Below are 56390 nucleotides of genomic sequence, written 5' to 3'. Positions count from 1 at the left end.
CTTGCCCGTCGATGGCACCGTGTACCACGTCGACTTCGAGGACTGGATGTTCCTGATGGATGACAAGGTCATGCTGAACCGCGCCGCCATGAGCAAGTTCGGCTTCAGCCTGGGCGCCGTCACCCTGTCGTTCAACAAACGTCCACAGGCCGCCCCATGAACGGCAAGATCAGCAACTGGGCCGGCAAGCACGTTTGGATCATCGGCGCTTCCAGCGGCATCGGCGCCGCCTGTGCCACCTTGCTGCTGGAGCAGGGGGCCTGCGTGGCCCTGTCGGCCCGCCACCGCGCCAGCCTGGAGCAATTGTGCGAAGGGCAGCCGCTGGCGCTGGCCTTGCCGCTCGATATCACCCAGCCTGCCCAGCTGCGGGCGGCGGGCGCGCAATTGGCGCAGCAATGGCGGCATATCGACCTGATACTGGTGGTGGCTGGCGGTTATCAAGCCATGCGCGCCGACGATTTCGACCTGGAGGCGGCGCAAAGCCTGCTGGCCCTGAATGTGGGCGGCATCTTCAATTGCCTGGACGTGGCGCTGCCGTGGCTGCTGCGCCAGGGACGGGGCGGCATCGGCATCGTCGCCTCGGTGGCCGGCTACGGCGGCTTGCCGAAGGCGCTCGCGTATGGCGCCAGCAAGGCGGCCCTGATCAACCTGACGGAGTCGCTGTATCTCGACCTGCATCGGCGCGGCATTGATGTGTATCAAATCAACCCTGGTTTTGTCGCCACGCCACTGACGGCCGGCAATGACTTCACCATGCCTGCCCTGATGACGGCGCCGGATGCGGCCGCCGCCATGCTCGATGGCATTGCGCGGGGGCAGTTCCACATCCATTTCCCCAAACGTTTTACCAATACCTTGCGGCTGGCGCGGCTGCTGCCCTACCGCGCCTATTTTTGGCTGATCCGCAAGGTCACGGGCCTATGAATCAGGAGTCGAGCATGCAGCAGACGGAGGAGATGGCGGGTGCGCTGGCGCGCCTGGCGGCGTTTTATGAACACCTGAGCCTGGAAAGCCTGGCCCAGCTGGGCGCCGTGTATGCGCCGGATGCTCACTTCAAGGACCCGTTCAACGAGGTGCGGGGCCATGCCGCCATCCTGGCCATCTTTGAACACATGTTCGTGCAGGTGGATGCGCCACGTTTTATCGTGCTCGACAGCATGGGGCAGGGCAGTCAAGCGTTCCTCACCTGGGAGTTTCGCTTCCGCATGAAACGCCGCGTTTCCGGCGAACAGTGCATACGGGGTGCCACGCACGTGCGTTTCGATGCACAGGGCAGGGTGGTCTTGCACCGCGACTATTGGGATGTGGCCGAGGAATTGTATGAAAAGTTGCCCCTGCTGGGCGCTTTCATGCGCATGCTCAAGCGCGCCAGCCGGCGCTAGCGCCGATCTTTTATGCTTTTAAGCAAAAAATGGACAAAAGAAAAAGTAAATACTGCGGTTTGGCGCCGTAAAAAACTTGATCTCTGTCAATGTGTCGTTTTTATGACACAAATATGTCGAAATATTGAGAAGGCAACATTGTAAGAAATTGTTTCAAGTGATGCGGAATTTGCAAGCAATAGTCGTCCTCGGCGTTTTCATAACGGCATCTATTGCGCCACCTGACCAGCCTGGAAAACATTTCTGTGATGGCAATTTAAATTACCGAAGAGTCAGTAATTGCGTTATCACTCTGCCTATTTTTCCAGCACCTGCGCCGACGCCGGAAATACGCGCTACGCCCCTGAATCATGCGGCAGCGCACCAAAACGGGGCGTCGGATTCCCCGTTTTCGGGCCTGCCACAGCAAACATCGGCGATGCGGTGTATGCTTCGTTCCGTTTATCCATTATCACCTTACAAATTGTGCGCTTTGTCGCGTAAGTCGTGGACGGAAAATGATGGGTAAAGCATGTTGATGTTTTAATCACACGCCTGATACTGTTGCGCTAATACAACGGGTGTCAACAAGCCATGCGCTATGATGGAATGGTCAATCAGGCCAATGCATTGGTTGGCAAGGGGCACTGGCTCTGTCGCGCAGTACGGTTGGCGATGGTCGGGATGCCTGCAAAAGCCCTCGGCCTGGTACCGGAAGTAACATGTTGGAACTTGATGGAATGTGAAACGGTCGTTATAGTGCCGCTTCCGGTGCCCTTTGAGCACCCGAAACGGCGCACGAAAATACGGTCGTTATGCAGCCTTCAAGCTTATCGGTGCAATAGCGTGCCGATACCGATATGAATTGTTCCCCTGACCGGAACAGCAATGTGGCAGGTGGAGACCTTGCCCTCACTCATAAAAAGCGCTCTGTTAGAGCGCAGCTCGAGATGCATAGGCTGTATTACTTTTTGCTTCAAAATTAAAGGAAATCGCAATGAAAAAAACTCTGATCACCCTGGCAGTCCTGGCAGCAGCCACTGGCGTAGCCCAAGCTCAATCGAGCGTTGTTATCTACGGTACCGTTGACGCTGGTTTCGTCAGCGAGCGCGGCGGTGTTAACGGCAACGTTAACAAGCTGGACAGCGGCGTTGCTTCGGCTTCCCGTATCGGCTTCAAAGGCACCGAAGATCTGGGCAGCGGCCTGTCGGCACTGTTCGTTCTGGAAACGGGTTTTAACGTTGACAACGGTACGCAAGACAAAGCCGGTTCGATCTTCAACCGTCAAGCTTACGTTGGCCTGAGCAGCAAAACGACCGGTAGCCTGACCCTGGGTCGTCAATACACGCCTTGGTACAACACCCTGTCGAAAGTTGCTGATCCATTCGCAGCTGGCTACGCTGGTTCCGCCAAGAACTTGTTCACGTCGAACACCCGCACCAGCAACACCGTGCTGTACACCTCGCCAAACTTCAACGGCTTTGACGCTGACGTGGCTTACACCTTCGGCGAAAACGCTGAGTCGAACAAAATCGGCCGTCAAATCGGCGCGTCGGCTGGCTACTCGAACGGTCCTTTGAACGCTCGCTTTGCTTACAACAACACCGACAACACCCAGTTCCAAATCGGTAGCGCACGTAACTACCTGCTGGCAGCTAACTACGATTTCGCAGTTGCTAAAGCTTACGTCGCTTACGGCGTGAACAAAGGCTACAACAGCATGATCGCTAACAACGCCGTACAAAATGCTAACGGTTCGTTCTCGACCCGTAACGCATTCGGCGGTACCGATGCTGCATTCAGCCGCGATAGCAACAACATCCTGGTTGGCGCAACCGTACCTGTTGGCCCAGCTGGCACCGTGATGGCTTCGTTCATCCGCACGAACGACAAAGACGCAACCAATGCTGACGCTGATCAATGGGCACTGGGTTACTCCTACGCTCTGTCGAAGCGCACGAGCACCTACGCTTCGTACGCCAAGATCAAGAACAAGAACGGCGCTGGCTACACCGTTGGTAACAACAGCAATGTTGGTACGGGCGACAAAGCCTTCAACGTTGGCGTTCGTCACTCGTTCTAATATTCGCGCAAGCGAAGCTTAGTACCGCTGCAGGCATCCCTTCGGGGATGTCTTGAAGCAAAAAACGCGTCTCCAGGCTAGTCCTGGCGGCGCGTTTTTGCATGGGCACGCCAGTTATAATGTTGCCGTTACTAAAGTAAAGGAATGCCATGAATTCATTCAAATCGCCGCGCCTGGCCGCCCTGCTGGCCGCGCTGCTGCTGGCCGGCGCCACGGGTGCCGCCATTGCCGCGGCCAAGGGCAAGAAGCCTGCCGGCCTGGAGCGCTATGGCGTGGCCGTCTACTCCGACCTGTGCCTGCAGAAGGATAGCGGCGAGATCGGCGGCCAGCGCGTGACCCTGCACCGCTTTGCCGAAGCCGATTCCGTCATCTATGAATTCACGGCTGGCGCCCTGAGCTGGCCCATCGTGGCCAGCGACGTCAACCTCGATGCCGCCACGGGCGCCTTCGACTTCACCATCGCCGGCGCCGACAGCGAAGAGCGCACCATCGTCGGCAAGTTTTCCAAGGATGGCCAGACCCTGACCCTGGAAGGCGATTACTGCGGCGGCAATGTGCGCATGCCGATGAAACTGAGCCGCGTGCGCGATTTCGGCCGCCCCTTGAAGACGTGCACGCCATGTCCGCCCATGCCCGAGGCGCCCGCGCCGGTGCCCGCGCAGGATGGCGCCGAGGCGCCCGCCGCGTAGTCAATGTCGTTGTCGTGATATGAAAAAAGGCCCGGTATCGACCGGGCCTTGCTGTTTGTGGCGTTGAAGCGAGCTTACTTTGCCGCCTGCGCCTTTTCCGCCGTGGCGCGGATGGTGGCCAGGGTCGCGTTCGGCGTGATCAGGTTGCCGTCATAGCGCAGCTCGATCAAGGCAGGCAAGTTGTGCGCCTGGGCATGCGCCAGGGCGCGCCGCAGGGCGGGAGCGAACTCTTCGGTGGTATTCACCACGTCGCCGTGCGCGCCATACGCCTGCGCCAGCGCCGCGAAATCCGGGTTGTGCAGGGTCGTGCCCGACACGCGGCCCGGGTAGTCGCGCTCCTGGTGCATGCGGATGGTGCCGAACATCTGGTTATTGAAGACGATGATGACCACGCCCGCCTGGTATTGCACGGCCGTCGCCAGTTCCTGGCCGTTCATCATGTATTCGCCGTCGCCGGCAAAGGTGATCACCGTGCGCTCCGGGTGCACGATCTTCGCCGCCACGCCCGACGGCACGCCATAGCCCATGGCGCCATTCGTCGGCGCCAGCTGGGTGCGCATGCCGCCGTAGCGGTAGAAGCGGTGCGCCCACGAGGCGTAGTTGCCGGCGCCATTCGTCAGGATGGTGTCGGCCGGCACTTGCGCCATGATCTCCTGCGTCACCTGCCACAGATCCAGCGGCGCCTGGCCATCCTGGAAGATGGGCGGCTGCTGTTGGTAGGCGGCCAGCTCGGCCCTGGCGTCGGCCGGCGTATGTTTCCATGCGGAAGCGTCGACGGGGTCCAGGGCGGCCAGCATGGCGCACACTTGCGGCATGCCGCTGTTGATCATCAGTTCGGCCTGGTAAACGCTGCCCAGTTCCTCGGCGTCCGTATGGATGTGCACCAGGCGCTGGCGCGGCACGGGCGAGTCGAACAGGGTATAGCCGCCCGTCGTCATTTCGCCCAGGCGCGGGCCGATGGCGATGACCAGGTCGGCATTTTTCACGCGCGCGGCCAGTTTCGGATTGATGCCGATGCCGACGTCGCCGATGTAGTTCGGGTGGGCATTGTCGAGCAAGTCCTGGAAGCGGAAGGCGCAGGCGACGGGCAGGTGATTGCTTTCCGCGAACTGCTGCAGGTCGGCGCACGCTTGCGGTGTCCAGGTGGCGCCGCCCAGCAATACCAGCGGGCGCTGCGCCCCGGCCAGCATGGCGCGCAGCTGCTGCAGTTGTGCTGCGGACGGGGCTGCCTGTACGGGCTGGTAGGCGCGCGTATCGGCCACCGTCGCCAGGGAGATGAGCATGTCTTCCGGCAAGGCCAGCACGACGGGGCCGGGACGGCCGCTGGTGGCCACCTGGAAGGCGCGCGCCAGGTACTCGGGGATGCGTTCGGCGCGGTCGATCTGCGCCACCCACTTGGCCATCTGGCCGTACATGCGGCGGTAGTCGATTTCCTGGAATGCTTCGCGGTCGACGAAATCGTTGCCCACCTGGCCGATGAACAGAATCATGGGCGTGGAATCCTGGTACGCCGTGTGCACGCCGATCGAGGCATTCGTGGCGCCCGGGCCGCGCGTGACGAAACAGATGCCCGGCTTGCCCGTCAGCTTGCCATAGGCCTCGGCCATGAAGGCGGCGCCGCCTTCCTGGCGGTTGATGATGAAGCGGATGCCCGAATCGTGCAGGGCGTCGAGCACGTCGAGGTAGCTTTCGCCGGGCACGCCAAAGGCGGTGTCGACACCGTGGATCTGCAGGGCATCGACCAGGATCTGGCCACCGGTACGGGATTGTTGCGTCATGTTCGGCTCTTTATGTTCTAGTTGAATGGCAAAGAAAAATCGGGCAAACGGGGCGCATGCGCCGCATCGGGATGCGCGCAGCTTGCGTCATTCTATGTGAGCCGATTTGGCCCGGCTTTTCAAATGGCGACACCGAATTACACAATCCCCCGGGCCGCGACCCGGCCAGGGGCCCGGCGGGCGGTGCCGCGCCTGCACAGGCCTTTTGCCGAAACCTGCCGCGGCGCGGTACAATGGCGGGTGAAGCAGGCCAGACAGTCGCTGGCCGGCGCAGCAATGCGCTGGCGGGAGGAAGGTCCGGACTCCATAGAGCGGGGTGACGGTTAACGGCCGTCCGCTGAAAGCCGACCCGGCGTACTTGTATGCCGGGGGAGTATAAGGCGAGGAATAGGGCCACAGAGACGAGCGTATTAAGTTACGGTGAAACGCGGTAACCTCCACCTGGTGCAATTTCAAATAGGCACGCGATGATGCTGCTCGCGGAGCGTGCGGGTAGAAAGCTTGAGCGCCAGAGTAATCTGGCGCCTAGAGGAATGACTGTCATAGCGCCGACCGCAAGGAAGGCGCCGTAACAAAATCCGGCCTACCGGCCTGCTTCACTTGAATTCCAGCGTCCTGGCTTGCCAGGCAGCGCCCGGCGCGCCGTCTTTTTGACTTGGCGCGCCACCCTAAAGCCCCCGCAACGGGGCTTTTTTTGTTTCCAAAAATAGAGTGCTTGCGATAAAGTTGTATAGACAACTGAAAATGAACAATTGGTTAAAGTTTCTCGATTCTAATTAATTGCTGCATTGCAAAATAAGTTTTCCTGCGTGAAGCCAGCCCCGGAAAATGGCGGAAGTGAGTGTGCTGCAAGGTAATTTTGTGCCGAAAACCAAGTCTTTCTTGCGGGTAAATTACTGTTGTGTCCGGTCGACGAAAGTATTGTCATGTGTCAACTAACTGTAAAAATTTCAATTTTTCGATTTCGTCTTTTTCGATGTTTACGGTAGGAAAACACATGTGTGCAGATGAGGTACCACATTCACTATCTTTCATAAGTATCTAATTTATCGATATATTTTTATTTGAGACTCCTTCAACGATATGCGCTAAGTCCTTAATTTCATTAATAAAATTCCTGTTTTGCCAATCGGAAACCGCTTGACCACTATCTTTGCTTACTCTAAAGTGGGCAACTGTGTGAAAAAGTGTATTTTTGTGGGAAATTTTCCCTGGCAGCGCGGCGCTACAGTGCCGCAACCCAAGCTCAAAAAGGTCTTCCGTGTTTCAAGGCGCGTCCGCAATCAATCTCGATGCCAAAGGCAGGATGTCTATCCCTGCCAAGCACCGTGACGCGCTGGCGATTCAATGCGAAGGCCGCTTGACCCTGACCAAACACCCCGATGGCTGCCTGCTGTTTTTCCCCCGTCCCGTGTGGGAAAGCCACCGCCAGCAGATCGCCACCTGGCCCATGTCGGCGCGCGCCTGGCAGCGCATCTTCCTCGGCAACGCCTGCGACGTCGAGCTCGACTCGGCCGGCCGCGTGCTGATCTCGCCTGAATTGCGCAACGCCGTGGGGCTGTCGCGCGAAGTCATGATGATCGGCATGGGCAGCCACTTTGAAATATGGGATGCCGCGAAACTGGCCGAACAAGAACAGCAGGCGATCGATGCCGGCACTCCCGATGTACTTTCCAATTTTTCTTTCTAAGGCTCCGTAATGACACTACTCACGGTGCCGGAATTTCAGCATCGCACGGTGCTGCTTGATGAAGCGGTCGATGCGCTCGACCTGTCGGGCGACCGCGCGCATGGCATTTACGTCGACGGCACGTTTGGCCGCGGCGGGCATAGCCGTTTGATTTTGTCGCGCCTGGCGCCCGACGCGCGCCTGATCGGCTTCGACAAGGACTTGCAAGCCATCGCCACGGCCGAACAGATCGCCGACCCCCGTTTCAACATCGTCCACGACAGCTTCGCCACCATGACGGCCAGCCTGGCCGAACGCGGCGTGCGGCAGGTCGATGGCATCTTGCTCGATCTGGGCATCTCGTCGCCGCAAGTCGACGACGCGGCGCGCGGTTTCAGCTTCCGCAACGACGGACCGCTGGACATGCGCATGGATACCACGCGCGGCATCTCCGCGGCCGAATGGCTGGCGGTGGAAACCGAGCAGAATTTAGAGAAAGTGATACGCGATTATGGGGAAGAACGGTTTGCTTTTCAGATTGCAAAGGCGATTGTTGCTGGCCGGGCAGTCCAGCCAATTTCAAGCACACGACAGCTTGCCGGCATCGTGGCAGGCGCCGTCAAGACCCGCGAGAAGGGTAAGGACCCCGCTACCCGCACCTTTCAGGCCATACGCATTTTCATTAACAAAGAGCTCGAGGATCTCGAGATCGGCCTGAATCAGGCGTATGCCTGCCTGGCGCCCGGCGCGCGCATGGCCGTGATCAGCTTTCACTCGCTGGAAGACCGCATGGTCAAGCGCTTCTTCGCCTCGAAGGCGAACGTGGAGCAGCCTGACCGCCGCCTGCCGATCCGCGCCGTCGACTTGCCGCAGCCGGAAATGAAGCTGATTTCAAAGATGAAGCCATCCGATGCCGAGATCGAGGCGAACCCGCGTTCACGTTCGGCCGTGATGCGCGTGGCGCAGCGTTTGCCGATTCCTGTGCATGGCGGCCCCCGATGACTGGCAAGCTGTGTGTCGTGCTGTCGGCCCTGCTGGTGTGCTGCGGCCTGTCGCTGGTGAACGCGCAGTACCAGTCGCGCCACCTGCTGATCGACCTGGAGCGCGCGCAAGCGCTGTCGCGCCAGCTCGACATCGACTGGGCGCAGCTGCAGCTGGACCAGTCCACCTTGGGCAAGCATGAACGCATCGAAGCCATCGCGCGGCGCGACCTGAGCATGACGCCGCTGACGGCGGCGCGTACGCAATACCTGACGGAGGGTGAATAATGAAGTTGGGCGGTAACAGCAACGGCCGGGTGGCGGCATCGAAAGGCGTGCCATTCTCGAAGAACCCTGTCCTGGCGGTGCGCCTGCCCGTCTGGCGTTCGCGCGTCGTGCTGTTCCTGCTGTTCTTCGCTTTCGCCGGCCTGGGCGTGCGCGCCCTGTGGCTGCAGGGCGTGTCGACGCAGTTCCTGCAAAAGCAGGGCAAGGCGCGCTATGAGCGCACCCTCGAACTGCCCGCCACGCGCGGCAAGATCACCGACCGCAATGGCCAGGTGCTCGCCTCGTCCGTCCCCGTGAAGGCCATCTGGGCGATTCCCGACGACGTGCTGCAGGCGCCGCCGGAAAAAATCAACGCGCTGGCGGGCCTGCTGGAAATGAACGTCAACGAATTGCGCAAGAAGCTCGATTCGGACCGCAGCTTTGTTTACCTGAAACGCCAGGTCGAGATGGACGTGGCCGACAAGATTTCCAAGCTGGGCATCGACGGCATCGACGAGCGCAAGGAATACAAACGCTTTTATCCACAGGGCGAAGTGATGACCCACGTGGTCGGCTTCACCAACGTGGAAGACGTGGGCCAGGAAAGCATGGAACTGGCGCAGCAGAAAACCCTCGTCGGCACCACCGGCAGCCGCCGCGTGATCAAGGACCGCCTGGGCCACATCGTCGAAGACATCGGCTTCATCCACGAACCGCACGACGGCAAGGACCTGACCCTGTCCGTCGACAGCAAGATCCAGTACATCGCCTTCACGCAGCTGAAGGAAGCGGTGGAGAAATTCAATGCCAAGGCCGGCGGCGCCGTGGTGCTCGACGTGCACACGGGCGAAGTGCTGGCCCTGGCCAACTACCCCAGCTACGATCCGAACGACCGCCGCAAGCTCACGGGCCAGCAGCTGCGCAACCGCGTGATGACCGATACCTTCGAACCCGGTTCGACCCTGAAGCCGATCACGGTCTCGCTGGCGCTCGACACGGGCCGGGTCAAGCCGACCACCCTGATCGACACGGGACCGGGCCGCTACACCATCGCCGACCGCACCATTACCGACACCAAGCCGCACGGCGTGATCAATGTCTCCGAGATCATCGAGATGTCGTCGAACATCGGCACCTCGAAGATCGCGCTGGGCATGCCGTCGCAGGAAATGTGGGAAATGTTTACCAAGGTGGGCTTCGGCCAGCAGCCGAAATGGGGCTTCCCCGGCGCCGTCGCCGGCCGCGTGCGTCCGTATAAATCGTGGCGTCCGGTGGAACAGGCGACCATGAGCTACGGTAACGGCATTTCCGTCTCGCTGATCCAGCTGGCGCGCTCGTACATGATGTTCGCGCGCGACGGCGACACGATTCCATTGTCGTTCCAGAAGGTCAATGAGCTGCCCGTGGGCCAGCAGGTGATCAAGCCGAAGACGGCCGCCGAAATGCGCGCCATGCTGGAACTGGTGGTCTCCGGCCCGAAAGGCTCGGCCAAGCGCGCCCAGGTCGCCGGCTACCGCGTGGGCGGCAAGACGGGCACCGCCTATAAGGTGGAAAATGGCCGCTACGCGATGCCGCGCAAATATATCGGCTCTTTCGTGGGCATGGTGCCGATGTCGGCGCCGCGCTTCATCATTGCCGTGATGATCGATGAACCGACCGGCCCGGCCCACTATGGTGGCCAGGTTGCCGCTCCCGCCTTCGCGGCGATTGCGACCAACGCGCTGCGCGCGATGAACGTACCGCCCGATTCCTCCGTTACCGAAATCGTGGTCCCGGCCAATGCCGGCCCGGAGGCCATGTGAAGTCACTCATGACCATACAAGAAATCAGTTTGTGGATCAAAGCGGCTGCCCCGTCCGGGCAGCTGACGTCCGATTCGCGCCGCGTGCAGCGCGGCGACGTGTTTTTCGCCTACGCGGGCGCCACGCAGTTCATCGCCGCCGCCATCGCGCAGGGCGCAGCGGCCATCGTGCATGACAACGCCGACTGGGACGCCGCCTGGAGCGTGCCGCAGCTGCCCGTCAGCGACCTGAAACGCCTGGCCGGTCCCATCGCCCATGCGTTCTACGGCATGCCCGACAGCGCCATGTTCAGCGCCGGCGTGACGGGCACGAATGGCAAGACCTCGTGCGCGCTGTGGCTGGCGCAGGCGCTGGCGCGCCTCGGTGAAACGGCGTCCGTCATCGGGACCTTGGGCGTGGGCCTGTGCAAGCCGCGCGGCGAGATCGCATTCGACGTCACCGGCTATACCACGCCGGACGCCGTGCTGCTGGCGCGCAAACTGGCCGCCATGCGCGACGCCGGCGCGCAAGCCGTCGCCATCGAAGTGTCGTCGATCGGCCTGGACCAGGAACGCGCGGCCGGCATGCATTTCGACGTCGCCATGTTTACCAATCTGACGCGCGACCATCTCGATTACCACGGCGACATGGCCGCCTATGAAGCCGCCAAGGTCAAGCTGTTCGACTGGCCCGGCCTGAAAACGGCCGTCATCAACCTGGATGACGCCATGGGCCTGCGCCTGGCGCGCCACGTGGAAGGCAAGCTGGCAGGCGACTATCCCGTCATCGGCTACACCTTGCAGGATGCGGCCAGCCTGCCCGACCTGCCCGGCGTGCTGATGCTGCGCGCCAGCCAGTTCCGCAGCCGTAACGCCGGCACCGACTTCCACCTGGAATGCCCGCTGGGCGTGGCGCTGGTCAAGACGCAGCTGGTGGGCCACTTCAATATCAGCAACGCGCTGGCCGTGCTGGGCGCCTTGCTGGCGCACGGCACCGGCCTGCGCGCCGCCATCGACGGCATCGAATCGCTGCAGCCGGCCCCGGGCCGCATGCAGCAGGTGGGTGGACAGGAAGCGCCGATGGTCGTCATCGATTATGCGCATACGCCGGACGCGCTGGAAAAGACCCTGGCCGCCTTGCGCCAGGTGGCGCAGGAGCGCGGCGGCCAGCTGTGGTGCGTGTTCGGCTGCGGCGGCGACCGCGATCCGGGCAAGCGTCCGCAGATGGGCGCCATCGCGCAGCTGGCCGACCACGTGCTCGTCACCAGCGACAATCCGCGCAGCGAAGATCCGCACGCCATCATCGCGCAGATCGTCGCGGGTATGCGTGCCGACGGTGCGCAGCCGCAAGCCATCGAAGACCGCGCCGCGGCGATCCTGTCGGCCATCAAGCACGCGGCCAAGCCGGACGTGATCCTGTTGGCGGGCAAGGGCCATGAACCGTACCAGGAAATCAAGGGCAAGAAACTGCCGTTCTCCGATGCCGAACATGCGCAGCTGGCCCTGTCCGCGCGCCTGACGATGATGAGGACGAACTGATGCGTGGCACGCTGACAGAACTGATGCCATCGCTGCACGGCGCGCAGTTGATTGGCGACGCCGCTTTTGACGGTGTCTCCACCGACAGCCGCAGCGCCCCGGCCGGCTCGCTCTTCGTCGCCCTGCGCGGCGAGAGTTTCGACGCGCATGACTTCCTCGACCAGGTGGCCGCCGGCGGCGTCGCCGCCGTGGTGGTCGAGCGCCTGCCCGCAGGCTGGGACAGCGCCAAGATACCCGCCATCGTGGTGGCCGATACCCTGGTGGCGCTGGGCCGCATCGCCAATCACTGGCGCTGCCGCTTTAATGTGCCCGTCATCGGCGTCACCGGCAGCAACGGCAAGACCACCGTCAAGGAGATGATTTCGTCCATCCTGGCGGCGGCCTTTGGCGAAGAGGGCCGGCTGGCCACGCGCGGCAACCTGAATAACGAGATCGGCGTGCCGCTGACCCTGTTCCGCCTGAACGGCGAACACCAGGCGGCCGTCATCGAGATGGGCATGAACCATCCGGGAGAAATCGCGCGCCTGGCGGCGATAGCCGCGCCGACCCTGGCGATGGTCAACAACGCGCAGCGCGAGCACCAGGAATTCATGCATACGGTGGAAGCGGTGGCGCGCGAGAACGGCGCCGCGCTGGCCGCACTGGCCGACGACGGCGTGGCCGTGTTCCCGCACGGCGATGAATTTACGCCCCTGTGGCGCGAACTGGCCGGCGCGCGCACCGTCATCACCTTCGGCTTGTCGAAGGAGGCGGACGTGAGCTGCACGCACCGCGCGGCCGAGGATTTTGGCAGCGACATGTTTGTCAGCGTGCGCGCGCAGGACGGCGGCTTGCGCCAGTTTTTTGTCGGCCTGCAGGCGGCCGGCGAACACAATGTGCGCAACGCGCTGGCGGCGGTGGCATGCGCGATTGGCGCCGGCATCGCCATCGAGCATGTGAAGCAGGGCCTGGAGGCGTTTTCTCCCGTGAATGGCCGTCTGCAGAAAAAGCGCGCCGTCAATGGCGCCACCATCATCGATGACAGCTATAACGCCAATCCGGATTCGGCGCGCGCGGCCATCGATGTGCTGGCGCAGGCGGCCGCTCCGCGCATCCTGGTGCTGGGCGAGATGGGCGAAGTCGGTACGCAGGGACAGCAGTTCCACGAAGAGATCGGCGCCTACGCCGCCGCCAAAGGCATCGAATACGTGCTGGCGACGGGCGGCCTGGCGCGCCATCTGGTCAATCCGGTGCAGGCTGCCGCGAGCCAGGAATCAGGCACGGTCGTGGAGTATTTCGAACAGTTCGACGGTTTGCTGGCGGCGCTCGATGCGCATTTGTCCGGCCGTTCGGATGCAACAGTATTAATCAAGGGCTCCCGCTTCATGAAAATGGAACGGGCCGTGCAGCATTTGATTGGTTCAAACAACAAAAACAAGGAAGCTCACTAATCATGCTGCTCTGGCTCGCTCATTATTTCCAGGACGACATTGGCCCACTGCGGGTCTTTAACTTCATCACTTTCCGCGCCGTCTTCGCCACCCTGACGGCGATCCTGATCGGCCTGTGCGCCGGTCCCGCCGTGATCCGCATGCTCACGCGCATGAAGGTCGGCCAGGCCGTGCGCACGGACGGTCCGCAAACGCATCTGAAAAAACACGGCACCCCCACCATGGGCGGTGTATTGATCCTCATCGCCATCGGCATTTCCACCTTGCTGTGGGCCGACCTGTCGAACCGCTTCATCTGGCCCGTGCTGATCGTCACCCTGGGCTTTGGCGCCGTCGGCTGGGCCGACGACTACCGCAAGGTGGTGCACCAGGACCCGGAAGGCATGCGCTCGCGCGAAAAATACTTCTGGCAGTCGCTGATCGGCATCGTCGCCGCCTTTTACCTGGCGTTTTCCGTCTCCGTCTCGGAGCCTGACGCGGGCCACGTGTGGAATCTGATCTACGCCTGGGTGCAGTCGGGCTTCGCCATGGACCTGCCGCCGAAGGCCGACCTGATCGTGCCCTTCTTTAAAACCATCAGCTATCCGCTGGGCGTGTGGGGCTTCATCGCGCTGACCTATTGCGTCATCGTCGGCACCAGCAACGCCGTCAACTTCACCGATGGCCTCGACGGCCTGGCCATCATGCCGACCGTGATGGTGGGCACGGCCCTGGGCCTGTTCGCCTACCTGACGGGCAATGCCACGTATGCGCGCTACCTGTTCATCCCGCACATTCCGGGCGCCGGCGAGCTGGTGATCTTCTGCGGCGCGCTGGCCGGTTCCGGCCTGGCCTTCCTCTGGTATAACACGCATCCCGCCAAGGTCTTCATGGGCGACGTGGGCGCGCTGGCACTGGGCGGCGCACTGGGCACCATCGCCGTCATCGTGCGCCAGGAAATCGTCCTGTTCATCATGGGCGGCATCTTCGTCGTCGAAACGCTGTCCGTCATCATCCAGGTCGTCTGGTTCAAATACACCAAGAAACGCTTTGGCGCGGGCCGCCGCGTGTTCCTGATGGCGCCACTGCATCACCATTTTGAACAAAAAGGCTGGAAAGAGACGCAGGTCGTCGTGCGTTTCTGGATCATCACCATGATGCTGGTGCTGCTCGGCCTGACCACCTTGAAGCTGCGCTGATGATGTACCTCGATAAAACCGCACTGGTGCTGGGCCTCGGGGAGTCGGGCCTGGCCATGGCCCTGTGGCTGGCGCGCAGTGGCGCGCGAGTGCGCGTGGCCGATACGCGGGAAGCGCCCGAGCGCCTGGCCGCCCTGCAGGCCGCCGTGCCGCAGGCGCAGTTCATTGCCGGCGCCTTCACGGCAGACCTGCTCGATGGCGTGGACTTCGTCGCCGTCAGCCCCGGCCTGGCCCCGGGCCGCGAACTGGCGCACATCGCGCCAGCGGCAGCTGAGAAAAATATCCCCGTGTGGGGCGAGATCGAACTGTTCGCGCAAGCATTGGCCGCATTGAAGGCGGAGCGCGGCTATGCGCCGAAAGTCGTCGCCATCACGGGCACGAACGGCAAGACCACCGTCACCAGCCTGGTCGGGCTGCTGTGCGAACGCGCGGGCCTGGCCACGCGCGTGGCCGGCAATATCAGCCCGGCGGCGCTCGACGTGCTGCGCGAAGTGCTCGACGCCGAGCCCGCGCCGCAGCCCGTGGTGGAAGGCGAAGAGGCCACCGAACCCGCCGCCAGCACCTTGCCGCAGGCGTGGATACTGGAGCTGTCCAGCTTCCAGCTGCACACGACGTTCAGCCTGCAGGCCGATGCGGCCACGGTATTGAATCTGTCGCAGGACCACCTGGACTGGCACGGCGACATGGCCGCGTATGCCGCCGACAAGGCGCGCATCTTCGGCGACGATACCGTGCGCATCCTGAACCGCGACGATGCGGCCGTCATGCGCATGGCCGATCCGCTGCGCGAGACCGTCACCTTCGGCACGGGCGAACCGGCGGAAGTCGACAGCTTTGGCCTGGTCAACGAACGGGGCATCTTCTGGCTGGCGCAAGCCGTGCCCAGCGAAGAGGTGATCGAGAAAAAGCGCAGGAAGAACGATCCGGCGCCGGAACCGGTGCCGACGATGGCGAAAAAACTGATGCCCGCCGATGCGCTGAAAATCCGCGGCCAGCACAATGCGGCCAATGCCCTGGCGGCGCTGGCCCTGTGCCGCGCCATCGGCCTGCCGTTCGCGCCGCTGCTGCATGGCTTGCGCGAATACCAGGGCGAGCCGCATCGGGTGGAACTGATCACGGCCGTGGCTGACGTCGAATACTACGACGACAGCAAGGGCACGAATGTGGGGGCAACGGTGGCGGCCCTGTTCGGCCTGGGCAAGGCTTTCGGCGGCGCCGAGCAGCGCCTGGTGCTGATCGCCGGCGGCGATGGCAAGGGGCAGGATTTCTCGCCGCTGGCCGAACCCGTGTCGCGCTATGTGCGCGCCGTGGTGCTGATCGGCCGCGATGCGCCCGCCTTGCGCGCGGCGCTGGAGCCGGCCGGCGTGGACATCGTCGATTGCGCCACCTTGCCGGAAGCCGTCAAGCGCGCCAGCGGCCTGGCCCTGCCCGGTGACGCGGTGCTGCTGTCGCCCGCGTGCGCCAGCATGGACATGTTCAAGAACTATGCGCACCGTGCGCAGGTGTTTGTCGACGCCGTGCGCGACATCGCCCTGGAAAACGGACAGGATATCTGATGGCCTTCCAACTGCCATTCCGCTTCGGTTCCGGCTCGGCTGCCAAGCCGCTGGATGGCCGCGCGCGGCAGTCGAAGATGATGGAGTACGACCAGCCGCTGGTGTGGGTGGTGCTGCTGCTCATGTTGCTGGGCATGGTGATGGTGTACTCGGCGTCGATCTCGCTGTCGGATGCGCGCAAGTTCGCCGCCTACACGAACAATTATTTTGTCGTGCGCCAGGCGCTGTTCATCGGCGTGTCGATCATCGTTGGCGCCCTGGTATTCCGCATCCGCATCGCCACCTGGCAAAAGATCGCGCCGTGGCTGTTCATCGGCACCCTGGTGCTGCTGGTGATGGTGCTGATACCGGGCCTGGGCGTGTCGGTCAATGGCGGTCGCCGCTGGCTGAACCTGCCGGGCCTGCGGCCGCAGCCGTCCGAACTGATGAAGGTCGTGATGGTGCTGTACGCGGCCGACTATACGGTGCGCAAGCAGGAATACATGCACAAGCTGACCAAGGGCTTCATGCCGATGGCGCTGGCCGTCAGTTTTGTCGGCCTGCTGCTGCTGATGGAGCCCGACCTGGGCGCCTTCGGCGTGATCGTCTGCATCGCCATGGGCATCCTGTTCCTGGGCGGCGTCAATGCCATCTGGTTCGGCGGCATCGGCGCCATGCTGACGGCGATCTTCGTCACCATCATCGCCCTGTCGAAATTCCGCCGCGAGCGGTTTTTCGCGTATCTCGATCCATGGCAGGAAGACAACGCGCTGAACAAGGCGTACCAGCTGACGCACTCCTTGATCGCCTTCGGGCGCGGCGAACTGTTTGGCGTGGGCCTGGGCGGCAGCGTGGAAAAACTGCACTACCTGCCCGAGGCGCATACGGACTTTTTACTCGCCGTGATCGGCGAGGAACTGGGCCTGGTGGGCGTGCTGGTCGTGATCGGCCTGTTCTACTGGATCATCAAGCGCGCCTTCGACATCGGCCGCCAGGCGATCGCCATCGACCAGACGTTCGCGGGACTGACGGCGAAGGGCATCGCCATCTGGATCGGCGTGCAGACCTTCATCAACATGGGCGTGAACCTGGGCCTGCTGCCGACCAAGGGCCTGACCTTGCCCTTGATGAGTTATGGCGGCACGGGCGTACTGATTAACTGTATCGGCCTGGCGATCCTGCTGCGCATCGATTACGAAAACCGGATCCTGATGCGCGGAGGCCGGCTATGAACAACGTGACGAACTTGAAAACGACGAAAAGACTGATGATCATGGCGGCCGGCACGGGCGGCCATATTTTCCCTGGCCTGGCGATCGCGCAAACCATGCGCGCGCGCGGCTGGGAAGTGAGCTGGCTGGGCACGGCCCACGGCATGGAACAGGACCTGGTGCCGAAGAGCGGCATCCCGATGGATGCGATTGAGTTTTCCGGCATGCGCGGCAAGGGCCTGGGCCACACGGTAAAGGGCGGCTTCAAGATGATCGCCAGCCTGTTCGCGATACGCGGCTTCATCGCGCGCCGCAAGCCGGACGTGGTGATGGGCATGGGCGGCTACGTCACCGTGCCGGGCGGCCTGATGGCGCGCCTGAAGGGCGTGCCGCTGGTGCTGGTCAATGCCGACGCCGCGCTGCTATTGTCGAACAAGACGCTGGTACCGCTGGCGCAGCAAGTATGCTTCGGCTTTCCCGCCGATTTCGGCAGCGCCGCCGGCAAGGCCGTCGTCACGGGCAATCCCGTGCGCGCCGAGATCCTGGCCATGGCGCCGCCGGCCGCGCGTTTCGCCGGCCGCGGCGGCCCGCTGCGCATCCTGGTGGTGGGCGGCAGCCTGGGCGCGAAGGCGCTGAACGACAGCCTGCCTGCGGCGCTGGCGCTGATGCCGGAAGGCGAGCGTCCGCTGGTGACGCACCAGTCGGGCAAGAAGAATATCGACGCCCTGCATGCGGCGTATGCGCAGGCAGGCGTGCAGGCCAATGTGGTCGACTTCATCGACGACATGGCCAGGGCATATACGGAAGCCGACCTGGTGATTTGCCGTGCTGGCGCCATCACCCTGTCGGAGCTGACGGCGGCCGGCGTGGCCAGCGTGCTGGTGCCGCTGGTGGCGTCGACCACCAGCCACCAGCGCGACAACGCGCAATGGATGGCGAAACAAGGCGCGGCGATTCACTTGCCGCAAACGGAAATGAGTGCGGCGTCGCTGAGCGCCCTGCTGGCATCGTTGACGCGCGACGCTTGCCAGCAGATGGCGCAAGCGGCGCTGGCAGCAGGCAAGCGCGACGCCAATGAGGCGATCGCACACGTATTGGAAAAACTGGCATGAGGTTCGTTCTGTGAAGCATAAAGTAAACAATATCCACTTTGTCGGCATTGGCGGCAGCGGCATGAGCGGCATCGCCGAAGTGCTGGTCAACCTGGGCTACAAGGTGTCGGGCTCCGACCTGGGCAGCAATGCGGCAACGCAGCGCCTGGCGAGCCTGGGCGCGACCGTTATGCTCGGTCACGCGGCGGAAAACATCGGCGACGCCGATGCCGTGGTGACGTCGGGCGCCGTCCCGCAAGACAATCCGGAAGTGGCGGCCGCGCGCGCGCGCAAGATCCCGCTGGTGCCGCGCGCCGTGATGCTCGGCGAGTTGATGCGCCTGAAGCGCGGCATCGCGATTGCCGGCACGCACGGCAAGACGACGACGACCAGCCTGGTAGCGTCCGTGCTGGCGCAGGGCGGTCTCGACCCGACTTTCGTCATCGGCGGGCGCCTGACCAGCGCCGGCGCGAACGCCAAGCTGGGCTCGGGCGACTACCTGGTGGCCGAAGCCGATGAATCGGACGCCTCGTTCCTGAACCTGACGCCGATGATCGAAGTGATCACGAATATCGACGCCGATCACATGGACACCTACGAGCACGACTTCGAGAAGCTCAAGCAGGCCTTCGTGCAGTTCACGCACCGCCTGCCGTTCTATGGCCGCGCCATGCTGTGCATCGATGATCCGCACGTGCGCGCCATCATCCCGTCCGTGACCAAGCCGGTCACCACCTATGGTTTCTCGGAAGACGCGCAGGTGCGCGCCATCAACGCGCGCGCCGTGGGCCTGGAAATGCATTTCACCGTGCTGCAGGAAGGTTATCCGGACCTGGACGTGGTGCTGAACCAGCCCGGCATGCACAATGTGCAAAATGCCTGCTCGGCGATCGCCATCGCGCGTGAAATCGGCATCGCCGACAGCGCCACGCAGCAGGGCCTGGCGGAGTTCTCCGGCGTGGGCCGGCGCTTCACGCGCTATGGCGACGTGGCGCTGCCCAATGGCGGCAGCTTCGCCCTGGTCGACGATTTCGGCCACCATCCGGTGGAAACGGAAGTGACCCTGGCCGCCGCGCGCGCCGCCTATCCGGGCCGGCGCCTGGTGCTCGCTTTCCAGCCGCACCGCTACAGCCGCACGCGCGACCTGTTCGAGGATTTCGTCAAGGTGCTGGGCGCGCCCGACGTGCTGCTCTTGTCCGAAGTGTATGCCGCGGGCGAAGCGCCTATCGTCGCCGCCGACGGCCGCGCACTGGCGCATGCGCTGCGCGCGCGCGGCAAGATCGAACCGATTTTTGTCGAATCCATGACCGACATGGCCGACACCATCATGAGCGTGGCGCGCGACGGCGACGTCGTGCTGACCATGGGGGCCGGCTCGATCAGCGGCATCCCGCAACAACTGACTACGTATCAATCCAACACTGTAAAGGCCTGATGTGAACCAAGCTTCAGCTATCGACGTAAAACAATTGGGCAAGGTCGGCGTCCTGTTCGGCGGCCGTTCGGCCGAGCGCGAAGTGTCGCTGATGTCCGGCGCGGGCGTGCTGGCCGCCTTGAAAAGCCATGGCGTGGATGCGCATGGCTTCGACACGGGCGAGCGCAGCCTGGCCGAACTGGCCGCCGAGAAGTTTGACCGCGTCTTCATCGCGCTGCACGGCCGTTTCGGCGAAGACGGCAGCCTGCAAGGCGCGCTGGAGCAACTGGGCATTCCCTACACGGGCAGCGGCGTGATGGCCTGCTCGGTGGGCATGGACAAGGTCTATACCAAGATGATCTGGCTGATGCACCAGCTGCCGACGCCACAGTACGCGGTGCTGGACGACAGTTCCGATCTGGCCAAGGTCGCCGCGGAACTGGGCTTGCCGCTGATCGTCAAGCCGCCGCACGAAGGCTCGAGCATCGGCATCACCACGGTCAACGAGGCATCGGCCTTCCAGGCGGCCTACGACATCGCCGCCGGCCTCGATGATTCGGTGCTGGCCGAGGAATTCATCAAGGGCCGCGAATTCACCGTGGCGATCCTGGGCAAGGGCGCCACGGCGCGTGCGCTGCCGCCGATTGAAATCGTCGCTCCGCAAGGCAATTACGATTACCAGAACAAGTACTTCACGGACGATACGCAGTATTTCTGCCCGCCGCAGCTGGACCCGGCGATCATCGCCGAGATGGAACGCATCGCCCTGGCGGCGTACCGCGCCCTCGGCTGCGAAGGTTGGGGACGGGTCGATGTGCTGATGCGCGCGGCCGACAGCAAGCTGTTTTTGCTGGAGGTGAATACCTCGCCGGGCATGACCGGTCATTCGCTCGTGCCGATGGCGGCGCGCGCGGAAGGCACCAGCTATGAAGACCTGTGCCTGGAAATCGTTTCGGGCGCAAGCCTGAAAATGCACAAGGGACAGCGCTGATATGTGGCATGACGCTAAAAGCCTCAATACGACTGCCAACGGCTTGCTGGCCGCGGTTCTGGTCGTGTGCGTGGCAGCCGGCGTCTGGTGGGTCTCGCAGCGTCCCATGTTCGACCTGCGCACCATCAAGGTGGAAAGCGCGGACGACAAGGGCCTGCGCCACGTGAATTACCTGACCCTGCGCAGCGGCACCTTGGGCCGCATCAAGGGCAATTTTTTCACGACCAACCTGGAAAGCGTGCGCGGCGTGTTCGAATCGGTGCCCTGGGTGCGCCGCGCCAGCGTGCGGCGCGAGTGGCCGAACCAGCTGATCGTGGCGCTGGAAGAACACGAGGCGCTGGGTACCTGGGGCGAGGATGGACGCCTGCTGTCGGTCAAGGGCGATGTGTTTACGGCCAATGTGGCCGAGGCGGAAGACGACCATGAACTGCCCGCGTTTTCGGGCCCGGATGGCAGCGAGAAGGAAGTGCTGAGCACCTACGTGCAGCTGGAAAAATGGTTCGCGCCCTTGAAGATGGTGCCGGAAGCGCTGTCGCTGTCAAGCCGCTATGCGTGGACCGTGAAACTGAATAACGGCATGAGCGTGGCGCTGGGACGCGAGCAGAATCACACGACCCTGAAGGCGCGGGTCGACCGGCTGGTGGGTATTTATCCGCAGCTGGCGAGCCGCCTGGAAAATATCGACACGATCGACATGCGCTACCAGAATGGCCTGGCGCTCAGTTCCGCCGGCCTCGTGATACCGGCGGAAGGCAAGGATGGCAGACCAGCACCGGCGATCAAGAAGAAAAATGGCAGTCCGATTAAAAAACCGGCTTAACCGAATACTCAATTAATCAATTAATAGCCCAAAAAACTAGGCGAAAGAAATGACAAAAGACGCGAAAAACCTGATCGTCGGCCTCGACATCGGCACCTCGAAAGTGGTGGCGGTGGTAGCCGAAGTGATGTCCGACGGGCGCCACGAAGTGATCGGGCTGGGCCAGCACGAATCGAAGGGCCTGAAAAAAGGCGTGGTGGTCAATATCGAGGCCACGGTGGAGTCCATCCAGCGCGCGCTGGAAGAGGCCGAGCTGATGGCCGACTGCAAGATCCGCAATGTGTATGCGGGCATCGCGGGCAGCCATATCCGCAGCTTCAATTCCAGCGGCATGGTGGCCATCAAGGACAAGGAAGTGACGGCCACCGACGTGGCGCGCGTCATCGAGACGGCAAAAGCGGTTAACATTCCGACCGATCAGCAATTGCTGCACACGGTGCCGCAAGAGTTCATCGTCGACAGCCAGGAAGATGTGCGCGAGCCGATCGGCATGAGCGGCATCCGCCTGGAGGTGAAGGTGCATATCGTCACCGGCGCCGTGTCGGCGGTGCAGAACATCGTCAAGTGCGTGCGCCGCTGCGGCCTGGAAGTGTCGGACCTGATCCTGCAGCCGATGGCGTCCGCCGATGCGGTGCTCACGCCCGATGAAAAGGAACTGGGCGTGGTGCTGATCGACATCGGCGGCGGCACGACCGACGTGGCGGTGTTCTCCGATGGCGCGATCCGCCATACGGCAGTCATTCCCATCGCCGGCGACCAGATCACCAACGACATCGCCATGGCCTTGCGCACCCCGACCGCGGAAGCGGAAGAAATCAAGATCCGCTATGGCGTGGCCAAGCAGGTCCTGGCCGATCCCGGCGAATCGCTGGAAGTGCCTGGGCTGGGCGACCGCGGTCCGCGCAATCTGTCGCGCCAGGCGCTGGCGGCAGTGATCGAGCCGAGGGTCGAAGAGCTGTTCGCCATGGTGCACCAGGTGGTGCGCGAATCGGGCTATGAAGGCGTGCTGTCGTCGGGCATCGTGCTCACGGGCGGCACCTCCATCATGCCCGGCATGGTCGAGATGGCGGAAGATATTTTCCTGAAACCGGCGCGCCTGGGCACGCCCGAGTATCGGGGACAGCTGGCCGACGTGGTGCGCAGTCCGCGCTACGCCACGGTGCTTGGCCTGCTGCTGGAAGCGAAGAAGCAATACCTGCGCGGTCACATCGTGACGCGTCAGGACGGCTCGGTGAAGGCAGTCTGGCAGCGCATGAAGGAATGGTTTTTAGGGAATTTTTAAGGGCATGATGTTCGCCCGGCAGCACAGGTTTTTCAGCAGCATCGCAGGTACACACATAACTTAATTTTATATTTAACCGCAGTTTTCAATCTCCAGTTCTCCTACCAATATGAGGCCTGGCGCTTGGAAACCGCATTCTGATAGGAGCACATCATGGAGTTCGATATGGTCGATAACACAGCTTTAGGTACCGTCATCAAGGTCGTCGGCGTCGGCGGTGCGGGTGGCAATGCAGTCCAACACATGATCAACAAAGGCATGTCGGGCGTGGAGTTCATTGCCGCCAATACCGACGCACAGGCCCTGTCGACATCGAAGGCCCACAACATCATCCAGATCGGCGATACGGGTCTGGGCGCCGGCATGAAGCCTGCCGTCGGCCGCCAGCTGGCGGAAGAATCGCGCACGCGCATCGCCGATTCGCTGCGCGGCGCGCACATGGTCTTCATCGCCGCCGGCATGGGCGGTGGCACGGGCACGGGCGCCGCTCCCATCGTGGCCGAAGTGGCCAAGGAACTGGGCGCGCTGACGGTGGCCGTGGTTTCCAAGCCATTCTCGTACGAAGGCCAGAAGTGCATGGACATCGCCGACGAAGGCCTGGAGCAGCTGTCCCTGCACGTCGATTCGCTGATCATCATTCTCAACGAAAAGCTGGAAGAGATCTACGAAGACGAAAGCATGCTGGAATGGATGCAGCACGCCGATGATGTGCTCAACAACGCGGTGGCCGGCATTGCCGAAATCATCAACGTGCCGGGCCATATCAACGTCGACTTCAATGACGTGAAAACCATCATGGGCGAGCAGGGCAAGGCCATGATGGGCACGGCGACGGCGTCCGGTGTCGACCGCGCGCGTATCGCCGCTGAACAGGCGGTTGCTTCGCCGCTGCTCGACGGCATTGATCTCTCCGGCGCGCGCGGCGTGCTGGTCAACGTCACGGCCAGCCGTGGCCTGAAGGGCAAGGAGATCAAGGAAGTCATGGCCGCCGTGCGGGCGTTTGCCGCGCCGGACGCGTCGATCGCGCAAGGTATCGCCTACGACGATGAGATGGGCGACGATATCCGCGTCACCGTGGTGGCGACTGGCCTGGGCCGCGCGAAGAAAAACATCCAGCTGGTACCGCAGCAAGTGCTGCGCACCGGTACCCACAACAGCCCGCTGACCCCGTCGGCGGCGATGGGCGGCGCGCAGGCGGCGACCACCAGCGTGGGCGTGGCCACGCCGGCAGCCGGTTTCGACGGCATGAAGGCACCGGCCGTCTGGCGCCGCGAATCGGCTTCCGAGCAGGTGCGCGCGATGGAAAAGAATGGCATGGAGACCTACGACATTCCAGCGTTCCTGCGCAAGCAAGCAGATTAAGGTGATCTGATGTCAGTAGCGATGACGGCGGCCTGAGGGCCGCCGTTTTTTTATCCGCTTTCTTGATGCTGGCCTTTGCCTTTCCCGCCATTTTCTGCACAAATACGGCAAGTCAGGCATACTATCGCGCAGTGTCGGCATCATGCCGGCAGAACCAGATCACGGGCGTTGTCCGTTCCACGGAATGGACGGCGCCCTCAACCGACAGTACACAAGGAGTCAACATGACCATCAAGATCGGCGACACCCTGCCAGAAGGCACCCTGGCTGAATTCATCGAAAGCGAAACCGAAGGCTGCGCACTGGGCCCGAACACCTTCAACGTGCAGGACCTGGTGAAGGGCAAGAAGATCGCCATCTTCGGCCTGCCGGGCGCCTACACCCCGACTTGCTCCGCACAGCACGTGCCAGGCTACGTCAAGCACGCCGCCGACCTGAAGGCCAAGGGCGTCGATGAAATCTGGTGCATCTCCGTCAACGACGCGTTCGTGATGGGCGCCTGGGGCCGCGACCAGAAAGCCACCGGCGTGGTACGCATGATGGCTGACGGCAACGCCGCCTACAGCAAGGCCCTGGGCCTGGACGCCGATTTCTCCAAGCACGGCATGGGCACGCGCTCGCAGCGCTACTCGATGCTGGTCGACAATGGCGTCGTGACGCAACTGAACATCGAGCAAGGCGGCAAGTTCGAAGTGTCGAATGCCGAAACCTTGCTGGGCCAGCTGGCTTGATGGTCGGGGTCAGACCCTTAGGGTCTGACCCCAGCAATTGATGTAGGGTTAATGCCCAGCTAAAGCTTGCTACCAACCCAAATCAAAATCTGGGGTCGGACCCAAAGGGTCCGACCCCATTTTTATTGCACCTGCGGTTTTGTCGCCTCGAACATGGCCGCGTCGATGCTGAACGAATAATCGTCCTGCAGCGCGAAGTAGCGCCGCGCTTCCTCTGGCGCGCCATCGAACAGGTGGCGGATGGCGGCCACTCTTTCGCTCGGGGTGCGCATGCGCGCCACCCACTCGTCGAACCGCATCGTCAGTTTCCACACGCTGCGCAAGCTGTGGGCAAAACCCGCGTTGTCGAACTTGGCGCCCCATTCGCAGGTGCGGTAATCGCGCACGTGCGAAGCGTCGCGCAGCATTTCCACCGCCTGCAGGGTGCTGTCGTACAGGGCCGTCTTCGGCGCCACGATGTCGACCACCAGCAAGGTGCCGTTCGGGCGCAGCACGCGCCAGGCTTCCGCCAGCGCCGCCGCCACGTCGTTCCAGTGGTGTGCGGAAAAGCGCGTGACGACCATGTCGAAGCTGGCATCGGCAAACGGCAGGCGGGCCACGTCGCCCTGCTGCGTGCGGATGTTGTGCAAGCCGCGCTGCGCCTTGGCGTGGTCCACCACGTCGAGCATGGGTTGCGCCAGGTCGTAGGCAATCACCGACGCGGCCACGGGCGCGACGGCGAAGCTGGCGTGGCCGGCGCCGCAACCCAGGTCCAGCACCACCGGTTTGCCATGGCGGCGCGCGCCTTCCTGCATCAGCACCAGGTCGGCGCCTTGCGCGTGGACCGCGCTGCTCAGGTAGGCATTCGCCGTCTTGCCAAACTGTTCGGTAACGACATCGTGCTGTTGCATGGTTTTCTCCTGTTGATGGGTGAGTACATGCAGAATAAGGATAAAATTATCCTGTAACAAGACCATAACTTATACTGGTATCTCCACTACCATGCATCCCTGTCATGTCAAGCAAGCTTGCTGAATTCATCCGCGCCCGGCGCGAAGCCGTGACCCCCGCCATGGCCGGCTTGCCCGGCGGCGGACGACGTCGCACGCCGGGACTGCGGCGCGAAGAGCTGGCGCAGCTGTGCGACGTCAGTCCCACCTGGCTGACGTGGCTGGAGCAGGGCCGGCCCGTGTCGGCATCGGCCAAGATGCTGGCGCGCCTGGCGCAAGTGCTGCAGCTGAGCACGGCCGAACGCGCCTATCTGTTCGAGGTGGCCGACAAGCATGACCCCAGCCATGGAGCAGGCGAGGGCGACGGTCCCGCCGCCGCCGAGCTGGCCGCCATCGTCGCCGCCATCGCGGCGCCCGCGTATATCCTCGATCGCGCATGGAACGCCGTGGCGTGGAATGACGCCGCCGGCAGCCTGTTCACGGGCTGGCTGCATGGCGACGGGGGCGCGCCGAACCAGCTGCGCTTCATGTTCCTGGAAGCGGGCGCGCGGGAACTGGTCGTCGGCTGGCCCGAGCGGGCGCAGCGGCTGGTGGCGGAGTTCCGCGCCGATATCGGCCGCCACGCGGACCAGGCGCCACTGGCCGGCCTGATCGCGGAGCTGGCCGGGGCCAGCGCGCCATTTCGCCAGTGGTGGCAGACGCAGCAGGTGCAGGGGCGCGACGGGTGCTTGCGCCGCTTCCAGCATCCGCGGCAGGGTCTGCTCGCGTTCAACCAGGTGACTCTGCACCTGGCGCGCCAGCACGAGCTGAAGCTGGTGATGCTGTTGCCCGCATAGTTGCCCCTTTGAAAATAAAAATCGGCCACGCTTGCTATAATCGGGCTGACCGTCTGGCTTTGCCATGCTGTCCTGGCTCTGGCCGTCGCCATGATGACGGTCCCGTCCTTTCGCCAGGAGTCTGTCTTGTTACCCCGCAATCCCAATCTGCGCAGCATCTATGTGATGCTGATCGCCGTCGCCATGTTTTCCCTGATGGACACGGCCATGAAGCTGCTGTCCGCCCATTATCCCGCCATGCAGGTGACGGCCCTGCGCGCCTTGTCGTCCTTGCCGCTCGTCTGCCTGTACCTGCTGTACCGTGGTGCCTTCAAGAATGTGCTGAAGGTGCGCTGGCCGCTGCACCTGCTGCGCGGCGCGCTCGGCGTGCTGATGATCACCCTGTTCGCCTACGGCTTGAAGCGCATGTCGCTGGCCGAGACGTATGCGCTGTTCTTCGTCGCCCCCTTGCTGATTACGGTGCTGTCGGTGTTTATCCTGAAGGAAAAAGTCGACTTCGCCCGCTGGTGCGCCATCGCCGTGGGCCTGCTGGGCGTGCTGGTGGCCCTGCGTCCGGACGGTACCGGCTTCTTCTCGCTGGCGGGCCTGGCCGTGCTGGGTTCGGCCGCCTGCTATGCGATTTCCGCCGTCACGGGACGCATCCTCAGCCGCACGGACGCCAGCGAAAGCATGGTCTTCTGGCTGATGGTGATGATGGCCCTCGGCGGCGTGGCCCTGTCGGCGCATGAGTGGGTGAGCATCCGGCGCGACGACTGGTGGCTGCTGGCGGGCTTGTCCGTCAGCGGTTTCCTGGGGCAGCTGGCGATCACGGAGGCATTTCGCCATGGCAAGGCATCGAGCGTGGCGCCATTCGAATACTCGGCCCTGGCCTGGGGCATGGCCCTGGACTGGCTGCTGTGGCGCGCCTTGCCCGACCACTACACCCTGATCGGCGCGGCCATCATCATCGGCAGCGGGATTTACCTGGTGCGCCGCGAAGCCGTGCATGCGGAAAGCGAGCATCCCTGACGGCGCATTGTGGTTTTTCTGGCGCGGCCCATGCCGCGCCGCAACGAAAAGACGCCAAATGGATATAATCGACAGATGTTAAAACAACGCACTATCAAACAATTGGTCCGCACCATCGGTGTCGGCTTGCATTCAGGAACCAAGGTCGAGCTGACCTTGCGTCCCGCCGCGATCGACACGGGCATCGTGTTTCGCCGCATCGACCTCGATCCCGTGGTGGAGTTTCCCGCCAGCGCCATGGCCGTGGGCGATACGCGCATGGCTTCCGTGCTGATCAAGGATGGCGCGCGGGTGTCCACTGTGGAACACTTGATGTCGGCCGCGGCCGGCATGGGCATCGATAATATGTTTATCGATGTGAATGCGGAAGAAATTCCCATCATGGACGGTTCCGCCTCGTCCTTCGTCTATCTGTTGCAGCAAGCAGGGGTGGAAGAGCAGGAAGCGGCGAAAAAATTCATCAAGGTCATCAAGCCTGTCGAAGTGCGCCACGGCAAGGGCGACGCGGAGAAGTGGGCGCGACTGTCGCCGTATGACGGCTTCAAGCTCGATTTTTTCATCGAATTCAATCATCCTGCCGTCGATGGCACGATGCAGCGCGCCTCCGTCGATTTCGGCGACGTGTCCTATGTGCATGACGTGGCGCGCGCGCGCACCTTCGGCTTCATGCAGGACGTGGAAAGCTTGCGCGGCATGGGCCTGGCGCGTGGCGGTTCGCTGGAAAACGCCATCGTCATGGACGAGTACCGCATCCTCAACGCGGATGGCTTGCGCTACGAAGACGAGTTCGTGCGCCACAAGATCCTCGACGCCATCGGCGACCTGTACCTGGTGGGCCATCCGCTGCTGGCGTATTACACGGCGCACAAGTCCGGCCACGCGCTGAACAACCAGCTGCTGCTGGCGCTGCTGGAGCAGCCCGATGCGTATGAAATCGTCTCGTTCGCCACGAACGAGGAAGCGCCGCAGTCGTATTTGCGTCAAATGCAGCGCGAGTGGTCGCTGACCTGATCTGAGCGACACCGCGTTAGACGTGCTGCGCGGCGGGTTAGGCGGCCTGCGCCTCCGAGCCACCTCTTCCTGCCGCTTGCCACGGTTTTCCGAGGTGTCAAAAGCTTGCCGGGCGCTCTTAATCTTTAGGTTCGCGGTGGTGGCGCACCATGTTGCGCAGCGCCGCGATCAATTGTTCGTTCTGTTTGGAGGGCGGCAGGGCCGTGCTCAGTTCTTCCAGGGCGGACATGGCTTTTTCCGGCAAGACCAGCGCCCGCGTATGCACGATGGGCGCGATGCTCTTGATGACTTGCACTTTGAGCTTGATGCCTGAAATCTGCCAGCCCTTTCTTTCCAGTTCCCCTTGCAGTTTCGGCAATTGCTGCTTGAGCTTGGCCGCCAGCGCCGCGTTCGGCGTGGCCAGCACCAGCTGGCCGCTCTCGAATTGCAGGATATCGCAGTGTTCGAACATCACCGGCAAGGCCTTGGCGCAATCTTTTTGCAGCGCGGCCAGGCGCGTGACGGTGGGCATCAGGGATGCCATCGTCGCATTGCCGCGCAGAAAGTCGGTCGCGCCCGTGACGGCCGGGCCTGAGCGGGCAAAGCCGTAGCCGCGGCGCGGTGCCGGAGAATAAGTGGGAGTTCGCATGGGCGAAACATATCACAAGTGGCCCGCGCATGACGAGCGGGGTGGCCGCTGAACGCCTGGCCGGCTGCTGGTATTGCCTTACAGCATGGGAAATGTCCGCAAATTCTGCCATTTGTTTGTCATTAAGCTATTGTTATATGGCGCATTACCCCAACCATGTCGGGAACGCATGATAAAATCATCGTCTTTTGCCATAGTCGAACTCCGTGCGGTGACGCGATGCTTGCCTCGTTGTTCCCTACCGAGCTTTTTTTAACGGCGTTTTTTCAAGAATTCAAGCATGTCATTACTGACCCAGATTTTCGGTAGCCGCAACCAGCGGCTGCTCAAGCAATACCAAAAAACGGTACGCGAGATCAATGCGCTCGAGCCGGTCATCGAAAAGCTGTCGGATGCCGAGCTGCAAGCGAAGACGCCTGCCTTCAAGGAACGCATCGCCGGCGGCGAATCGCTCGATGCCTTGTTGCCGGAAGCGTTCGCCGTCTGCCGCGAGGCCAGCAAGCGCGTCCTGCGCATGCGCCACTTCGACGTGCAGATGATCGGCGGCATGGTCTTGCACTATGGCAAGATCGCGGAGATGGGCACGGGCGAGGGCAAGACCCTGATGGCAACCTTGCCCGCCTACCTGAACGCCTTGTCGGGCAAGGGCGTGCACATCGTCACCGTCAATGATTACCTGGCGCAGCGCGATGCCGAGACCATGGGCCGCCTGTATGCGTGGCTGGGCCTGTCGACGGGCGTGAACATGTCGCAGATGGAGCACAGCGCCAAGCAGCAGGCGTACGCCTCGGACATCACCTATGGCACGAACAATGAATTCGGTTTCGACTTCTTGCGCGATAACATGGTCTACGAAGCGCGCGAGCGCGTGCAGCGCAGCCTGAACTTCGGCATCGTCGATGAAGTCGACTCGATCCTGATCGATGAAGCGCGTACGCCGTTGATCATTTCGGGCCAGGCCGAGAACCATACCGACCTGTATCACAAGATCAATGCAGTGCCTGCGCGCCTGACCTTGCAGATCGGCGAAGAAACGCCGGACGGCAAGGGCAAGGTGGAAGTGCCGGGCGACTACACCAAGGATGAAAAAGCGCACCAGGTGCTGCTGACGGAAGCGGGCCACGAAAAGGCCGAGCGCATCCTGATGGAAATGGGCCTGCTGCCGGAAGGCGCCTCGCTGTACGATTCGGCCAACATCACCCTCGTGCACCACCTGTATGCGGCCCTGCGCGCGCATGCGCTGTACTTCAAGGATCAGCACTATGTGGTGCAGAACAATGAAGTGGTGATCGTCGATGAATTCACGGGCCGCCTGATGACGGGCCGCCGCTGGTCCGACGGCCTGCATCAGGCTGTCGAAGCGAAGGAAGGCGTCAAAATCCAGAACGAGAACCAGACCCTGGCCTCGATCACCTTCCAGAACTACTTCCGCATGTATGCCAAGCTGGCCGGCATGACCGGTACGGCCGATACCGAAGCGTACGAATTCCAGGAAATCTACGGCCTGGAAACGGTCGTGATCCCGCAAAACCGTCCGCTGCAGCGCAAGGACCGCCAGGATCAGGTCTACAAATCGTCGGCGGAAAAGTACAACGCGATGTTGAACGACATCCGCGACTGCTACGAGCGCGGCCAGCCCGTGCTGGTGGGCACGACCTCGATCGAGAACTCGGAATTGCTGTCGGGCATCCTGACCAAGGCCGGTTTGCCGCACAACGTGCTGAACGCGAAGCAGCATGCCCGCGAAGCGGAAATCATCGCCCAGGCAGGCCGTCCGAAAGCCATCACCATCGCCACCAACATGGCCGGTCGCGGTACCGACATCGTGTTGGGCGGTAACGTGGAAAACCAGATCAAGTTCATCGAAGCCAATCCTGAGCTGAGCGACGCTGAAAAAGCGGCGCAGGCGCAGAAGCTGCGCGATGAATGGCAGTCGCTGCACGACCACGTGGTCAATGCGGGCGGCTTGCACATCATCGGCACCGAGCGACACGAATCGCGCCGCGTCGACAACCAGCTGCGTGGCCGTGCCGGCCGCCAGGGCGATCCGGGCTCGTCCCGCTTCTACCTGTCGCTCGACGACGCGCTGCTGCGCATCTTCGCCGGCGACCGCGTGCGCGCCGTGATGGACCGCCTGAAAATGCCGGAAGGCGAACCGATCGAGGCAGGCATCGTCTCGCGTTCGATCGAATCGGCCCAGCGCAAGGTGGAAGCGCGCAACTTCGACATCCGCAAGCAATTGCTGGAATACGATGACGTCGCCAACGACCAGCGCAAGGTGATCTACCAGCAGCGTAACGAGCTGCTGGAAACGACCGATATCTCGGACATGATCGCCTCCCTGCGCCACGGCGTGTTCACCGACCTGGTGCACCAGTACGTGCCGCAGGAATCGGTGGAAGAGCAGTGGGATATCAAGGGCCTGGAAAAAACCTTGTCCGGCGAATGGCTGATCGACTTGCCGCTGCAGCAAATGCTGGAAGCCGATCCGACCCTGACGGACGAAGAGATCCTGGAAAAAGTGCTGGCCGCGGCCGATGCCGTGTACCAGTCGAAGATCGATATCGTCGGCAAGGAATCGTTTGGCGGCTTCGAGCGCAATGTCATGCTGCAAAGCGTCGACAGCCACTGGCGCGAACACCTGGCGGCGCTCGATCACCTGCGCCAGGGTATTCACCTGCGCGGTTATGCGCAGAAGAACCCGAAACAGGAATACAAGCGCGAAGCGTTTGAACTGTTTGGCCAGATGCTCGACATGATCAAGAACGACGTCACGAAACACGTGATGACGGTGCGCATCCAGTCGCGCGAAGAAGTCGATGCGGCCGAGCAGGCGATGCAGCAGTCGCACGTGGAAAACGTGCACTACCAGCACGCCGAATTCGACCCGAACGCGGCGCCGGAAGAACTGCTGGCACCGACGGCCGTTGCCGCGCATGACGACAGCGTCGATGACATGAGCGTGAGCATGGGCGTCAAAGTGGGCCGCAACGACCCATGCCCTTGCGGCAGCGGCAAGAAGTACAAGGCGTGCCACGGCAAGCTGGCTTGAGGCCGGTTTGACGGCATGAGCAAAAACGGAGACCGCGGTCTCCGTTTTTTTATGCCTGCCGCGCGCCGCTTGCCGCTCAGGGAAATGCCCAGTACTGCGGCGCCTGCGATGGAATGCCTTTCAAGCCGCCGCGGTTTTTTGCCCGCTGCCCCGTCTTGATCATGGTGGCGATATCGGTCAGCAGGACGCGGTTGCTGGCGAAGTAATCGTGACCCATGAAGTTCATGATGACGGCCGAGGCATCGACGAGTTCCACGCCGGGGATGCCGATCACGGGCGCGCGGATGTCGCCTATCCTGTCCCAGTCGGCAAAATTGTAGGAAGCGCGGATCGCCTTGTCATTCGCGGAGGCGTACAGGGTGGCGGGAAGCTTCAGGCTGGCAAAGCGGGGGGCGATCTGCTCGCGGAAGACGTCGGCATTGATGTCCGGCGCGGCCAGCACCACCTGCTTGAACAGGGGCAGCAGGTCGGGGCGCTTTTCCAGCAGGCTGGCCAGCGCCAAGGTCATCGGCCGGTTGCCCATGCTGTGGGCGATGATGTAGATATCGGTGGCGGAGGAATGTTCGGCGAAGTCGGCCAGGAATGCCTGCAGGTGCGCCTGCGTCCATTCGGCCGCATTCTGGTCGAATTCATAGCCTGCCAGGCTGCCCTTCGATGGCCAGCTGTAGAACACGGGCAGGGCGCCGATATCGAGGTCGACCGCCATCTGCGCCGTGCGCCGGGCGGCGTCGTCAAACGAGTTGCTGTAGCCGTGGATATAGAGGAAGGCGGCGCGCCGCTCCGGCGCGGCCTGTATCCTGGCCTTGACGGTGGCGAGGAAATCCGCACGCGACAGGCGCGTGCTTGCCTTGATCAACACATATTTTTTCGCATCGTCGCTGGAAAGCACGTCGTACCAGGGCGGCAGCGGCAGCTCGCCCGGCGCTCGCTTGTCGGGGACGCTCACGAGGACGCTGCCATAGCTGAGGTGGGGCGCCACGCGGTTGGGCTGCCAACCATAGCTGTGGCTGCTGGGCTGGTATTGCCGGTCGGTGGCATAGTACACGGTGACGTGCATGGCGCCGGCCGGCGCGGGCTCGTTGTCGGACGCCGGCGTGCCGCCATTGCCGATGCTGCTGACGCTGCTTGTCAGGTTGCCGATGCTGCCGGCCAGGCCGCCCCTGCCCGACCATGTGCCGCTCCATGAACTGCTTGGCGGTGGCCGCCGTACCCAGCCAGGCGGTGGCGCTGCCGGCGCGGGGGGCGCCGTGGAGGCCTGTTCGGCGGAGTCGCCGCCTATCGGCCGTACCGCGTCATCCTGTACCGTGCAGGCCGTCAACCCGGCCAGCAGGCAAAGCAGGCATAAAAAAGGCCACAGGCAGCTGTGCTGTTTTCCGTATGACTGACCATGCGCCATGACATCCTCCCTGGGCGGCGCGCTTGCAAGGCCGAGCATCGCCCGTTCGTATACCTTAGTACCGCCCGGCGGCATCGCCCTGATTAATCGCAAGCCTGGCAGCGGTGCCCGCGCATGCCGGCATCGTCCGGGCCAGCGCGACAATTCAGTTGCCGCATGTTCAGCTGTGCCGCGAAGGCGCTACAATAGCGCTTCCATTTTCCCTCGCAGAAGAACTCCTATGGCCGTCAATTCTCCCAAGCCCGTCGCCGCCGACTTGAAAGCCGTCGCCGGCATTGAAATCGGTGTTGCCGAAGCCGGCATCAAGAAACCCAACCGCAAGGATTTGCTGGTACTGAAACTGGCGCCGACGGCCACCGTGGCCGGCGTGTTCACCTTGAACCGCTTCTGCGCCGCGCCCGTGCAAATCTCGAAAGCCAACCTGGCGGCCGTGACGGCCGGCGCCGCGCCGATCCGCGCGCTGCTGGTCAATACGGGCAACGCGAACGCGGGCACGGGCGAATCGGGCCTGGCCGACGCGCAGGCCAGCTGCGCCGCGCTGGCCGAGCTGCTGGGCTGCACGCCGCAGCAGATCCTGCCGTTCTCCACGGGCGTGATCCTCGAGCCGCTGCCCGTGCAGCGCCTGGTCGCGGGCTTGCCGCAAGCCGTCGCCGCGCTCACCCCGGACAACTGGTTCTCGGCCGCCGAAGCCATCATGACCACCGACACGCAGCCGAAAGCGGGCTCGCGCACCGTCACCATCGGTGGCCACGCGGTGACGCTGACGGGCATCAGCAAGGGCGCCGGCATGATCAAGCCGAACATGGCCACCATGCTGGGTTTCCTGGCGTTCGACGCCACCGTGGCCCAGCCCGTGCTGGACCAGCTGGTGAAACAGGCGGCCGACAAGTCGTTCAACTGCATCACCATCGATGGCGACACGTCCACCAATGACTCGTTCATGCTGGTGGCCACCGGTGCGGGCAGCCTGGTCATCGATTCCATCGATTCGCCGCACTACGCGGAACTGGCGGCCGCCGTCACCGAACTGTCGACTTTCCTGGCGCAAGCCATCGTGCGCGACGGCGAAGGCGCCACCAAGTTCATGACCGTGACCGTGGAAGACGGCCGCAACGTGGAAGAGTGCCGCAAGATCGCCTATTCCATCGCCCATTCGCCGCTGGTGAAAACGGCGTTCTTCGCCTCCGACCCGAACCTGGGCCGCATCCTGGCCGCCATCGGCTATGCGGGCGTGGACGACCTGGACGTGGGCCAGCTGAACCTGTACCTGGACGACGTCTGGGTGGCCAAGAATGGCGGCCGCAATCCCGACTACCAGGAGCAGGATGGCCAGCGCGTGATGCAGCAGAGCGAAATCACCATCCGCGTGAAACTGGCGCGCGGCGAAGCCACGGCGACCCTGTGGACGTGCGACCTGTCGCATGACTACGTGTCGATCAACGCCGACTACCGCTCATGACCGGCCTCGATCAATTCCTGATCCGTGCCGAGGCGTTGCTGGCGAGGGTGGAAGCGATCCTGCCGCAAGCGGCGCCCGCGCCGGACTGGAACAGCTTTGCCTTCCGCTGGCGCCGCCGTCCGGGCGGCGTGCCGTATCTGCAGGCCGTGGCGCACGTGTCGACCATCGCGCTGGATGACTTGCACAATATCGGCACGCAAAAGGCGCAGATCGAACAGAACACGCGCCAGTTCGTGAATGGCCGTCCGGCCAACAACGTGCTGCTGACGGGCGCGCGCGGCACGGGCAAGTCGTCGCTGATCAAGGCCTGTTTGAACCAGTTCGCCGGCCAGGGCTTGCGCCTGATCGAAGTGGACAAGGCCGACCTGGCCGACTTGCCCGACATCGTCGACCTGGTGGCGGCGCGCCCCGAGCGCTTCATCATCTTTTGCGACGATTTGTCGTTCGAAGAGGGCGAAAGCGGCTACAAGGCGCTGAAGGTGGCGCTCGACGGCAGCATCGCCGCGCAATCGGACAATGTGCTGATCTACGCCACCTCGAACCGCCGTCACCTGATGCCGGAACGCATGTCGGACAACAGCAGCTACAAGACGGACGACGATGGCGATTTGCATCCGGGCGAAACGGTGGAAGAGAAAATCTCGCTGTCCGAGCGCTTCGGCCTGTGGCTGTCGTTCTATCCGTTCAAGCAGGATGACTACCTCGACATCACGGCGCACTGGCTGGCCTCGTTCGGCTGCACGCCGGAACAGATCGCGCAAGCGCGCGGCGATGCCCTGCGCTGGGCCTTGCAGCGCGGTTCCCGTTCGGGCCGTGTCGCCTGGCAATTCGCGCGCGATTATGCTGGGAAACTACCTGCGGGAAAGCTGTCGCCATGAGCGAAGTGACCTTGCAGGCTAAAGTGCGACCCGTCGACGTGGCCGTCGGCATCCTGATGAAGCCGAATGGCGACGTGCTGCTGGGCCAGCGTCCGGCTGGCAAGCCGTATGACGGCTACTGGGAGTTTCCAGGCGGTAAAGTCGAGCCGGGCGAAGCCATACTCGACGCCTTGAAACGCGAGTTTGTCGAGGAGTTGGGATTGCATATCGACAGCGCCGAAGCCTGGTGCGGCGTGGAATATGTGTATCCGCACGCCCATGTGCGCCTGCATTTCTATATCAGCCGCGAATGGCGGGGCGAGCCGCAAAGCCTGGAAGGGCAGGCGTTCGCCTGGCAAGGCACGGTGGGCGTGGAGCCCTTGCTGCCGGCCACCATTCCCCTGCTGGAATGGCTCGATGAGGTGCGGCGGGAATCCCTGATGCCTGCCTGACCTGCGCTTGTGCCGGCGGGCAGCGCCCTGCTGCGTGCCGGCGCAAGCTTTTCCCTGACTCTCCTTGTATAGTCGGCGCTTTGCGCTACAGTGCTTTGATGACGCACTGGGGAGCCCGCATGCCGCTGACCCTGACCTTTACCGACACGGATGAATTGCTGATCGCGGCGCTGCACAAGCGTGCCCGCGCGCATGGCCGCAGCATCGAGGAAGAGCATCGCGACATCTTGCGCAGCGCCTTGCGGCCGCTGCCGAAGCGTCCGCTCGAGGATATTCTGCGCGGCATGCCCGACGTGGGACTGGACACGGATTTCGAGCGCCGCTCCTGACGTGCGATGGCCGCCTACCTGGTCGATACGGATGTGATCGTCGCCGCGCGCAAGGGGGCAGGCGCGCCGGCCGGTGTCGCCGCCTTCTTCGAGCGGGTGGCGCCCGAGGCGCGCTACATTCCGGTGCAGGTGATCGCGCAATTGCGCGCGGGCATACAGTGCAGCTGGCGGCGCGAAGCGGCGCTGGAAGCGCTGGCCCTGGAGGGCTGGCTGGAAGCGCTGCTGGCGCAATACGCGGCGCGCTTGCTGGACTTCGATCTCGATTGCGCACTCGTCTGCGCGCGGCTGCATGGCGACGCGCATGGCGTGGATGGACAGATCGCGGCGATGGGCATCGCCTATGGCTTGACGGTGGTCAGCGGCAGGCTCGACAGTTTCGTGGCGCAGGGACTGCGCCTGGAAAATCCATTCAAATGAAGCTTACTGCGGCTTGTTGTCTTCGTCCGCGAGGGGATCTTCAAACGGATCGGCGGCGGGGATCGTGTATTTTTCCTCGGCCCAGGCGCCCAGATCGATCTGTTTGCAGCGTTCCGAGCAGAAGGGGCGGTATTTACTGGCCTCGGTCCATTCGACTTTGGCGGCACAGGTGGGGCAGTTGACTACAGTCATGGTAATTACAGTTAAAAATTACAGAGCGTGAGCTCGAATGGCACATCTTCTTCCAGCGGCTTGGGTTTCAAATCGCCGCCCTGGGTCGTGAAGCGTACCCACAGCATATATTTATTGGCGGAAATTTCCGGGATGGCGCCGCTGCTTTCATCCAGGCTCAGGCGCAGCATCTGGTAGACCTTGCCTTGCAGCATTTGCTGGTAGCTGCCGCCGTTGGCGATCAGTTTAACGGGTCCGCCGGAATCGCGCAGCAGGCGCAAGACGAGGGCCAGCGCATCGAACAGGGGCGCCAGCGGGGCAAACCAGGCGTGGATATCGGCCAGGCGCTGTTCCGAGCTGCGTTTTTGCCAGGCAAAATACGAGGGCAGGTCGAATTCGCAGGCGCCGCCCGGGATGATGGTGCGGCCGCGAATACTCATCAGCCATTCATTGTCGCGGATATTCTGCCCCGTCTTGCCTTGCGCCGCCACCAGGGCGCCGCTAACACTGTCGAGTTCGCCAAGGATGGCGTCCAGGGTTTCCGGTTCCACGTTCGGATTGCTGCGGTAGCCTAGCAGGCTTTGGCGCTGGCGCTCGAGTTCCTGCAGCAGGTCGGACTTCAGGTCGGCGCGGCCGGCCACTTCGAGCATGTCGAAAATGGTTGCCAAGGCAACGTGGTGCTGCATTGCATGCTCTTGCTGGATGAAGAACTTGAATTTGTCGTACAGGTCTTCCAGCCGCAACAAGGTCCGTATGCGTTCGTTGAAAGGGTATTCGTAGACAATCAAAATAATTCCCTTAAGTAAGGACCTGCAAACAATCCCGTGATTTTGAACCAAGCGTCGACAAATTACAAACGTTGCGACCCGATTCCGGCCATTCTTTTTGAAAATGCCAGATATAAATCGTGCAACTGGGCAATCTGCGGTTCCAGGGCGGCCAAATCGCCATTATTGTCGATCACATCGTCCGCCGCCGCCAGGCGCATGGCGCGCGTGGCCTGCGTCGCCATGATGGCCTTGACTTGTTCTTCCGATAAGCCATTGCGCGCCATCACGCGTGCGACCTGCAAGCTTTCCAGGCAATCGATGACCAGCACCCGGTCGACCCGCTCCACCCAGCCGCCCGATTCGACCAGCAGGGGCACGGCAAAGATCACGTAGCTGCCCGTCGCTTCGGCGGCCGCCGTCAGGGTGGCCTGGCGGATGCGCGGGTGCAGGATGGCTTCCAGTTTCGCCTTGGCGGCGGCGTCGGCAAACACGAGGTTGCGCATTTTGGTGCGGTCGAGGGCGCCGCGCGCATCGGCGTAGTCGGCGCCAAATGCCGCCACCAGTGCCGGCATGGCCGCGCCGTTCGGCGCCGTCAGGCTGTGGGCGATCTGGTCGGTATCGACGATGGAGGCGCCGCGCGCGGCGAACAGGTCGGCCACGGTGCTCTTGCCGCAACCGATGCCGCCGGTGAGTCCCACGCTGAAATAGGGGGCGTTTTGTATTTGCATGTGTTGATCCATAAGGGGCAGGTCAGCCGGCCAGGCCCAGCGTCAGCTGCGACAGGGGCGTGCGGTACACTAGGGCGATGAGACCCGCCGCGGCCAGGTAGGGACCGAAGGGGATGGGCTTGTCGCGCCCGCGCCTGGCGAAGACGATCAGGCCGATGCCGACCACGGCGCCCACCAGCGACGACACCAATATGATCGTCGGCAACATGGTCCAGCCCAGCCACGCACCGAGCGCCGCCAGCAATTTGAAGTCACCATAGCCCATTCCCTCCTTGCCTGTCGCCAGCTTGAAGGCCCAGTACACGCTCCACAGGGCAAGATAACCGGCGGCCGCGCCGATGACGGCGTCTTGCAGGGGCACGAAGGTGCCGTTGATATTGACCAGCAGGCCGGCCCACAGCAGGGGAAAGGTGAGGTCGTCGGGCAGCATTTGCGTATCGGCATCGATGAAGGTCATGGCGATCAGCAAATAGGCAAATACCAGCGTGGCCAGGCCCGTCCAGCCGCTGCCGAAATGCCAGATCAGGACGGCAGACAGCGCACCCGTCAGCAATTCCACCAGCGGATAGCGCACCGAGATGGGCGCCTGGCACGCGCTGCACTTGCCGCGCAGCAGCAGATAGCTGATGACGGGAATATTTTCCATGGCCGTGATGCGGTGGCCGCAGGCGGTGCAGTTCGAGTGCGGCAGCATCAGGTTGTAGCGGTCCGTGTGCGGCAGCGGCAGGCCGCTTTCCTCCGCCACGTAATTGTCGGACTCGCGTTGCATCATTTTCGGCACGCGGTGGATCACCACGTTCAGGAAGCTGCCGACGATCAGGCCGAACAGGGCGGCGACGAGGGCGACGGGCAGATTGCCGGGCGCGGCGAACAGCAGGGTATCTTGCAGCATGGTGGACTTGGATGAGTGTTGCCGCGCAAACATTGCCTGGCACTGCCGCAGTGTAAAACATCTGCCGGCGCATGGGGACGTTTTGCGCAGGGCGATCTGTCAAATCACGGCGCCGAGCTTGAAAATCGGCAAATACAGGGCGATGACGAGGGAGCCCACGAGCACGCCCAGCACCACCATCAGCGCCGGTTCCAGCAGCGTGGTGAGGATGGCAACGGTGGCTTCGATCTCCGCTTCGATGATGTCGGCCGCGCGCGACAGCATGGCGTCGAGCGCGCCCGATTCTTCGCCGATCAGGGCCAGCTGCGTCAGCAGCGGGGGAAACACGCCGCTACGTTCCATGGCCAGGGCCAGGCTGCCGCCAGCGCGGATGTCGCGGTCGATGCGCGCCGTCGCTTCCTGGTACAGCGGGTGGCCGGCGGCGGCGCCCACCAGCTTGAGCGAGTCCAGCAGCGGCACGCCGGCGGCGAACATGGCGGCCAGGGTGCGTGTCCAGCGGGCGATCGCCGCCTTGCGTAAGAGCGGGCCGACCAGGGGCAGGCGCAGCGCCTGCACTTGCGCGTGCCGGCGCAAGGCGGGCCAGCGGCGCCAGGCCAGGCACAGCAGCACGCAGGCCAGTGCCAGCGCCGCCAGCAGGGCCAGCCAGTAGCGCACGAGCAAGGCGGACAAGCCCATGACCACCAGGGTGGGCAGGGGCAATGGCGCGCCGAAGCTGTCGAAAACCTGGCGGAAGGCGGGCACGACCACGCTCATGATGATGGCCGTGACGATGATGGCGACGAGCACGATGGCCAGCGGATACATCAGCGCGCCGCGCACCTGCCGCCGCAGGGCGATGGCTTTTTCCTGGTGCGTGGCCAGGCGCGCCAGCAATTCCTGCACGATGCCCGCCTGTTCGCCGGCCGCCAGCAGGTTGCAATACAGGTCGTCAAACAGCCGGGGAAACTGGCGGAATGCCTGCTGCAGGCTGCTGCCCGCTTCGATCGCGTGGCGCAGCTCGCGCATGAGGTCGGTGACGGCGGGCTTGGCATGGCCCTTGCCGGCGATGTCGAAGGCGTGCAGCAGCGGCACGCCGGCCGCCATCATGGTCGACAGCTGGCGCGTAAACAGGGCGATATCCTTGCGCGTGATGGCCTTGCCTGGCGCGGCGCGCGCGGCCTTGAGCCTGCTGGCCAGGATGCCCTGGCGCCGCAGCGCGAGCCTGGCGGCACGGGCGTCCACCGCGCGCAAGATGCCATCCACGGCCTGGCCATGGCGGTCCGTGCCCTTCCATGCAAACTGCCGTTCGGCCGCCATGTGCGCCTCCTGCCGTCACGGTAGCAGCGGCAGGCGAAAACGCCAGCGGTGCTGGCGGCCAGCTTGACGTGGCTCAGCCTTTCGTGGTTTGCACTTCCGTCTGTACAACGGCCTGGGCCTTGACGTCGGGCGCGTCTTCCGCATCGCTGTCCGTGCCCTTGCTGATGCTTTCGCCATCGTCGCGGCGCAAGGTCCAGAAGGTCAGCGACGACAGGATCGTCAACGCCGCCAGGGTCAAAAAGGCGTGGTGCAAGGCCGTGCTGAGCATGGCGCGGTCCGACTGCGGCATGTCGCCCAGGTACCAGCCCGTGATCAGCGAGCCGAAGGCCAGGCCAAAGCTCATCGATAGTTGCTGCATCGAGCTGGCGATGGTGCTGGCCATGCTCGAATCGCTGTTATCGACATCGGCGTAGGCGATGGTGTTCATGCTGGAAAACTGCAGCGAATTGAAAAAGCCCATGCACAGGCTGATGGCGACGATCACGTACAGCGGCGTGCCCACGTTCACCAGCGAAAACATGGCGATGGTCACGCCGATCAGCACCGTGTTGACGATGAGTACCTGGCGGTAGCCGAAGCGGGCCAGCACGCGCGCGGAAATGAATTTCATGCCCATGGCGGCGGCCGCCGACGGCATCATCAGCAAGCCCGACTGCCACGCGGGCAAGCCCAGGCCCAGCTGGTACAGCAGCGGCAACAGGAAGGGCAGGCCGCCCACGCCCAGGCGCGTGACGAAGCCGCCCACCACGGAGACGCGGAAGGTGCGGATCTTGAACAGGGTCAGGCGCAGCAGCGGATGCAGCACTTCGCTCGAATGCCAGGCATACGCGGCCAGCAGGCTGATGGAAATGAACAGCAGCACGGCAAACGAGGTGGGGTCGATGCGGTGCTCGCCAAAGATTTCCAGCAGCCACGACAGCAGGGCGATGCCCGTGCCGAACAGCACCAGGCCGATCAGGTCCAGCGGACGCGGCTTGTCGCCGTAATAATCGGGCATGTAGCGGTGCGCCAGGTACAGCGCCACCAGGCCGACGGGCACGTTGACGAAGAAAATCTCGCGCCACGACAGCCAGTGCACGATCAGCCCGCCCACCGTGGGTCCCAGCAGCGGGCCGATCAGGGCCGGGATGATGACGAAATTCATGGCCGCCAGCAATTGTGACTTGGGAAAGGTGCGGATAATGGTCAGCCTGCCTACCGGCATCATCATGGCCGCGCCCACCCCTTGCAGCAGCCGCGCCGCCACCAGCATCGGCGAATTGACGGACAGGCCGCACAGGATCGAAGCGATGGTGAAGATGGCGACGGCGGCGGAAAACACGCGCCGCGTGCCGAAGCGGTCGGCCATCCAGCCGCTGATGGGAATGCACACGGCCAGGCTCAAAATATAGCTGGTGACGACCGCCTTCAGGCTCAGCGGCGTCACATTCAGGCTGGCGGCCATGGCGGGAATGGCGGTGTTGACGATGGTGGAGTCGAGTTGCTCCATGAACAGGGCGGTGGCGACCACCCAGGGAAGGTAGCTTTTAATCGGGGAACTGGTCATGGATGCGGGGCCTGGTAAGGGATGCTGCGCCTGTGGTATGCCAGCAATTGTCACATAAATAGGCGCGCTGCGTCGCCGCCGCAGCGCTCCATTGTTGCAACAAGGAAATGTCGATCAGCGTCCCAGGCCGTCCAGCGCCTCCAGCGCCTGCAGCAATGGCAGGGCCGCATCGGCAATGCGCTCCAGGCTCGCCTCGCGCAGGGCGCTGGTGTCGACCGTGTGCTGCGAGGCCAGTCCAGCCCAGCGCAGCAGCGCCGCGCAGGCCGCGGGCGTGTCGAACAGGCCGTGCAGATAGCTGCCCAGAATCTGCCCGTCAGGCGACACGGCCCCTTCCGGCCGGCCCGCGATGACGAAGGCCGGCTGCCGCAAGGCCGCGCCATGCGACACGCCCATGTGGATTTCATAACCGGCCACGGCGGCATTGTCCGCGCCGGCGAACGCGCAGTGTCCCGCCACCTGCTCCAGCGTTTTTTCCGCCGTCAGCTGCGTGTGCATGTCGAGCAGGCCCAGTGCGACAGACTCTCCCGCCGCGCCTTCCACGCCCAGCGGATCGTGCACGGACTGCCCCAGCATCTGGAAGCCGCCGCAGATGCCGATCACCTTGCCGCCATAGCGCAAGTGTTTTGCCAGGTAGGCGGGCCAGCCCTGCTGCTGCAGCCAGGCCAGGTCGCCGCGCGTGTTCTTGCTGCCGGGCAGGATCACCAGGTCGGCAGGCGGAATCGGCTGCCCCTGCCGGACGAATTGCAGGTCGATGTCGGGATGCGCGCGCAGGGCGTCGACATCCGTGTGGTTGCTGATGCGCGGCAGTTGCGGCACCACCACCTTGAAGGCGCCCCGTTCGGCCTGCGTCGCCTCGACGGCGTCCTCCGCGTCGAGGAACAGGCCTTGCAGATACGGCAGCACGGCCAGCACGGGCTTGCCCGTCTGCTGTTCCAGCCACTCGATGCCCGGTTGAAGCAGCGAGATATCGCCGCGGAAGCGGTTGATGACAAAGCCGATGATGCGTGCCCGTTCGCTGTCGGACAAACACGCCAGCGTGCCGATGATGTGCGCGAAGACGCCGCCCCGGTCGATGTCGGCCACCAGGATCACGGGGCAGTCGACGGCTTCCGCAAAGCCCATGTTGGCGATGTCGCGCGCGCGCAGGTTCACTTCCGCCGGGCTGCCCGCGCCTTCGACGACGACGGCATCGTACTGCTGGCGCAGTCGCGCGTACGACTCCAGCACGGCGCCCATGGCGACGGTTTTATAGTGCTGGTAGTCGCGCGCATCCATCTCGGCGCGCACCTTGCCGTGGATGATGACTTGCGCACCCGTGTTCGACGACGGTTTCAGGAGCACCGGGTTCATGTCCGTATGCGGCGCGATGCCGCAGGCCAGCGCCTGCAGGGCCTGGGCGCGGCCGATCTCGCCGCCGTCGCTCGTCACGGCGCTATTCAAGGCCATGTTTTGCGGCTTGAACGGCGCCACCGTCACGCCGCGCCGTTTCAGCAGGCGGCACAGGGCCGCGACGACGGTGCTCTTGCCGGCGTCGGACGTCGTGCCCTGTACCATCAGGGCGGGGAAGGGCGTCTTCATGTTGCTTGCTCCTGCTGATGCTGCCATTGCGCGATGATGTCGCTGATCTGGCGCAGGCCATGTGTGATGGCGGCAGGGCCTGGCGAGAGGATATCGGGCGACTTGATCTCGAACAACATCTGGTTTTTTACGGCCGGTATCGATTCCCAGCCAGGGCGCGCCGCCAGTTGCGCGGGCTGGAATTTCTTGCCGCACCAGCTGGCGATGATGATGTCGGGCGCGCGCGCCACCACGTCGTGCGGATCGGCGATGATGCGCTCCTTCGCGCCCGGCTGCATGGACAGTTCCGGGAAGGCGTCGGCGCCGCCGGCGATGCCGATCAGCTCCGCCGCCCAGCCGATGCCGCTCATCAGGGGTTCGTTCCATTCCTCAAAATACACCACCGGCTTGCGCGTCCAGGCAGCGGCGCGGTCCTGCGCGGCGGCGAGATCGGCGCGCAGGCTGGCGATCAGCGCGCGGCCTTCTGCCTCGCGCTGCACCAGGGCGGCCAGCACGGCGATCATGCGCAGGATGCCGCCCACCGTGCGCTGGTTGAACTGGTGCACTTCGACGCCCGCTTTGACCAGGTCGCGGCAGATATCGGCCTGCATGTCGCAAAAGCCGATCACCAGGTCCGGTTTCACGGCCAGGATGCGTTCCAGGTTCGCGGATGAAAAGCCGCTGATCCTGGTTTTTTCCGCGCGCGCGCGCGATGGCCGCACGGTGAAGCCGGAGATCCCCGTGATGAGGTCTTCGGCGCCCAGCGCATACAGGGTTTCCACCGCCTCCGTCGACAGGCAGGCGATGCGCTCGTAGTGACTCGCCGCGTGACTCATTGCCCGGCCTTGGCTGCGGGAGAGCCGCGGCGCTGGCGCGCCACTTCCAGCTGTTCGCACATGGCGGCCGTGCCCTCGATCATGCGCGGGCCGGCGCGGTTCAGCAGGTCGCCATTCAGGCGGAACAGATTATTCCGGCGCACCGCCGTCATCGACGGGAAGGCGCGCCACATGGCCAGGCCGCCTTCGCTGCGCGGATCGCTCTTTTCGCTGGTGCCGAAAATGACTTCCGGGTCTTCCTGCAGCACGCCCTCCGGCGTGACGACGGGCGCCACCACCTTCATCGCGGCAAAGACGTTCTGCCCGCCGCACACGCGCATCGAGTCGCTGATGATGCTCGCGCCGCTCAGGGTATACAAGGGCTTGTCCCACACCTGGTAAAACACGCGCACGGTCGGGCGCTGCGCGTACTGCGCCGTCAGGCTGGCCAGCTTGGCGCGCAGCTGGGCGGCGGCCGGCTTCGCGACGGTGTCCGTTCCCATCAGCTGCCCCAGGCGCTCGATGCCGCTGGGGATGTCGGCCAGCTTGCGCGGCTCGCTGTGATAGATGGGCACCTTCAACTGGCGCAGCATGGCGATCTGGCGCTCGGCGCTGCCATGCATCCAGACGACGATCAGATCCGGCTTCATGGCGATGATGCGTTCCATGTCGTACTGGCGGTTGTCGCCCACCTGCGGAATCTTTTTTGCCGCTTCCGGATAGTCGCTGTAACTGACGGCGCCGACGATCTTCTCGCCGCCGCCGGCCGCGAACAGCAGTTCCGTGATGTGCGGTGCCAGCGCCAGGATGCGCTGCGCCGGCTTTTGCAGGGTAACGAGATTGCCGTCGTCATCGCGCACACTGATGGCGGCGTGCGCCTGCAGCGAGATCAGTCCGGCCAGCAGCAGCGATATGTTCAGGGTCTTCATGTGCGTTTCCATGTGGTGAGGGCCTGCTGCAGGCGCAGCCAGGCGGGTTCGTCGGGGGGCAGGCCCAGGCGGATGCCGTGGGCGGCGTGGCGGAACAGGCGCACCCAGATGCCCGCTTCCGCCATGTGGCGCCAGAAAATGTCGGCGCGCGCTTCCGGCCACCACTGGAACAGCGCCGTGCCGCTGCTGGCGATGCCGTGGATTGCCAGCAGTTGCCGCAGGCGCGCGCCTTCGTCGCGCAGGCGTTCGCGCATGGCCACTTGCCAGCGGGTGTCGGCGAGTGCGGCCAGGGCTGCCTGCTGTGCGGGGCCGCTGACGGTCCAGGGGCCCAGCATGTCGGCCAATTGTGCCAGCAGCACGTGATGGGCGGCGACAAAGCCCAGGCGCAGGCCCGCCAGGCCGAAGAATTTTCCCACCGAGCGCAGCACCACCAGGCCCGGCTGGCCGGCATGGGGGCCGAGGCTGGCGTGCGCTTCCGTATCGCCAAACGCTTCATCGACCACCAGCCAGCCGCCGCGCCTGGCCAGCTTGCCGGCCCACGCCAGCAGCAGTTCGGGCGCGATGCGCTCCCCGGTGGGATTGTTCGGATTGCAGATCACCAGCACGTCGCAGTGGTCGACGGCATCGGCCAGCTGTGCATACGGCACTTGCCGCAACTGGTGGCCGTGCTGGCCCCAGTGGTGCGCGTGTTCCGCATACGAGGGCGCGGCCACCACCACGCGCGATGGCGCGCGCAAGCGGGGCAAGGCCTGGATGGCCGCCTGCGTGCCCGCCACGGGCAGCATGGCTGGCGCGTGGTAGTAGGCGCAGGCGGCAGCGGCCAGCGCGGGATCGGCCTCCGGCAGCCGGTGCCAGGCGTTGGCGTCCGGTGCTGGCGCTGGGTACCAGTGCGGGTTGATGCCCGTCGACAGGTCGATCCAGTCGGCGATGGGCCGGCCATATTCGCGCGCCGCGTCGCGCAGGTTGCCGCCATGTTCAAGCAAGATAGGTCTCCCGCAGATAAAACAGGCCTGCCAGCAGCGCCATCCAGATCAGCCACAACACGGCCGTTTCGGCCACCAGGCGCCAGGCGCGGTCGATGTCGCGCGCTTCGGCCGGACGCCCGCTGCCCAGCGGCGGACGCTGTTCCAGCTCACCGTCGTAGACGGCGTCGCCACCCAGGGCCAGGCCCAGCGCGCCGGCGCCGCTGGCCATCACGGGACCGGCGTTCGGGCTGCCCCAGTGGGGCGCCTGACTGCGCCAGCACCGCCAGGCGCGTTGTTTATCCGCCATGCTCTTGCCCAGCAAGACATACGACAGGGCCGTCAGGCGCGCCGGCAGGTAGTTCAATACGTCGTCGATGCGCGCGGCGCAGCAGCCGAACCAGTCGTAGCGCGCGGTGCGGTAGCCCCACATGGCGTCGAGCGTATTGGCCAGGCGGAACAGCACGGCGCCGGGGCCGCCCGCCACGGCAAACCAGAACAGGGTGCCGAAGACGGCGTCGTTGCCGTTTTCCAGCAGGGATTCGGTGCTGGCCTTGGCCAGGCTGGCCGCGTCGGCGTTGGCCGTGTCGCGGCTGACGATGCGCGCCGTCAGCAGGCGCGCGTTGTCCAGATCATCGATGGCCAGGGCTTCGGCGATCGGCTGGTTGTGGTCGCGCAGGCTGCGCAAACCGAGGCACAGATACAGCAGGAAGACGTGCAGGGCCGCGCCGGCCAGGCCGCACAGCCACCAGGCGGCATAGCTGATCGGCAGCACGGCCAGCATCCACGCCAGCGCGCCGCGCAGGAAACGCCCACGGCCCCGGTTCAGCAGGCGCTCGAACGCGCTGGCGAGGCGGCCAAAACCCACCAGCGGATGCCAGCGGCGCGTCTCGCCCAGCAGCATGTCGAGCAGCACGCCGGCCGTCATGAGCGCCGCCAGCGTGGGCAGCGACAGGCCGCTCAGCATGGGCCGCCCTTCAGGTACAGGGGCAGGCCGGCGGCCACGAAAACGGCCTTGTCGCACAGGGCCGCCACGGCCTGGTTCAGGCGTCCCGCTTCGTCGATGAAGCAGCGCGAGATGGCGCCATACGGCACGATGCCCATGCCCACTTCGTTCGACACCAGGACAAGGTCGCAGCCGGTGTCGCCGATTTCGGCCAGCGCGTACAGCAGGTGCGCGCGCTCGCTGTGAAACAGTTCGGGCAGGGCGATGTCGCCCACGTCCGGATACGTCTCGCCGCTGGAAAACATCAAATTCGTCAGCCACAGGGTCAGGCAGTCCACCAGCAGCAGCCGGCCGGACCTGGCTTCCCGCAGGATGGCGTCGCCCAGGCGCAGCGGCTCTTCCAGTGTGCTCCACTCGGCCGGGCGCCGGGCCCGGTGATGCGTGATGCGCGTGGCCATCTCGCCGTCGCCCGCCTGCGCGGTGGCGAGGTAGACCACTTCCTTGCCGGACTCGCGGGCCAGTTGTTCCGCGTAGGCGCTCTTGCCGGAACGGGCGCCGCCGAAGACCAGGGTGCGCGTCATGGCGCTGTCACCACTCGGTGCCGAGCTGCGCGCCGATGCCGGCCGCATACGCATGCTTGACGACGGCCATCTCGGTGACGGTGTCGGCGATGGCGATCAATTCGTCGGGCGCGCCACGGCCCGTGATGACCACGTGCTGCATGTGCGGGCGTTCCAGCAGGTCGGCGATGACCTTGTGCACGTCGAGGTATTTGTATTTGAGGGCGATATTGAGTTCGTCGAACAGCACCAGGCCGTAGCTGGGATCGGCCAGGAAGGCCTTGGCCTGTTCCCACGCCAGCTCGGCTTTTTCGATGTCGCGCTCGCGGTTCTGCGTTTCCCAGGTATAGCCTTCGCCCATCGCATGAAAACTGATTTCGTCGGGGAAGCGGCGCAGGAATTTCTCTTCGCCCGTCGACATGGCGCCCTTGATGAACTGCACCACGCCCACTTTCATGCCGTGGCCCATGGCGCGGATGGCCATGCCGAAGCCGCTCGAACTCTTGCCCTTGCCATTGCCCGTGTTGACGATGATGATGCCGATTTCCTTGTCGGCCTTGGCGATGGCCGCATCGATGATGGCCTTTTTTCTCTCCATGCGCACGCGGTGGCGTTCGTTGATCGCTGCGATATTCGCTGCGGTGTCCGCGTCGGCGGCTTTGTTCTCGCTCATTGTGAATCCTCTTTTGGTATGAATATCTTGCGTTTGCCGTGCTCGATGATCTCGATCGGGTGGCCCAGGTAGTCGCCCAGGATGGAGGCCTGCATCACCTCGGCCACGGGGCCGGCCAGCCAGCCGCCATCGCCCATCAGCAGCAGCGCGTGCGTCGAGACGCTGTGCGCCAGGTTCAGGTCATGGCCCACCATCACCACGGTCTTGGTTTGTTCGCGGCACAGCCTGGCCAGCAAGCCCATGACACTGACCTGATGGGCCAGGTCCAGCGCGTTGGCCGGTTCGTCCAGCAGCAGCAGGGGCGTGTCCTGCGCCAGCATGGCGGCGATCGCCACGCGCTGGCGTTCGCCGCCGGAGAGGCTGCGCACGTCGCGCTCGGCCAGGTGCTGCACTTCCATCGAGGCCAGTGCCGCCAGGGCGATGCGCTGGTCGTCGCTGCCTTCCCAGTAATGGCTGTCGTGATACGGGTGGCGCGCCGACAGCACCGTTTCAATGACGCGGTACGAAAACGCGTCATGCCGCGCCTGCGCCAGGAAGGCGCTTTCGCGCGCCAGCTCCTCCAGCGGCCAGTCGCCCAGCGCGCGGCCCTGTACCGTCACGTGGCCCGCATCGGGTTCGCGCAGGCCGGCCAGGGCGCGCAGCAGGGTGCTTTTTCCCGCGCCGTTGCGGCCGATGACGCTCCAGCATTCGCCATCCTTGATCTGCCAGGTGAGGTTTTCCACCAGGGAGCGCGTGCCGGCCTTCAGGCCGAGTTGGTAGGTGCGGATCATGGTTGTTTCATTTACTGCGCAGCCGGTGCAATTGGTACAGGAAGACGGGCGCGCCGATCATGGCTGTCACCACGCCGACGGGCAGCTGCAACGGCGCCAGCACCGTGCGCGCCAAGGTGTCCGCCAGTACGAGGAAGGTGCCGCCGGCCAGCGCGGCGGCGGGGATCAGGAGGCGATGGTCGGGGCCGCAGGCGAAACGCAGCGCGTGCGGCACGATCAGGCCGACGAAACCCACGCTGCCGGCGCTGGTGACGGCGCTGGCCGTGAGCAGGCCGGAACAGAAGAACAGACCCTTGCGCAGCGCGCCCACGCGCACGCCCAGGGTGCTGGCCGCTTCCGCGTGCAGCGCCATGATGTTGAGCGAGCGCGCGCAGCGCAGGGCGAAGAGCAGGGCGCCCGCCAGGACCAGCCAGGGCATCAGCCGCGCCGGCGCGCCGGACAGGTCGCCGATCATCCAGAAGATCATGCTGCGCAAGCGGCTTTCCGGGGCGATGGATAGCATCAGGGTGACGATGGCCATGCAGGCCGAGGCCAGGATCACGCCCGTCAGCAGCAATAGCGAGGCGCCGCCTTCGGCCGCCGCGCCGCCGCGCAAATCGCGGCGGGCAAAGAAATACAGCAGCATGGAGACGCCGACGGCGCCGGCGAACGCCGCCGCGTCGACCACCCACAGCGCGCACATGAACAGCAGCGCGGCCAGCGCGCCGACGGAGGCGCCGGCGGATATGCCCAGCACATACGGGTCGGCCAGCGGGTTGCGCAGCAAGGCCTGCATCATGACGCCGGCCAGCGACAGCGCGGCGCCCGTGACAAAGGCGGTCAGCGCGCGGCCCAGGCGCAGGTCGAGCAGGGTGGCGGCGAGGGTATCGGTCTTGCCCTGCATGAGGTGCAGCAGGGCGGAAGGCATGTCGGCGAGCGGGATCGCGATCGAACCGGTCATGCCGGAGAAAATCAGGCTGGCAACTGCGCACGCGGCCAGCACCGCGATGATCACGGTGGCGCGGTGTCGCATGTTGCGAAAAAATGGGTGCATGTACTGCCTTAAAAACGGGGACTGCAGAACTGCATCTGCGGGCGATGGCGGCATGCCATCGCCCGCAGCTTACATCATTACTAGCTGCTTATTTCATACCATAGCGCACGCCAACGAAGAGGTTCGAGCCTGGCGTTGCATAGAAGCGGCCCAGTTCGTAGTCCTTGTTGGTGATGTTGTTCCAGCGTGCCAGCACCGACCAGTCGCGTGCGACCTGGTAGGTGGTGTACAGGTTCAGCAAGCCGTAGCCACCGAGGGTGGTTTTGTTGGCGGCATCTTCAAAACGCTTGCCAGACAACTGCCATTCCGTACCGGCGGTCAAAGGACCCGTCGTGTAATCGACGGCGAAATTGGCATGCTTTTTCGAGCGGCGCGCCAGTTGCTTGTCCGTCGTTTCGTTGCGTGGGTCCTGCAAGTCGATACTGCCACTGACGTTGAAGGCGCCTAACTTGTGCGCGCCCGCCAGCGTCACGCCTTCGAGCAGGGCTTTGTCGACGTTCATGCTGCAGCCGTAGCCTGGCTTCCAGCCAATCACCGGGCAAGCCGACACGTAGGTGAGCATGTCGGTGATCTTGTTATGGTAGTAGATCGCGCTCAGTTGCGACTGGCCGTCGTTGTAATGCAGGCCGACTTCGGCGTTGCGGCCTTTTTCCGGCTTGTTCGTCGGGATGCCGGAGTCAGGGTAGTAAAGATCGTTGAAGGTCGGTGCGCGGAAGCTGGTGCCATAGCTGGCGCTGGCGCGCAGGGCATTGCTGAAACGGTAGCCATAGGCGACGCTGCCCGTGTTGTGCGTACCGTACGCGGAGCTGTCGTCGCGGCGGCCGCTGATGCTGGCCAGGTGGGCGCCGCGCACCAGGTTGTACGATGCGGCGAACGATTTGGTATTGCGTCCGCCGGACAGGCCTTTGGCCGAGCTCACGACGTCTTCGTCACGGTATTCGCCCAGCAACTGCAGGGTATCGCGGCCAATGAAAATATCGTTTTGCCAGGTGATATCCGTTTGCTTGGTGTCGAACTGGCTTCTGCCGAAGGCGCCCGTTGCGGAAACCGAGGTTTGCTTGTCCTTGGCCTGTGCGTAGCGCAGTTCGCTGGTCCAGTTCGGCAAGAACTGGTTCTTCGTGAAGACCGAGATGTTTTCCAGTTTATTGTAGTTGCGTGCGTCGAAGTTCAGGCCCGAATCGTACTGCGCATCGAGCTTGCTTTTCAGGAACGTCAGGCCGACGTCATGGCCCTTGGCCATCTGGTAGCCAAACTGGCCGCTGACGCTTTCCTTGTCGTAGCCGTCTTTGTCCGGATTGTAGGTGTACGTCGAGGCGCCCAGCTTGGAGGCGGAAAAGCCTTCCGATTTTTCCTTGCCCGCGGTCAGCGCGTAGCTGAAGCTGTTGTTGCCGCCGGTGGAGCCGGCAACGCTGGCTTCCGCCTGGCGCGTATCGTAGCGGCCATAGCCGGCGAAGGCGGAAAAGCGCGTCGCGCCGTCGCCTTTCTTGGTGAAGATCTGGATCACGCCGCCGACGGCATCGGCGCCATACATGGTGCTCAGTGGACCGTAGACGATTTCAACGTGGTCGATGCTCGACAACGGCAGGGCGCTCCAGTTGGCGGTGCCCGATGTGGCGGAGCCGATGCGCACGCCGTCGACCAGCACGATATTCTGGTTGGCATTCGCGCCGCGAATGAATACGCTCGAATTGGTGCCAGGGCCGCCACTGCGATTGACTTCAATGCCGCGCTGCTTTTGCAGCAGGTCGATCAGGGTACCGGCGCCCGAGCGCGCGATGTCTTCCGAGCTGATGGTCTGCGTATCGCTCAGTACTTCGCTCAGGTGCTGCGGGTAGCGGCTGGCGGTGACGACGACAGGGTCGAAGGTGTCGGGCGTGGTCTGGGCGAAAGCGGCAGGCGCGGCAATGGCTAGCGCGAGCGACGTGAGCGCCGCGTGGCGGGAAACAGCATGGGTCATGATAATTTTCAGTAAGTAATATGCAACCAGCCGACGTCCCCGTAGGCCAGATTGAACAGAAGTGGAACTGAAGATGACGATCGAAGATGGCCATGGGCCATTCGGATCGCGAACATCCCCGTTCGCACACTTCCACCTGTCCTGGCCGGTATCCGGGCTGGCAAGTACGGCTATCCCACCTTCCCATGCTCGATGCTTGCAAGCACAGTGGTTGTCAGAGATAGCTTGTCGTCCGCTTCCTGTAGGCAGGGGCGACACTTGCTTACCGTTGCGGGGGCAGCACACGTTCGCCGCGATCGCGGCATCGTGTTTCCCGTTTAACTGCGCTCATGGACATGAGCGCGGGCACCAAAACCCCGCCATTATACGTGCAGCAGGCGTGGACTGAAATGGTTGGCTGGACAATTCAATATCAGAAATCGAGGCGGATCGCCGCACCGTAGGCGATTTTGTGGGCGGAACTGGCCGCCAGCAGTGCCGTTTCCTCCAATGGCAGCCCGGCTTGCAAGGCGCACAGCAGGCGGATGGTGCCCGCATGGCAGACGACGACCGCCGTTGCGTGTGGTTCGCGCAACAGATCCTGCAAAAAGGCGTCGACGCGGATAGTCATTGCCAGCACATGCTCGCCGCCGCCGGGCCGGTAGTGGACCATGTCGGCGGCCCAGGCGTCGATTTCCGCGCGCGCGATGGCATGCCATGGCTGCATTTCCCATGCGCCGAAATCCATCTCGGCCAGGCGCATGTCAAAGTGCAGGGCGCTGGCGGGCAGGTCATGCGCCAGGGCCGCCGCCAGTTCCGCGCAGCGGTGCAGCGGGCTGGCGTAGAGCGGCACCCCGGCCGGCAGCGTTGCTTGCAGGCTGGCGCGCACTTTGGCCATTTCGTGCGGCGCCACGGCCACGTCGCTGCGGCCATAGCAGGTGCCGCTGGTCACTTGCGGCGCGGGGTGGCGGACGAGGATCAGGCGCATGCTGCTAATAGAAGTGCACGGGAGGCTGGAAACTCGACAGGATGGCCAGGTAGACAGCCACCTCCGCCACCTGCTGCACGGCGCCCAGGCAGTCGCCCGTGTAGCCTTGCAGGCGGCGCTGGCATTTGCGGCCCAGCCACCAGGCGGCGCCGGCGGCTGCCACGATGGCGAAGGCCAGCGCGCTCCAGTCCATGATGCCCAGCGCGCCGCAGACGATGGCGGGCAGCAGGCCGCAGACGGTGGCGATGATGAATTCCCCCGCGCGCATCTCCTGTGCCATGGGCTTGGCCTTGCCTTCGTCGCGCGCGTAGTCCATGAGCCAGATCAGCGACACGGCGGCCAGGCGAGAGATAGGGTGGGCGATAAACATTGCGGCCACCACCACGGCTGGTGGCAACGAAGCCAGCGCCATGCATTTGATGGCCAGCAGGCAGATGATGCCGATGGCGCCATACGCGCCGATGCGCGAATCCTTCATGATTTCCAGCACCCGCTCGCGCGTCAAGCCGCCGCCGAAACCGTCGCACATGTCGGCAAAGCCGTCTTCATGGAAGGCGCCAGTCAGGTAGATGCCGGCGGCCACGGCGAGCAGCACGGCCACCGGCGTGGGCAGCAGCCAGCTGGCCAGCAGGTAGACGGCGCCGGAAATGGCCGCCACCACCACGCCGACCAGAGGGAAGTAGCGCGAAGCGTGCTGCAGCCAGGCTGGCTCGAAACCCACCCAGCGCGGTATCGGCAGGCGCGTGAAGAACTGCAGCGCAATGAAGAACAGGCGGCACTGGTGGACGAGGGAAGTCAGGGGATTGAACATCGGCTTAGTCGGTGCCGGATTTTTCGCTGACCTGGGCAGAGGCGAAGGTCGCCATCTCGCGCATGAAATTGACGGCCGCGTGCAGCAGCGGCAAGGCCAGCGCGGAACCCGTGCCTTCACCGAGGCGCAGGTCGAGATGCAGCAACGGTCGCGCGTCCAGGCTGGCCAGCAACTGGCGATGGCCGTTTTCATCGGAGCAGTGCGAAAACACGCAGTAATCGAGGATGGCCGGCTGCAAGCGCGCCGCCACCAGCAAGGCGCTGCTGACGATGAAGCCGTCGATCAGCAGGATCATGCGCCGTTCGGCCGCCCTCAGCATGGCGCCGGCCATCATGGCGACCTCGAAACCGCCAAACGTGGCCAGCACGGCCAGGGGCTCGTCGGCTGCCGCGTGATGCGCGACGGCCGCTTCGATCACCTGCTGCTTGTGCAGTACGCCTTCCTTCGACAGGCCCGTGCCGGCGCCCACGCAATCGGCGACGGGCGTGCCCGTCAATTTGTGCATCAATGCGGCGGCGGCCGTGGTGTTGCCGATGCCCATTTCGCCAAAACCCAGTACATTGCCGTCCAGGGTGGCGACCAGATCCATGCCAGCCTGCATGGCGGCCAGGCATTGCGCCTCGCTCATGGCCGGTTCCTTGGCGAAATTGCGCGTGCCAGGGCCTTGCTTACGGTCCAGCAAGCCGTCGCGCGGGCCGAAATCATGGTTCACGCCGGCGTCTACTATATAGAGGGCGCAATCGGCCTGGCGGGCGAAGACATTGATGGCGGCGCCGTTGCCGAGGAAATTTTCCACCATTTGCCAGGTCACGCTTTGCGGATAGGCGGAAATGCCTTCGGCGACAACGCCATGGTCGGCCGCGAAAACGATGATGGCAGGCTGGCGCAAGGCCAGTTGCGTGCTTTGCTGGATCAGGCCAATTTGATGGGCCAGGGTTTCCAGCATGCCGAGGCTGCCCAGCGGTTTCGTTTTGCTGTTGATGGCGTGTTCGAGGGCGCTGGTCAGGGCGGGATTGGCAGTGGGGACGATGTGTGGGATAGGCATGGGAATCTATATGGGTGAGGCAGGGAATGGTCGGCGCTACGATATCACACAGCAATATTTACCCACCTGCAAAATAGCCCTTGCGGGGCGCGCGGGCCTTGGCTATAATTCGCCCCCTCGCTGAACGACGCATGCAAATGCCGAGTGAAGCAGGGTGAAAAAAGAAGGTTGACGAAATAGCCGAAACGCTTCATACTCTTCCTTCTTCGCAGCTGACAAACACAACGCTTTGTCGATAGCGCGAAAGCAGTAACCGAATACAGTTCTTTAACAATTAACAGTCGATAAGTGTGGACATTTGATGCAAGTGCAGCGCCGATCTTCGGATTGGCGTCTAACTTAAAATATCAAATGTTCACGAAGAAATAAATGAAATAGGACGCTTCGCAAGAAGTGGCCT

53 protein-coding genes, 1 other RNA gene and 1 riboswitch (1 of these 55 running past the window's edge) are annotated in these 56390 nt (G+C 63.6%); of the genes, 31 read left to right on the top strand and 23 right to left on the bottom strand.

Annotation, left to right across the window (positions count from 1 at the left end):
• The 5 genes from BM193_RS06460 to BM193_RS06440 all read left to right on the top strand — a co-directional run.
• Nucleotides 1–160, top strand: partial view of a DUF3833 domain-containing protein gene (locus BM193_RS06460; RefSeq protein ID WP_092803400.1) — the 3' end only. The gene continues 398 nt to the left of window position 1, outside the view; only the last 160 of its 558 coding nucleotides appear in the window; the start codon falls outside the window, past its left edge; its stop codon occupies nt 158–160.
• Nucleotides 157–924, top strand: coding sequence for an SDR family NAD(P)-dependent oxidoreductase (locus BM193_RS06455; protein WP_092803403.1), 768 nt, complete (start codon nt 157–159; stop codon nt 922–924). Before BM193_RS06460 ends, BM193_RS06455 begins: the two co-directional genes overlap by 4 nt.
• 14 nt (nt 925–938) lie before the next feature.
• Complete coding sequence (locus BM193_RS06450; RefSeq protein WP_092803406.1) at nt 939–1382, top strand: nuclear transport factor 2 family protein; 444 nt, start codon at nt 939–941, stop codon at nt 1380–1382.
• A gap of 976 nt (nt 1383–2358) precedes the next feature.
• A complete protein-coding gene (locus tag BM193_RS06445; protein ID WP_092803409.1) occupies nt 2359–3444 on the top strand; it encodes a porin in 1086 nt (361 codons plus the stop codon).
• Between the two features lie 149 nt (nt 3445–3593).
• Nucleotides 3594–4133, top strand: coding sequence for a hypothetical protein (locus BM193_RS06440; protein ID WP_092803412.1), 540 nt, complete (start codon nt 3594–3596; stop codon nt 4131–4133).
• A 74-nt stretch (nt 4134–4207) separates the two neighbouring features.
• On the opposite strand, the gene BM193_RS06435 is transcribed toward BM193_RS06440, so the two are convergent.
• Nucleotides 4208–5911, bottom strand: a complete 1704-nt coding sequence (locus tag BM193_RS06435; protein ID WP_092803414.1) for a thiamine pyrophosphate-binding protein — start codon at nt 5909–5911, stop codon at nt 4208–4210.
• Nucleotides 5912–6153: 242 nt separating this feature from the next.
• Between BM193_RS06435 and rnpB the strand changes: the two genes are divergently transcribed.
• The 17 genes from rnpB to BM193_RS06350 all read left to right on the top strand — a co-directional run bounded on the left by rnpB (nt 6154) and on the right by BM193_RS06350 (nt 25188).
• Nucleotides 6154–6513, top strand: an RNA gene (gene rnpB / locus BM193_RS06430) — RNase P RNA component class A.
• 659 nt (nt 6514–7172) lie between these two features.
• Nucleotides 7173–7601, top strand: a complete 429-nt coding sequence (mraZ, locus tag BM193_RS06425) for a division/cell wall cluster transcriptional repressor MraZ (RefSeq protein WP_086145305.1) — start codon at nt 7173–7175, stop codon at nt 7599–7601.
• Nucleotides 7602–7610: 9 nt separating this feature from the next.
• Nucleotides 7611–8582 carry a 16S rRNA (cytosine(1402)-N(4))-methyltransferase RsmH gene (gene rsmH / locus BM193_RS06420; RefSeq protein ID WP_092803417.1) on the top strand — a complete coding sequence of 324 codons (972 nt, stop codon included), beginning with the start codon at nt 7611–7613 and terminating at the stop codon, nt 8580–8582.
• Complete coding sequence (gene ftsL / locus BM193_RS06415; protein WP_010394930.1) at nt 8579–8848, top strand: cell division protein FtsL; 270 nt, start codon at nt 8579–8581, stop codon at nt 8846–8848. The genes rsmH and ftsL overlap by 4 nt, the downstream gene beginning before the upstream one ends.
• Nucleotides 8848–10626 (top strand): peptidoglycan D,D-transpeptidase FtsI family protein, encoded by a 1779-nt coding sequence (locus BM193_RS06410; RefSeq protein ID WP_092803420.1) that lies wholly within the window; start codon nt 8848–8850, stop codon nt 10624–10626. The genes ftsL and BM193_RS06410 overlap by 1 nt, the downstream gene beginning before the upstream one ends.
• Before the next feature lie 8 nt (nt 10627–10634).
• Nucleotides 10635–12143: a UDP-N-acetylmuramoyl-L-alanyl-D-glutamate--2,6-diaminopimelate ligase gene (locus tag BM193_RS06405; protein ID WP_092803423.1), complete on the top strand. Its 1509-nt coding sequence runs from the start codon at nt 10635–10637 to the stop codon at nt 12141–12143.
• Nucleotides 12143–13573, top strand: a complete 1431-nt coding sequence (murF, locus tag BM193_RS06400; RefSeq protein WP_092803426.1) for a UDP-N-acetylmuramoyl-tripeptide--D-alanyl-D-alanine ligase — start codon at nt 12143–12145, stop codon at nt 13571–13573. Before BM193_RS06405 ends, murF begins: the two co-directional genes overlap by 1 nt.
• A gap of 2 nt (nt 13574–13575) precedes the next feature.
• Nucleotides 13576–14751 (top strand): phospho-N-acetylmuramoyl-pentapeptide-transferase, encoded by a 1176-nt coding sequence (gene mraY, locus BM193_RS06395; RefSeq protein ID WP_092803429.1) that lies wholly within the window; start codon nt 13576–13578, stop codon nt 14749–14751.
• A complete protein-coding gene (gene murD / locus BM193_RS06390) occupies nt 14751–16307 on the top strand; it encodes a UDP-N-acetylmuramoyl-L-alanine--D-glutamate ligase (RefSeq protein ID WP_092803432.1) in 1557 nt (518 codons plus the stop codon). The genes mraY and murD overlap by 1 nt, the downstream gene beginning before the upstream one ends.
• Entirely contained in the window at nt 16307–17518 is a 1212-nt protein-coding gene (ftsW, locus tag BM193_RS06385) for a putative lipid II flippase FtsW (protein ID WP_092803435.1), read from the top strand. The genes murD and ftsW overlap by 1 nt, the downstream gene beginning before the upstream one ends.
• Nucleotides 17515–18609, top strand: a complete 1095-nt coding sequence (gene murG / locus BM193_RS06380) for an undecaprenyldiphospho-muramoylpentapeptide beta-N-acetylglucosaminyltransferase (RefSeq protein WP_092803438.1) — start codon at nt 17515–17517, stop codon at nt 18607–18609. The genes ftsW and murG overlap by 4 nt, the downstream gene beginning before the upstream one ends.
• A gap of 10 nt (nt 18610–18619) precedes the next feature.
• Nucleotides 18620–20023 carry a UDP-N-acetylmuramate--L-alanine ligase gene (gene murC / locus BM193_RS06375; RefSeq protein ID WP_092803441.1) on the top strand — a complete coding sequence of 468 codons (1404 nt, stop codon included), beginning with the start codon at nt 18620–18622 and terminating at the stop codon, nt 20021–20023.
• A 1-nt stretch (nt 20024) separates the two neighbouring features.
• Entirely contained in the window at nt 20025–20993 is a 969-nt protein-coding gene (locus BM193_RS06370; RefSeq protein WP_254785911.1) for a D-alanine--D-alanine ligase, read from the top strand.
• 1 nt (nt 20994) lies between these two features.
• Nucleotides 20995–21813 carry a cell division protein FtsQ/DivIB gene (locus BM193_RS06365; RefSeq protein WP_092803446.1) on the top strand — a complete coding sequence of 273 codons (819 nt, stop codon included), beginning with the start codon at nt 20995–20997 and terminating at the stop codon, nt 21811–21813.
• Between the two features lie 49 nt (nt 21814–21862).
• A complete protein-coding gene (gene ftsA / locus BM193_RS06360) occupies nt 21863–23095 on the top strand; it encodes a cell division protein FtsA (protein ID WP_010394955.1) in 1233 nt (410 codons plus the stop codon).
• Between the two features lie 153 nt (nt 23096–23248).
• Nucleotides 23249–24457, top strand: coding sequence for a cell division protein FtsZ (ftsZ, locus tag BM193_RS06355; RefSeq protein WP_092803449.1), 1209 nt, complete (start codon nt 23249–23251; stop codon nt 24455–24457).
• A gap of 224 nt (nt 24458–24681) precedes the next feature.
• On the top strand, nt 24682–25188 hold the full coding sequence (locus tag BM193_RS06350) for a peroxiredoxin (RefSeq protein WP_070290164.1): 507 nt from the start codon (nt 24682–24684) through the stop codon (nt 25186–25188).
• Between the two features lie 122 nt (nt 25189–25310).
• Here the strand turns inward: BM193_RS06350 and BM193_RS06345 are convergent, their stop codons facing one another.
• A complete protein-coding gene (locus BM193_RS06345) occupies nt 25311–26078 on the bottom strand; it encodes a class I SAM-dependent methyltransferase (RefSeq protein WP_092803452.1) in 768 nt (255 codons plus the stop codon).
• Between the two features lie 104 nt (nt 26079–26182).
• On the opposite strand from BM193_RS06345, the gene BM193_RS06340 reads away from it, so the two are divergent.
• The 3 genes from BM193_RS06340 (at nt 26183) to lpxC (ending at nt 28972) form a co-directional block, all read left to right on the top strand.
• Nucleotides 26183–26953, top strand: coding sequence for a helix-turn-helix transcriptional regulator (locus BM193_RS06340; RefSeq protein ID WP_092803455.1), 771 nt, complete (start codon nt 26183–26185; stop codon nt 26951–26953).
• A gap of 165 nt (nt 26954–27118) precedes the next feature.
• The gene (locus BM193_RS06335; protein WP_092803572.1) at nt 27119–27961 is read left to right on the top strand and encodes a DMT family transporter; all 843 of its coding nucleotides are present in this window, start codon (nt 27119–27121) and stop codon (nt 27959–27961) included.
• A 75-nt stretch (nt 27962–28036) separates the two neighbouring features.
• Entirely contained in the window at nt 28037–28972 is a 936-nt protein-coding gene (lpxC, locus tag BM193_RS06330) for a UDP-3-O-acyl-N-acetylglucosamine deacetylase (protein ID WP_092803458.1), read from the top strand.
• Nucleotides 28973–29090: 118 nt separating this feature from the next.
• Here the strand turns inward: lpxC and BM193_RS06325 are convergent, their stop codons facing one another.
• Nucleotides 29091–29600, bottom strand: a complete 510-nt coding sequence (locus BM193_RS06325) for a DciA family protein (protein ID WP_092803461.1) — start codon at nt 29598–29600, stop codon at nt 29091–29093.
• A 280-nt stretch (nt 29601–29880) separates the two neighbouring features.
• Here BM193_RS06325 and secA point away from each other — a divergent pair, with 280 nt between their 5' ends.
• Nucleotides 29881–32652 (top strand): preprotein translocase subunit SecA, encoded by a 2772-nt coding sequence (gene secA / locus BM193_RS06320; RefSeq protein ID WP_092803464.1) that lies wholly within the window; start codon nt 29881–29883, stop codon nt 32650–32652.
• Between the two features lie 76 nt (nt 32653–32728).
• Here secA and BM193_RS06315 read toward each other — a convergent pair whose 3' ends face one another.
• A complete protein-coding gene (locus tag BM193_RS06315; RefSeq protein WP_175533179.1) occupies nt 32729–33970 on the bottom strand; it encodes an alpha/beta hydrolase in 1242 nt (413 codons plus the stop codon).
• 298 nt (nt 33971–34268) lie between these two features.
• Here BM193_RS06315 and argJ point away from each other — a divergent pair, with 298 nt between their 5' ends.
• The 5 genes from argJ to BM193_RS06290 all read left to right on the top strand — a co-directional run bounded on the left by argJ (nt 34269) and on the right by BM193_RS06290 (nt 37562).
• The gene (argJ, locus tag BM193_RS06310; protein WP_092803468.1) at nt 34269–35507 is read left to right on the top strand and encodes a bifunctional glutamate N-acetyltransferase/amino-acid acetyltransferase ArgJ; all 1239 of its coding nucleotides are present in this window, start codon (nt 34269–34271) and stop codon (nt 35505–35507) included.
• Complete coding sequence (locus BM193_RS06305) at nt 35504–36385, top strand: ATP-binding protein (protein WP_092803471.1); 882 nt, start codon at nt 35504–35506, stop codon at nt 36383–36385. The genes argJ and BM193_RS06305 overlap by 4 nt, the downstream gene beginning before the upstream one ends.
• Nucleotides 36382–36816: an NUDIX domain-containing protein gene (locus BM193_RS06300; protein ID WP_092803474.1), complete on the top strand. Its 435-nt coding sequence runs from the start codon at nt 36382–36384 to the stop codon at nt 36814–36816. The genes BM193_RS06305 and BM193_RS06300 overlap by 4 nt, the downstream gene beginning before the upstream one ends.
• Nucleotides 36817–36935: 119 nt before the next feature.
• Nucleotides 36936–37145, top strand: a complete 210-nt coding sequence (locus BM193_RS06295; protein ID WP_092803477.1) for a FitA-like ribbon-helix-helix domain-containing protein — start codon at nt 36936–36938, stop codon at nt 37143–37145.
• Between the two features lie 6 nt (nt 37146–37151).
• Nucleotides 37152–37562, top strand: a complete 411-nt coding sequence (locus BM193_RS06290; RefSeq protein WP_092803480.1) for a PIN domain-containing protein — start codon at nt 37152–37154, stop codon at nt 37560–37562.
• Between the two features lie 3 nt (nt 37563–37565).
• Here the strand turns inward: BM193_RS06290 and yacG are convergent, their stop codons facing one another.
• From yacG to cobT, 19 genes are all read right to left on the bottom strand, one after another.
• Nucleotides 37566–37754, bottom strand: a complete 189-nt coding sequence (gene yacG, locus BM193_RS06285; protein ID WP_092803483.1) for a DNA gyrase inhibitor YacG — start codon at nt 37752–37754, stop codon at nt 37566–37568.
• Nucleotides 37755–37765: 11 nt separating this feature from the next.
• A complete protein-coding gene (gene zapD / locus BM193_RS06280) occupies nt 37766–38521 on the bottom strand; it encodes a cell division protein ZapD (RefSeq protein WP_092803486.1) in 756 nt (251 codons plus the stop codon).
• Between the two features lie 62 nt (nt 38522–38583).
• A complete protein-coding gene (coaE, locus tag BM193_RS06275; protein WP_092803489.1) occupies nt 38584–39231 on the bottom strand; it encodes a dephospho-CoA kinase in 648 nt (215 codons plus the stop codon).
• A gap of 22 nt (nt 39232–39253) precedes the next feature.
• Entirely contained in the window at nt 39254–40123 is an 870-nt protein-coding gene (locus BM193_RS06270) for a prepilin peptidase (RefSeq protein WP_092803492.1), read from the bottom strand.
• A gap of 99 nt (nt 40124–40222) precedes the next feature.
• Nucleotides 40223–41419, bottom strand: a complete 1197-nt coding sequence (locus tag BM193_RS06265; protein WP_092803495.1) for a type II secretion system F family protein — start codon at nt 41417–41419, stop codon at nt 40223–40225.
• Nucleotides 41420–41492: 73 nt separating this feature from the next.
• Nucleotides 41493–42965, bottom strand: a complete 1473-nt coding sequence (locus tag BM193_RS06260; protein WP_217638526.1) for a DHA2 family efflux MFS transporter permease subunit — start codon at nt 42963–42965, stop codon at nt 41493–41495.
• Between the two features lie 114 nt (nt 42966–43079).
• Complete coding sequence (locus BM193_RS06255) at nt 43080–44543, bottom strand: cobyric acid synthase (protein WP_092803501.1); 1464 nt, start codon at nt 44541–44543, stop codon at nt 43080–43082.
• Nucleotides 44540–45358 carry an ABC transporter substrate-binding protein gene (locus BM193_RS06250; RefSeq protein ID WP_092803504.1) on the bottom strand — a complete coding sequence of 273 codons (819 nt, stop codon included), beginning with the start codon at nt 45356–45358 and terminating at the stop codon, nt 44540–44542. Before BM193_RS06250 ends, BM193_RS06255 begins: the two co-directional genes overlap by 4 nt.
• Complete coding sequence (locus BM193_RS06245; protein ID WP_092832253.1) at nt 45355–46266, bottom strand: cobalamin-binding protein; 912 nt, start codon at nt 46264–46266, stop codon at nt 45355–45357. The genes BM193_RS06250 and BM193_RS06245 overlap by 4 nt, the downstream gene beginning before the upstream one ends.
• Nucleotides 46263–47249, bottom strand: a complete 987-nt coding sequence (gene cobD / locus BM193_RS06240; RefSeq protein ID WP_092803510.1) for a threonine-phosphate decarboxylase CobD — start codon at nt 47247–47249, stop codon at nt 46263–46265. The genes BM193_RS06245 and cobD overlap by 4 nt, the downstream gene beginning before the upstream one ends.
• Nucleotides 47242–48195, bottom strand: coding sequence for an adenosylcobinamide-phosphate synthase CbiB (gene cbiB, locus BM193_RS06235; RefSeq protein WP_092803513.1), 954 nt, complete (start codon nt 48193–48195; stop codon nt 47242–47244). The genes cobD and cbiB overlap by 8 nt, the downstream gene beginning before the upstream one ends.
• Entirely contained in the window at nt 48189–48755 is a 567-nt protein-coding gene (gene cobU / locus BM193_RS06230) for a bifunctional adenosylcobinamide kinase/adenosylcobinamide-phosphate guanylyltransferase (RefSeq protein WP_092803575.1), read from the bottom strand. The genes cbiB and cobU overlap by 7 nt, the downstream gene beginning before the upstream one ends.
• Nucleotides 48756–48762: 7 nt before the next feature.
• A complete protein-coding gene (cobO, locus tag BM193_RS06225) occupies nt 48763–49407 on the bottom strand; it encodes a cob(I)yrinic acid a,c-diamide adenosyltransferase (protein ID WP_092803516.1) in 645 nt (214 codons plus the stop codon).
• Nucleotides 49404–50177 (bottom strand): ABC transporter ATP-binding protein, encoded by a 774-nt coding sequence (locus BM193_RS06220; protein ID WP_092803519.1) that lies wholly within the window; start codon nt 50175–50177, stop codon nt 49404–49406. Before BM193_RS06220 ends, cobO begins: the two co-directional genes overlap by 4 nt.
• 7 nt (nt 50178–50184) lie before the next feature.
• On the bottom strand, nt 50185–51210 hold the full coding sequence (locus BM193_RS06215; protein ID WP_092803522.1) for a FecCD family ABC transporter permease: 1026 nt from the start codon (nt 51208–51210) through the stop codon (nt 50185–50187).
• A gap of 88 nt (nt 51211–51298) precedes the next feature.
• Nucleotides 51299–53167 carry a TonB-dependent receptor domain-containing protein gene (locus BM193_RS06210; protein ID WP_092803525.1) on the bottom strand — a complete coding sequence of 623 codons (1869 nt, stop codon included), beginning with the start codon at nt 53165–53167 and terminating at the stop codon, nt 51299–51301.
• Nucleotides 53168–53292: 125 nt separating this feature from the next.
• A riboswitch (cobalamin riboswitch) is annotated at nt 53293–53535 on the bottom strand.
• Between the two features lie 44 nt (nt 53536–53579).
• Nucleotides 53580–54134: a histidine phosphatase family protein gene (locus BM193_RS06205; RefSeq protein ID WP_092803527.1), complete on the bottom strand. Its 555-nt coding sequence runs from the start codon at nt 54132–54134 to the stop codon at nt 53580–53582.
• A gap of 4 nt (nt 54135–54138) precedes the next feature.
• Nucleotides 54139–54945, bottom strand: coding sequence for an adenosylcobinamide-GDP ribazoletransferase (locus BM193_RS06200; RefSeq protein WP_092803530.1), 807 nt, complete (start codon nt 54943–54945; stop codon nt 54139–54141).
• A 4-nt stretch (nt 54946–54949) separates the two neighbouring features.
• A complete protein-coding gene (gene cobT, locus BM193_RS06195) occupies nt 54950–55990 on the bottom strand; it encodes a nicotinate-nucleotide--dimethylbenzimidazole phosphoribosyltransferase (RefSeq protein ID WP_092803533.1) in 1041 nt (346 codons plus the stop codon).
• Between the last annotated feature and the right edge of the window lie 400 nt (nt 55991–56390).

Source organism: Janthinobacterium sp. 344, from assembly GCF_900112025.1.
Lineage (GTDB): Bacteria > Pseudomonadota > Gammaproteobacteria > Burkholderiales > Burkholderiaceae_D > Janthinobacterium.
The sequence above is the reverse complement of the archived record's forward strand: the minus strand, read 5'-3'. Positions and strand labels throughout refer to the sequence as shown.

Coding starts and splice junctions, on each gene's coding strand:
- BM193_RS06455 (WP_092803403.1), top strand. CDS start 157: ATGAACGGCAAGATCAGCAACTGGGCCGGCAAGCACGTTTGGATCATC.
- BM193_RS06450 (WP_092803406.1), top strand. CDS start 939: ATGCAGCAGACGGAGGAGATGGCGGGTGCGCTGGCGCGCCTGGCGGCG.
- BM193_RS06445 (WP_092803409.1), top strand. CDS start 2,359: ATGAAAAAAACTCTGATCACCCTGGCAGTCCTGGCAGCAGCCACTGGC.
- BM193_RS06440 (WP_092803412.1), top strand. CDS start 3,594: ATGAATTCATTCAAATCGCCGCGCCTGGCCGCCCTGCTGGCCGCGCTG.
- BM193_RS06435 (WP_092803414.1), bottom strand. CDS start 5,911: ATGACGCAACAATCCCGTACCGGTGGCCAGATCCTGGTCGATGCCCTG.
- rsmH (WP_092803417.1), top strand. CDS start 7,611: ATGACACTACTCACGGTGCCGGAATTTCAGCATCGCACGGTGCTGCTT.
- ftsL (WP_010394930.1), top strand. CDS start 8,579: ATGACTGGCAAGCTGTGTGTCGTGCTGTCGGCCCTGCTGGTGTGCTGC.
- BM193_RS06410 (WP_092803420.1), top strand. CDS start 8,848: ATGAAGTTGGGCGGTAACAGCAACGGCCGGGTGGCGGCATCGAAAGGC.
- BM193_RS06405 (WP_092803423.1), top strand. CDS start 10,635: ATGACCATACAAGAAATCAGTTTGTGGATCAAAGCGGCTGCCCCGTCC.
- murF (WP_092803426.1), top strand. CDS start 12,143: ATGCGTGGCACGCTGACAGAACTGATGCCATCGCTGCACGGCGCGCAG.
- mraY (WP_092803429.1), top strand. CDS start 13,576: ATGCTGCTCTGGCTCGCTCATTATTTCCAGGACGACATTGGCCCACTG.
- murD (WP_092803432.1), top strand. CDS start 14,751: ATGATGTACCTCGATAAAACCGCACTGGTGCTGGGCCTCGGGGAGTCG.
- ftsW (WP_092803435.1), top strand. CDS start 16,307: ATGGCCTTCCAACTGCCATTCCGCTTCGGTTCCGGCTCGGCTGCCAAG.
- murG (WP_092803438.1), top strand. CDS start 17,515: ATGAACAACGTGACGAACTTGAAAACGACGAAAAGACTGATGATCATG.
- BM193_RS06365 (WP_092803446.1), top strand. CDS start 20,995: ATGTGGCATGACGCTAAAAGCCTCAATACGACTGCCAACGGCTTGCTG.
- ftsA (WP_010394955.1), top strand. CDS start 21,863: ATGACAAAAGACGCGAAAAACCTGATCGTCGGCCTCGACATCGGCACC.
- ftsZ (WP_092803449.1), top strand. CDS start 23,249: ATGGAGTTCGATATGGTCGATAACACAGCTTTAGGTACCGTCATCAAG.
- BM193_RS06350 (WP_070290164.1), top strand. CDS start 24,682: ATGACCATCAAGATCGGCGACACCCTGCCAGAAGGCACCCTGGCTGAA.
- BM193_RS06345 (WP_092803452.1), bottom strand. CDS start 26,078: ATGCAACAGCACGATGTCGTTACCGAACAGTTTGGCAAGACGGCGAAT.
- BM193_RS06340 (WP_092803455.1), top strand. CDS start 26,183: ATGTCAAGCAAGCTTGCTGAATTCATCCGCGCCCGGCGCGAAGCCGTG.
- BM193_RS06335 (WP_092803572.1), top strand. CDS start 27,119: ATGCTGATCGCCGTCGCCATGTTTTCCCTGATGGACACGGCCATGAAG.
- lpxC (WP_092803458.1), top strand. CDS start 28,037: ATGTTAAAACAACGCACTATCAAACAATTGGTCCGCACCATCGGTGTC.
- BM193_RS06325 (WP_092803461.1), bottom strand. CDS start 29,600: ATGCGAACTCCCACTTATTCTCCGGCACCGCGCCGCGGCTACGGCTTT.
- secA (WP_092803464.1), top strand. CDS start 29,881: ATGTCATTACTGACCCAGATTTTCGGTAGCCGCAACCAGCGGCTGCTC.
- argJ (WP_092803468.1), top strand. CDS start 34,269: ATGGCCGTCAATTCTCCCAAGCCCGTCGCCGCCGACTTGAAAGCCGTC.
- BM193_RS06305 (WP_092803471.1), top strand. CDS start 35,504: ATGACCGGCCTCGATCAATTCCTGATCCGTGCCGAGGCGTTGCTGGCG.
- BM193_RS06300 (WP_092803474.1), top strand. CDS start 36,382: ATGAGCGAAGTGACCTTGCAGGCTAAAGTGCGACCCGTCGACGTGGCC.
- BM193_RS06295 (WP_092803477.1), top strand. CDS start 36,936: ATGCCGCTGACCCTGACCTTTACCGACACGGATGAATTGCTGATCGCG.
- BM193_RS06290 (WP_092803480.1), top strand. CDS start 37,152: ATGGCCGCCTACCTGGTCGATACGGATGTGATCGTCGCCGCGCGCAAG.
- yacG (WP_092803483.1), bottom strand. CDS start 37,754: ATGACTGTAGTCAACTGCCCCACCTGTGCCGCCAAAGTCGAATGGACC.
- coaE (WP_092803489.1), bottom strand. CDS start 39,231: ATGCAAATACAAAACGCCCCCTATTTCAGCGTGGGACTCACCGGCGGC.
- BM193_RS06270 (WP_092803492.1), bottom strand. CDS start 40,123: ATGCTGCAAGATACCCTGCTGTTCGCCGCGCCCGGCAATCTGCCCGTC.
- BM193_RS06265 (WP_092803495.1), bottom strand. CDS start 41,419: ATGGCGGCCGAACGGCAGTTTGCATGGAAGGGCACGGACCGCCATGGC.
- BM193_RS06260 (WP_217638526.1), bottom strand. CDS start 42,965: ATGACCAGTTCCCCGATTAAAAGCTACCTTCCCTGGGTGGTCGCCACC.
- BM193_RS06255 (WP_092803501.1), bottom strand. CDS start 44,543: ATGAAGACGCCCTTCCCCGCCCTGATGGTACAGGGCACGACGTCCGAC.
- BM193_RS06250 (WP_092803504.1), bottom strand. CDS start 45,358: ATGAGTCACGCGGCGAGTCACTACGAGCGCATCGCCTGCCTGTCGACG.
- BM193_RS06245 (WP_092832253.1), bottom strand. CDS start 46,266: ATGAAGACCCTGAACATATCGCTGCTGCTGGCCGGACTGATCTCGCTG.
- cbiB (WP_092803513.1), bottom strand. CDS start 48,195: ATGCTGAGCGGCCTGTCGCTGCCCACGCTGGCGGCGCTCATGACGGCC.
- cobU (WP_092803575.1), bottom strand. CDS start 48,755: ATGACGCGCACCCTGGTCTTCGGCGGCGCCCGTTCCGGCAAGAGCGCC.
- cobO (WP_092803516.1), bottom strand. CDS start 49,407: ATGAGCGAGAACAAAGCCGCCGACGCGGACACCGCAGCGAATATCGCA.
- BM193_RS06220 (WP_092803519.1), bottom strand. CDS start 50,177: ATGATCCGCACCTACCAACTCGGCCTGAAGGCCGGCACGCGCTCCCTG.
- BM193_RS06215 (WP_092803522.1), bottom strand. CDS start 51,210: ATGCACCCATTTTTTCGCAACATGCGACACCGCGCCACCGTGATCATC.
- BM193_RS06210 (WP_092803525.1), bottom strand. CDS start 53,167: ATGACCCATGCTGTTTCCCGCCACGCGGCGCTCACGTCGCTCGCGCTA.
- BM193_RS06205 (WP_092803527.1), bottom strand. CDS start 54,134: ATGCGCCTGATCCTCGTCCGCCACCCCGCGCCGCAAGTGACCAGCGGC.
- BM193_RS06200 (WP_092803530.1), bottom strand. CDS start 54,945: ATGTTCAATCCCCTGACTTCCCTCGTCCACCAGTGCCGCCTGTTCTTC.
- cobT (WP_092803533.1), bottom strand. CDS start 55,990: ATGCCTATCCCACACATCGTCCCCACTGCCAATCCCGCCCTGACCAGC.